Consider the following 42687-nt stretch of genomic DNA (forward strand, 5'->3'; position numbering starts at 1 on the left):
GGGGGGGGGGGGGGGGGGATAATTGGAAGGGAGAAGGTGGGTGGAGGAGAGGGGGGGGGGGGGTCTTGCGTTTTCTTTTTGGGGTTTGGTGCTTCTCTCCCCCCCCCCCCCCACTAGCGCAACGCGGCACGCCGCTGCGCAACGTCGGCGGCGCATCCGACTACGGCGCCAGGACCGCGAACCATCAATGCGTGTGCTCGGCCGCGTGCAAATCGCCCATGCCGGCCGCCTCCGCCTGCAAGGTCACATGGTCGATGCCGTGGCGCTCCAGCAGCATCGCCTTTACCGCCCGCAGCACCCGCGGCCACTCGCGCAGGTCGGCGATTTCCAGATGGCCGATCAGCGCCGGCTGGCCCGGCGACATATCCCACACGTGCAAATCATGTACCGACAGTACGCCGTCGACTTGGGCGAGGTCGGCGCCGACGGCCAGGTAATCGATCTGCCGCGGCACGCCCTCCATCAGGAAATGGTAGGACTCGCGCAGCACGCCGACGGTCGATTTCAGGATCAGCAGCGAGACGAAAATCGACAGCAGCGGATCGATCCGCATCCAGCCGGTGAGGTAGATCACGGCGCCGGCGGCCAGCGCCGCCAGCGAACCGAGCAAGTCGCCCATCACGTGCACCAGCGCCGCGCGGGTGTTCAAGCTGTCCTTGTCCTTCGACAGCACCCATGCCACGACCAGATTGATTGCCAGGCCGATCGCCGCCACCACCACCACCATGCCGCCCTGCACCGGCTGCGGCGCGGCGAAACGCTGCACCGCCTCGTAGGCAATCCACAACACCACCGCCAACATCGCCAGGCCGTTGACGAAGGCGGCCAGCGCCTCGGCGCGGCCGAAGCCGAACGAATGCTTGGCCGACGGCGGACGCTTGGCGATGACCTGGGCCAGCAAGGCCAGGCCTAGCGCGGCGGCGTCGGTGACCATGTGGCCGGCGTCCGAAATCAGCGCCAGAGAATGGGAGAGGAAGCCGGCAAGCACCTCGACGCCGGCGAACGCCAAGGTCAGGCCAAGCGCCCAGGCGAGGATCTTCTGGCTGCGGTTCTCGAAAAAATGCGCGTGCTTGGCGTCGCCGGCAAGGTGGGCGTGCAAATGGGCCGAAGAGGGATTTTTTGCGGGCATCGGTGATTTCAAAGTTAATAAGGGTAACGCCAGTGTAAAGGAAGTGTGGCGCGGGCGTGTACGTCAACCGCCGGCGCCAGTCAAGCGACGCCCGCGCGTTGCGGCAGGCTTGCGGTTTTTGATTGCGCGCCCGAGGGCGATAGGCGTTTCGATCGTGCTGCTTTGACGTGCAAGTGAGTAGTCTCAATGCCTCGACGCGGTTATATCCGAAAAACTCAGCTATAAAATGAACGCCTTGGTGGCAATGATGAATTCGCTTGAGAAGGATCAATAAAGCCGCGCGCCGGCATCGATTAATATGCGGCGTGGCGCTATTGTTTGAAAGTCCAACGTGCCTATTTCATTTAAATAAACGCGCATCGGCAAGGAATTTATTCTGGTGGCTAATTGCGGAAGTAATCATTTTGGGTAGGCCGTTTTCGGACAAGCCGCGAAAACTACTGCGCGCGCTAGGGAATTTTTTTGGACAACCTCTGGAAATAAACCATAAAAGGAAAATATGTCAGCCATCAAACGATCCAACGCAGGTACGCAACATTCCAAGCAGGTTATTGGTTATATAACACAGTATGACGGTTGGAAGGATGTCGCCGGCCTGGTGCCAAAAGGCGGGTATAATCAATTGAACGTGGATTTTAGTAAATACACCATGTTGAATTTCTCCTTCTTTGGCCTGGCGAAGGATGGCACCCTGCATAGCGGTGATCATCGCAACCAACAAATCCATCTGGCCGGGCAGGTGCAAGAACCGAATGAGTTGATTCACAGCGATATTTATAGCAGCTTTGATATGCATATTCTGCATGGTGAACTATTGGTGATTTCCTGGATTCAGGACAATAGCTACGAATATCAGCAGGGTTATCGTAACGAAGCAGGCGGCTGGAAAAACATCAATACGCAAGCAAGCGGCGCGTTTCCGCTGCTACTGCCCAAGCCGGACGGGCGGCCCGGTTTGCTGGCAAAGGTCCACGCCGAAGGTACGAAGGTGATGGCCTCATTGGGCGGCTGGAGCATGTCCAAGCACTTTTGCGAGGTGGCGGCCGATCCGGCCATGCGCGGCACCCTTGTCCGCGAGTGCTCCAAGCTGATCGAAATGGGCTTCGACGGCATCGATTTCGACTGGGAGTACCCTAATGCCAAGGGAATGAATATCGAGCATTATTCCGAGGCTGATTACGGAAATTTTGCCATCATGATGGAGGAGGTGCGTGCGAAAATCGGCCGCGATAAACTGATCACGGCGGCCATGTCCGCTTCTCCCGTATACTTGGAAGGATTTGATTGGGCGAGATTGCAGGCCAGCATGGACTATTTTAATATCATGAGCTACGATATCAACGGCGGCTGGTCGGATATCGCAGGGCATAATACGCCGTTGTTCAATTATCCCGGCTCGGAAAGCCCAGTGTCCCTCGATAGCACGACCAATTTCCTGATCGGAAAGGGCGTGGCCGCGGAGAGAATCAACCTGGGCGCGGCATTTTACGGCCGCGGCGTGATCACGGAAAATGTGGGCGCGCTGAATGCCCCAACCGTCAAGAAAGATGTGTCGGTCAACCCGGACGGGCCAATTCTCAGTTGCGGCGACTTCGATAACTGGCCCTTGGGTATATGGGACGGCACCCCGCTGTATAGCGCCATTTTGCAAAAAACCGGCGGCGGCGGTGCCGACGGCTGGCAATACCATTGGGACGAGAATGCGATGGTGCCGTATCTGACCAAGGGAAAATATTTTCTCAGTTTCGACAACGAGCGCTCGATCAGGTTGAAGGCAGACTATATTAAGGAGAAAGGGCTGGCCGGCGTCATTATCTGGACTACCTACGGGGATCTGCTGGGCATGACAAATGAGGTCGAAAACGTCGGCCTCATGCTCAAACATTGCCCGCAGACGAGCTCGCCACTGGTGGACGCCATCAACGAGGTATTTGCCGGCGTTAAAGCCGGCAAATAGGTAAGTCGGGCGCCGCGTTAGCGATCGCCGCGCGGAGAATGGTTGGGGGTGAGTTACGATGGCCGGGCGCTTGTTGCCCGGCCATTTTGCCATCTGGCGCTTTTCCCCCATCCCGACCCCAGAGTGTTGCGTGCGGCGGCGGGCTTTGGTTTCACAATGTAAGTGAGGTTGACGCCGGTGTTGGCGAGGGCAATGATGTCGTTGGGCGGCTTGCCGCGTTGTCCGCCAGGCCACCAGTATAATGTTGCCGTTTTCGCTCGTCTCTTCTGCTTCGATTCCAAGGATTTCATGTTGTCTATACCGCGTGTCTGGTCCCTTCTTTTGTTGCTTGGGCCTGTGTTGGGCCGCGCCGCCGTACTGGAAAATTCCGCCTGGCGCGTAGAGGTGGAGCCGGCCACGCTGGCGCTGCGGGTGCAGCCGGCGGGCGCTGTGCCGGTCGCGCTGTCGGACGGCGCCGGCAAGCATGCGGTCAGTGTGTTGCAGCAAAGCGCCACGCGCTTGCAGTGGCAGTGGGACGCCGGCGCCTATCGCTTCGAGCTGGAGTTGAAGGACCGCGATCTGCTGGTGGCGATCCACGCCAAGAGCGCCGGCGAGCTGGTGTTTCTGCGCCAGTCCGCCGCCGCCGCCGGCCGCGGCTTGATCATGCCGCTGGCGGAGGGCCATTATGTGCCGGCCGGCGACAAGGTCTGGCAGAAGTTCTTGCTCGACTTGGGCGAGTTCAATACCGCGCAGGATCTGAGTTTGCCGCTGTGGGGCGTGGACCACGGCGCCTTCTCGCTGTCGTGGTTGATGACGAATCCCTTTAATAACAAGGTCAAGGTGGCGCGCGACGGCGACGGCGTCAGTTTCGCGCTCAGCCACGAATTCGTCAGTCTGGCGCCGGCCGCGCCGATGACGCTGATCCTGCACTTGAACGGTCCCGACGCGCTGGCCGGGGCCAGGCGCTACCGCGACTGGCTGGTGGCGGAAGGCAAGTTCGAGACGCTCAAGGAGAAGGTCGGCCGTTCGCCCGAGGGCGCCAGGCTGTTCGGCGCCGCGCACGTGTATTTGTGGGGCGGCGGCTTGCTGGCGCCGGCCGATGTGCGCGACTGGCCGGCTTTCCTCGCCGTGCTGCGCGGCGACGCCGCGCTGGCCGTGCGTCTGCGCGCCAATGTCGGGCGCGACGGCGCCGAGGCGCTGGCCGAGGCGCGCGGCTTGCCGGAGCGGGCGCAACAGCGCGCGCTGCTCGACGCCGTCAACGGCGCCCTGAACGCGCTGGCGCGCGACAGCTGGCAAACCGCCGCCCCCGACGCCGAGGTGCTGGCCGGGCGCTACGGCGAGTTGCGCGCCGAGGTGGCGCGCACCTTCGCGCGCACGCTGACAGCCGACCCCGGCGCGTGGGGCGGCGGGGTGTCGGTGGCAACCATGAAAAAACTCCGCAAGGCCGGCCTGCCGCGCCTGTGGATCGGCCTGGGCGAAGGCTGGGAGGGTGGTTTGTGGCATCCGGAGGCGGTCGCCGCCGGCGTCGAGGCCGGCTATCTGGTCGCGCCCTACGATTCCTACGAGACGGCGCTAAAGCCGGGCAGCAATCCCGACTGGGCCACCGCGCACCTGGGCGAGAAGGTGTACCGCGATTGCGCGATCGTGCTCAAGAGCGGTTTGTTCCGAGCCGGTTTCCAGAAATCGGGCCGCTACACCGATTCGAACTGCGTGCGCCCGGTGTTGCAGGCGCGCGTCAAGGCGGTCGCGGCGAAGGCCGGCTTCAACAGCTGGTTCCTGGACGCCTATGCGAGCGGCATGGTGTTCGACAGTTACCGCGCCGAGGCGCCAATGACGCAGGCGCAGAACGCCGCCGGCAATATGGAGGCGTCGCGCTGGATCTCGGATACGCTGAAGATGCCGGCCGGTTCGGAGGACGGCCACGGCCCGGCCGCGCAGGGCATCCTGTTCGCCCACGGCGTGCAGACCCCGGTGATCGGCTGGGGCGACAAGGATATGCAAAAGGATAAGAATTCGCCGCACTTCCTCGGCAGCTGGTTCCCCGCCTCGCAGCCGACGGTGTTTTTCAAACAGGTGCCCTTGAAGGAGTCGCTGAGGGCGATCCACTTCAATCCGGCCACGCGCCTGCCGCTCTACCAGGCGGTGTTCCACGGCTCCGTGGTCAGCAGCCACCACTGGCTGTTCGACAGTTTGAAGTTCGGCAACGTGCGCGGCGACAACGAGCTGACGCAGTTGTTGTACAACGTGCCGCCGCTGTACCATTTGAGCGGCGACACGCTGGACCAGCGCTTGCCGCTGATCAAGCGCCAGGACGCCTTCTTCCGTCCCTTGCACCAGCGCCTGGCGGGCGAACAGATGACGGCGTTCAGCGCGATGTCGCCGGACCGCCTGCTGCAGGAAGCCCGTTACAGCGACGGCACCCGACTGATCGCCAACTTTGGCGACAAGGACCTGGTGGTGGATGGCCGGCGTTTAGCCAAGCGCAGCGTGACGGCGATCAACAGCGATGGCTACAGCAGCGTGTACGTCGTGGCGGCCGAGTAATGCCTGCTTTGCGAACACTTTTCATTCATGTCAAAGTTTCCTGCAATCAGCCCTTGTATTTGCCGCCTACCCTTCCTATAATGCTGGTCTTCGGGCGGTTAGTTCAGCTGGTTAGAATACTTGGTCGACATCCAAGGGGTCGGGGATTCGAATTCCTCACCGCCCACCAGGACAAAGTAGGGCCACGCCGCGCGGCAGGTTGGCGCGGCAGGCAACGAAGTTGCTTGTTGTAAGTTGTTGTTTCTAGTAGCATTTGCGGGCGGTTAGTTCAGCTGGTTAGAATACTTGGTCGACATCCAAGGGGTCGGGGATTCGAATTCCTCACCGCCCACCAGAACAGTGTAGTAAGATAGCGATCGTAGTTTTACGCCGCGAACGACTGGCAGCAGTTGTGGTTTTAAAAAAAGTTTTTCGGGCGGTTAGTTCAGCTGGTTAGAATACTTGGTCGACATCCAAGGGGTCGGGGATTCGAATTCCTCACCGCCCACCAGAATATATGTAAGAGCTAGAAAGGCGAATCGGTTATGACACCGCGAACTACTACCAGGATTTGGGAGTGACGCTAGTCGACTGGATTTTCTTTGCTTGCTAAAAGGAGAAAAACGCGGCTAGTCCGCGTTTTTTTTCGTCCGCGTTTTCGTTGCGCATCCCATTCGAATTCCATTTCAATATTTCAGCTGTTTTTACCCGGAGATCAATATGCTTACAGTCCGACTTCCCGATGGTTCCGCGCGTCAGTTCGACGGTCCGGTGACCGTGGCCCAGGTGGCCGTCAATATCGGTACTGGCCTGGCGAAGGCCGCGCTGGCCGGCAAGGTTGACGGCAAGCTGGTCGACACCTCCTTCTTGATTGAAAAGGACGCCGACGTGGCCATCGTCACGGACAAGGACGCCGACGCGCTGGAAGTGATTCGCCACTCGACCGCCCACTTGCTGGCCTACGCCGTCAAGGAATTGTTCCCGGACGCGCAAGTGACGATCGGCCCGGTGATTGAAAACGGCTTCTATTACGACTTCGCCTACAAGCGTCCGTTTACGCCGGAAGATCTGGTCGTCATCGAAAAGAAAATGGCCGAGCTGGCCAAGAAAGACGAGCCGGTGGTTCGCACGGTGCTGGGGCGCGACGAGGCCGTGGCCTACTTCAAGGGTATCGGCGAGAACTACAAGGCCGAGATCATCGGCTCGATTCCGGCCGACCAGGAAGTGTCGCTGTACGCCGAAGGCAAGTTCACCGACTTGTGCCGCGGCCCGCACGTGCCGTCGACCGGCAAGCTGAAGGTGTTCAAGCTGATGAAGCTGGCCGGCGCCTACTGGCGCGGCGACTCCAAGAATGAAATGCTGCAGCGCGTGTATGGCACCGCCTGGGTAAAGAAGGAAGACCAGGAACAATACCTGTTCATGCTGGAGGAGGCCGAGAAGCGCGACCACCGCAAGCTGGGCAAGCAACTCGATTTCTTCCACTTCCAGGACGAGGCGCCGGGCCTGGTGTTCTGGCATCCGAAGGGTTGGTCGATCTGGCAGCAGGTCGAGCAATACATGCGCAACATTTACCAGATCAACGGCTACCAGGAAGTGAAGGCGCCGCAGATCCTCGACCGCAGCCTGTGGGAAAAAACCGGCCACTGGGACAATTACCGCGAAAACATGTTCGTCACCGAGTCGGAAAACCGCTCGTACGCGCTGAAGCCGATGAATTGCCCGGGCCATGTACAGATTTTCAATAGCAATATGCGCAGCTACCGCGACCTGCCTTTGCGTTACGGCGAGTTCGGCCAGTGCCACCGCAACGAGCCGTCCGGCGCGCTGCACGGCATCATGCGGGTGCGCGGCTTCACCCAGGACGACGGCCACATCTTCTGTACCGACGAGCAGATCGCCGGCGAGGTCGCGGCCTTCCACCAGCAGGCGATGGAGGTCTACACGGCGTTCGGCTTCCATAACATCGAAGTCAAGCTGGCGCTGCGCCCGGACAGCCGTATCGGCACCGAGGAGAGTTGGGACGCGGCCGAGGAGGCGCTGCGTTCGGCGCTGCGCAGCTGCGGCGTCACCTGGACCGAGTTGCCGGGCGAGGGCGCGTTCTACGGTCCGAAAATCGAATACCATCTGAAGGATAGCCTGGGGCGCGCCTGGCAGGTCGGCACGATGCAGATCGACCCGTCGATGCCGGGCCGCCTGGGCGCCGAATACGTCGCCGTCGACAACACCCGCAAGGTGCCGGTCATGCTGCACCGGGCCATCGTCGGCTCGATGGAACGTTTCATCGGCATCTTGATCGAAAACTACGCCGGCGCCTTGCCGATGTGGCTGGCGCCGGTGCAGGTGGCGGTACTGAACATCTCGGACGCGCAGGCTGAGTATGCGCAGAATTTAGCGACAGAATTGCGCAAAAAGGGCTTCCGCGTGCACGCTGATTTGCGTAACGAGAAGATTACCTATAAAATACGCGAACATTCCGTACAAAAACTGCCTTACATCCTTGTAATCGGCGACAAAGAACGGGATGCCAACACCGTGGCCGTGCGGGCGCGGGGCAATGTCGATCTGGGCGTCATGTCCATCGACGCCCTGGTTGAACGACTCCAACTGGACGTCGCCAACAAAGCCTGACGAGGAGACTCGCAGCACTGCCGTTTTACAAGATTTTTAAAGGAAATTACAATAGCTACTGACAAGTCGCATCGCATCAATGGCGAAATCACTGCCCCTGAAATGCGTTTAAGTGGGGTCGATAACGAGGCACTCGGTATCGTGACTTTGGCCGAAGCCTTCCGCCTGGCGGAAGAGGCAAACGTCGACCTGGTGGAAATTGCGCCTACCGCGCAGCCGCCGGTGTGTCGTTTGATGGACTACGGCAAATTCAAGTATTCGGAGCAGAAGAAGGCTCACGAAGCGAAATTGAAGCAGAAAATCATCCTCGTGAAGGAAGTCAAATTCCGTCCGGGCACCGATGATGGCGACTACAATATCAAGCTGCGTAACCTCATCAAGTTCCTCGATGAAGGCGACAAAACCAAAATCACGCTGCGTTTCCGCGGTCGTGAGATGGCGCACCAGGATATCGGTTTCCGTATGCTCGAGCGTTTGAAGGCCGATCTGGAGCCGTACGGCCAGGTCGAGCAGTTTCCGAAGATGGAAGGGCGCCAGATGATCATGGTCCTTTCGCCGAAGAAAAAGAAATAAACCACTGTAAACCGAGGCGGTCTCGCGCCAGCATTGGCGCGGCGCCGGGGTTTCAGGTATCATTTGCCGCGGCCGTCCAGCAATGGGCGGTTGCAGCGAACTGTAGTGGACTCGCATCCGCTGCACGACATGTGAAAGCAGGCATCTAAGCGCGACGTATCGTTGCCACCTGCAATCCTGTCATATATGGAGCTGTCCATAAAAGGACAGATAGTTATGCCTAAGATGAAAACCAAAAGCTCCGCGAAAAAACGTTTTCGCGTGCGTCCGGGTGGAACCGTTAAATGTGGCCATGCGTTCAAACGCCACATCTTGACCAAAAAGACCACCAAAGTAAAACGCCAGTTGCGCGGTATTACCAATGTCGCAGCGGCTGACGTCAAGTCCGTCATGCGCATGATGCCATCAGCTTAATCTCACACTCAATTTAAGGAGTTACTATGCCTAGAGTAAAACGTGGGGTTACAGCTCGTGCCCGTCATAAAAAAATCCTTAACATGGCCAAGGGTTACCGCGGTCGTCGCAGCAAGGTTTACCGTGTTGCCAAGCAAGCAGTCATGCGCGCTGGCCAATACGCTTACCGCGACCGTCGTAACAAGAAGCGCGTTTTCCGCCGCCTGTGGATCGCTCGTATCAACGCCGCTTCCCGTGAGCATGGCGTAACGTACAGCGTCTTCATGAACGGCTTGAAAAAAGCATCTATCGAACTGGACCGTAAAGTCCTGGCCGATATGGCTGTGATGGACAAGCCGGCGTTCGCCGCGATTGTCAATGCAGTCAAAGCAAAAATCGCCGCTGCTTAATCAGCGTCGATGTTGCCAGCGCCACCCCAGGGTGGCGTAAAAAGAGCGGGGCAGGGGTGCATAACCTTATGCCCCGTTTTTGATTGTTGGGCCAGCTATTTGCTCCGGTGCCCAGGAATTGTTTTCCAAGACAGGAAAAGCCGCATGAACCCCCTAGAACAACTCGTCGTCTCGGCCCAGGCTGACTTTATCGCCGCCGCGGACGCTGCCGCACTTGAAAACGCCAAAGCCAAGTACCTTGGCAAGACCGGCCAAATTACCGAATTGATGAAGGGCCTGGGCAAGCTCGACCCGGAAGCGCGCAAGGCGCAGGGCGCGACGATCAACGCCGCCAAGGTGCGCATCGAAGACGCGCTGACGGCCCGGCGCGACGCGCTGGCCGACGCCCAGATGCAGCAACGCCTGAACGGCGAAGCGATCGACGTGTCGCTGCCCGGCCGCGGCCGCGCCATGGGCGGCATCCACCCGGTGATGCGCAGCTGGGAGCGGATCGAGGAAATCTTCCGCTCGATCGGCTTCGACGTCGCCGACGGCCCCGAGATTGAAAACGACTGGACCAATTTCACGGCGCTGAACAGCCCGGAAAACCATCCGGCCCGCTCGATGCAGGACACCTTCTACATCGACGGCCAGGACAGCGAAGGCAAGAACCTGTTGCTGCGCACCCATACCAGCCCGATGCAAGTGCGCTACGCGCGCACGCACACGCCGCCGATCAAGGTGATCGCGCCCGGCCGCACCTACCGCGTCGACAGCGACGCCACCCATTCGCCGATGTTCCACCAGGTCGAAGGCCTGTGGATCGCCGAGGACATCAGCTTCGCCGACCTGAAGGGCGTGTATCTGAACTTCGTCAAGGCCTTCTTCGAGACCGACGACCTGCAGGTGCGTTTCCGCCCGTCTTACTTCCCGTTCACGGAACCGTCGGCCGAGATCGACATCGCCTTCGGCAGCGGTCCCTTGAAGGGCCGCTGGCTGGAAGTGTCGGGCGCCGGCCAGGTGCATCCCAGTGTGGTGAAGAACTTCGGCCTCGATCCCGAGCGCTTCATCGGCTTCGCCTTCGGCTCCGGCATCGAACGCCTGACCATGCTGCGCTACGGCATCAACGACCTGCGCCTGTTCTACGAGGGCGATTTGCGTTTCTTGAAGCAGTTTAATTAAACACCGCTTCACATTCTGTGCGTTCGAGCGCCTCGCTGCGCGCTCGCGCTTTGACTATTCTTTGCGGCTGAAGGCTTGATTATGCAATTTTCCGAAAACTGGCTCCGTACCATGGTCGATCCGAAGATGACTTCGGATGAACTGGCCCATTTGCTGACCATGTCCGGTCTCGAAGTCGAGGCCGTCGAGGCGGTCGCGCCGCCGTTCTCCAACGTCGTCGTCGGCCTGGTGCGCGAGATGAACAAGCATCCGAACGCGGACCGTCTGAACGTCTGCCAAGTCGACGTCGGCACCGGCACCTTGCTCAACATCGTCTGCGGCGCGCCCAACGTGCGCCCGGGCCTGAAGGTGGTGTGCGCGATGGCCGGCGCGATCCTGCCGCCGGGCGCCGACGGCAAGCCGTTTGAAATCAAGGTCGGCGAGCTGCGCGGCGTCGAGTCGCAGGGCATGTTGTGCTCGGCGCGCGAACTCAAGCTGTCGGAAGAAAACGCCGGTTTGCTGGAGCTGCCCGACGACGCCCCGGTCGGCCAGAACTTCCGCGACTACTACGCCCTGAACGACCTGAAATTCACCATCAAGCTGACGCCGAACAAGGCCGACTGCCTGTCGGTGCTGGGCGTGGCGCGCGAAGTGTCGGCGCTGACCGGCACCCCGCTGCACCAGCCGCAATACCGCAGCGTCGCCGTCAACAGCGCCGAAGTGCTGCCGGTGACGGTCAGCGCGCCGGACCTGTGCGGGCGCTTCTCCGGGCGCGTGATCCGCAACCTCAACGCCAAGGCCGCCACCCCGGACTGGATCAAGCAGCGCCTCGAGCGCAGCGGCCAGCGCCCGGTCTCGGCCCTGGTCGACATTTCCAACTATGTGATGCTGGAGCTGGGCCGTCCCAGCCACGTGTTCGACCTGGCGAAAATCCACGGCGGCTTGAACGTGCGCTGGGGCAAGCCGGGCGAATCGTTGAAGCTGTTGAACGGCAACACCGTCGCCATCGACGAGTGGATCGGCGTTATTTCGGACGAGCGCGACATCGAATCGCTGGCCGGCATCATGGGCGGCGACGCCACCGCCGTTTCCGACGACACCGACAGCATCTACCTGGAAGCGGCGTTCTGGTGGCCCAACGCCATCCAGGGCCGGGCGCGCCGCTTCAACTTTTCGACCGACGCGGCGCACCGCTTCGAGCGTGGCGTCGACTTCGCCACCACGGTCGAGCACATCGAGCGCATCACCTCGCTGATCGTCGAAATCTGCGGCACCCAGCACACCCAGGTCGGCCCGGTCGACGACCACGTCGTCAACCTGCCGCGGCGCGCGCCGGTGGCGCTGCGCACCGCGCGCGCCCAGAAGGTCATCGGCGTACCCTTGAGCGACGCCGTGATCGCCGACATCTTCACCCGCCTGGCGCTGCCGTTCACACTGGCCGAGGGCGTGTTCCACGTGACGGCGCCGTCCTACCGTTTCGACATCGAGATCGAGGAAGACTTGATCGAGGAAGTGGCGCGCGTGTACGGCTTCGAGAACATCCCGGCGCTGCCGCCGGTGGCCGCCAACAAGATGCAGATCGCGCCGGAAAACAGCCGCTCGCTGTTCGCCGTGCGCCACCAGCTGGCCGACCTGGGTTTCCAGGAAGTGGTCAACATGAGCTTTGTCGACGCCGCCTGGGAGCGCGATTTCTCCAACAACAGCGCGCCGATCAAGCTGCAAAACCCGATCGCCAGCCAGATGAGCGTGATGCGTTCCTCGCTGATCGGCAGCCTGGTCGCCAACGTGCGTTATAACCTGAACCGCAAGCTCGGGCGCGTGCGCGTGTTCGAGGTCGGCGCCGTCTTCCAGCGCAACGCGGCGGTCGCCGACGGCGCGCTCAGCGTGGCCGGCTACGAGCAGCCGAAACGGGTGGCGGCGATGGCCTACGGCCCGGTGGCCGACGAGCAGTGGGGCCAGGCCGCCCGCGGCGTCGACTTCTTCGACGTCAAGTCCGACCTGGAAGCGCTGTTCGCGCCGCAGGCGTTGCGCTTCGTCAAGGCCGAACACCCGGCGCTGCACCCGGGCCGTTCGGCCAACATTGAAATCGACGGCAAGCTGGTCGGCTTCATCGGCGAATTGCACCCGCGCTGGATGCAAAAATATGACCTGCCGCAAGCTCCGGTGCTGTTCGAGGTCGATGCAGTTGCGTTGCAGCAACGTTCCGTGCCAAAATACGCGGAGATTTCCAAGTTCCCGGGCGCCAGCCGCGACCTGGCGCTGGTGGTCAAGCAGGACGTGCCGGCGCAGGATTTGCTCGACGCTTTTGGCGCGGAAATTGCCGTCAACGCGCCGGCGAAGATTGTGCAAGCCATTGTTTTATTTGATGAATATCGTGGCAAGGGGCTGGAGTCGGACGAAAAAAGCCTTGCTTTCCGCTTTAGCTTGCAAGATACTCAAAACACCTTGCAAGACGATGTCGTCGACGCCGTTATGACGGCGTTGACGGCGGCGGCGGTGCAACAGCACAACGCGAAATTGCGTTCGTAATCATCAGCGGGAGCCGGCCAGCGCCGGCGCCGTACGCATATAGAAGGCAGGGCTGGAAAATTAATAACAACGACGTTGATTCCGCCGTACTCCAATCCGCATTGGCTGCCGATTTGCACCGGGCAATGCTGGTGGCGAAGGTGCGCCAGGAAGCGGAAAAAGATTTACCGACCTTGACCAAGGCCGAACTGGCCGAACTGTTGTTCGAGCAGGTCGGCTTGAACAAGCGCGAAGCGAAGGACATGGTCGAAACCTTTTTCGACGAAATCCGCAACGCGCTGGAACGCGGCGAGGCCGTCAAGCTGTCCGGCTTCGGCAACTTCCAGTTGCGCGACAAGCCGCAGCGACCGGGCCGCAACCCGAAAACCGGCGAGGAAATTCCAATCACGGCGCGCCGTGTGGTGACTTTCCACGCCAGCCAGAAGTTGAAGGGCATGGTCGAAGAAACCAATCCGCTGGCGCGCGCCGCCTGAGTGAGCCTTGATGAACGAGCGCATCAGTAAATCCGAGCTTATCGTGTTGCCGCCGATCCCGGCGAAGCGCTATTTCACGATAGGCGAAGTGAGCGAACTGTGTGGCGTCAAACCCCACGTGCTGCGCTACTGGGAGCAGGAATTCACCCAGTTGAAGCCGGTCAAGCGGCGCGGCAACCGGCGTTACTACCAGCACCACGAAGTACTGTTGATACGGCGCATACGCGAATTGCTGTATGAGCAGGGTTTTACCATCAGCGGCGCGCGCAACAAGCTTGACACCCGCATGCTCGACGGCGCCGAAGCGCACGGCCACGGGGCCGTCGCCGCCGTCGCCGCAGTGCAGCGGCAACAGCTCGACCGCAATATGATACGCAGTGAGCTAATTGAAATTCTCAACTTGCTAAAGTGAGATCCGCTCCCATATATGGAGAGGCGCTACCCCGCCTCTTTTTTTTGTCGGGGCGGCGCGCGCCACCGGGCGAACCGCGATTGCCGCGACAAACATAAGGTTATAATGCCAATATTGTATTTTTTAACAAACAATGCCTACGCTGAGCCGGGACGGCGTTCAAGGACCGGTCTTTTTTCCCATGCCAGGAAAATTTAAGGGGAAACAATGATACGCGTTGCCATTTGTGATGACCACCAAATAGTAAGAGCAGGATTCAAACAGATTTTTTCGTCCTCGGACGATTTTAGCGTGGTGGCGGAAGCCGGTACGGGACGCGAGGCCCTCGATATCGCCCGCCGCGAGATATGCGACGTGTTGCTGCTGGACATAGCCATGCCGGACCAAAGCGGCATCGACACGCTGCGTACGATCCGCCAGGGCCAGCCCGACTTGCCCGTGCTGATCCTCAGCGGCTATCCGGCGCAGCAGTACGCGCTGAACCTGTTCAAAATGGGCGCCAACGGCTATCTGAACAAGGAATGCGAGGCCGACGAGCTGATGACGGCGGTGCGCACGGTGCACCAGGGCCGGCGCTATGTCAGTTCGACCGTGGGCGAGTTGCTGGCGCAGTCCTTCGACCGCGACCCGAACACGGCGCTGCACACCGAACTGTCGGACCGCGAATTCCAGGTTTTCCTGCGCCTGGCGCGCGGCGCGACCGTGTCCGATATCGGCGTGGCGCTGTCGCTGAGCATTAAGACCGTCAGTACCTACCGCACCCGCATTATGGAAAAGATGGGCTTGCAGTCGAACAGCGACCTGACTTACTATGCAATGAAGAACAACCTGCTCGACTGATGCGGCGCGCCGGCGCCGGGCGGCTTTTCGGCGCGGGGGGTGTGCCAGGCGACGCCGGGCGCGGCGTTGGTGCCCGCGCACGCTTGAATCCTTGCAATGCAGCAATTTAATTCGCGGTCTATAATTGGCAGGCCCGGCGCTGCCGACGCTGAACTTTGCTAAGGATGCCCATCAGGATGTATTTCACTGTCGATCAGGCGCCGCACCATCGCCTGCCTCTCTATAAGACTGTGCTGTGCGTGACCTGCGCGCTGCTGTTGATCGTTAACGGCTTTAGTCTCTACCATAATTTACAGGCCCTCAAGGGTTCCAACTTCCTGCTCAGCCGCAGCGCCCGCGTTGCCGACCGCTTGCAATACCTGAACGTGCTGGTGTTGGATGCGGAAAGTAGTTTGCGCGGTTATTTCATTTCCGAATCCGAAACTTTCCTGGGACCGTCCAAGACCGCCGCCGCCGAGGTCGAGAGCGAATTCGCCGAGCTCGAAACGCTGCTCGCCGACAGTCCCTCGCAATTAAAGAACCTGGCCCAGTTGCGCTCGCTTGTAAGACGCAAACTGTCGATTCTGAACGAGTCGGTCGGCGTCTACAAACAGGGCGGGCTGGAGGATATCGTCAAGATCGCCAAGGTCAGCGACGGCCGCGCCGCGATGGACGAAATCCGTTTGCTGGTGGTGATCATGGTGCAGGAGCAAAACGAAATCCTGGCCGCGCGCAGCGCCAGCTTTTACCAGGATTACCAGAAGGCGGTGATGCTGGGGATCGGCATCAATGTGCTGGCCATCCTGGTGCTGGTGATGTTCTACCAACTGGTGCGGCGCAGTTTCAAGACCCGCGCCGCGGTCGAGTTCGCGCTGAAGAACGCCAACGACACGTTGGAGTCGACCGTGGTCAAGCGCACCGAGCAGTTGTCGGTGTTGTCGCGTCACTTGATTAGCGTCAGCGAGGAGGAAAAAGCCCGGCTGGCGCGCGAGTTGCATGACGAGTTGGGCGCCAACTTGACGGCGATCAGCATGGATTTGGGCGCGGTGACGCAGCAATTGCTCAAGACCGAGCCGGAACTGGCCGCGCAATTGCGCCGCGCCAAGGCAACCTTGCTGGAGACGGTGGAGCTGAAGCGGCGCATCGTCGAGGACTTGCGCCCGAGCTTGCTGGATAACCTGGGCCTGTGCGCGGCGATTGAAAGCTATTGCGAAGAGTTTACGCGCATGAGCAAGGTCAAGTGCGATACCGAGATCGAGGTTGACATCGACCAGAGCGAAGCGACCCTGCGCATCGCCTTGTTCCGCATCGTGCAAGAGTCGCTCACCAATATCACCAAATACGCCAAGGCGGGCAATGTCAGCGTGACGCTGAAACGGGTCGAGCAGGGTTTGACGCTGCGCATTATCGACGACGGCATCGGCATCGCCGACGAGGCGTTGGTGAAGCCGATGTCGCATGGTTTGCTGGGCATGCGCGAGCGCGCATTGTTGCTGGGCGGGACCTTGACGATACGCCGCGGCCGCGGCGAGCGCGGCACCTGCATCGAGGCGGCGATTCCGCTGCCGGTGGCGGGCGCCGCCGCGCAGGGCGGGCCGCTCGGCCATGTTGAACTCACGGAAATTGCCGAAGAATCCAGCCGGCTGGCGTAAGCGCCGGTTTCTGGTCTGCTGGCGTCGGTGGTAAAACTAACTGGCGTCGGCGGCGGCGCGGCGTCGGATTACGCTCTGCTCCTCCGACCTTGCGAACCTTCATACCATCAGCAGCGCGTGACGTCGACCAGCAGGCGGTCGTATTCGGTCTTGGCGACCTTGTAGCATTCGCCCGCGTAGCGTTCCAGGCCGTGGCGGTCGAGCACGGTAATGTTGCCGCGGCGGTAGTGGATCAAGCCTTCGTCCTGCAGCTTGCCGGCGGCGGCGGTGATGCTTTCGCGGCGCACGCCCAGCATGATTGAAATCAATTCCTGCGTCACTTTCAATTCGTTCGACGGCGAGCGGTCCAGGCGGTCCAGCAGCCAGCGGCACAGCTTTTGCTCGATCGAGCTGTGGCGCCCGCCGACTGCGTTCTGCGCCATCTGGGCGAACAGCGCGTTGGTATAGCGCATCAGCAACTGGGGCAGCGCGCCGCCCTGGTTGAAGGCGTCGCGCAAGTAGCGCGTCTTCAGACGGTAGCCGTAACCGGCGCTTTGCACCACGGCGCCGCACATGGCACGCTCGCCCGGCAGCAGCGACGCGCCGGCGACGCCTTCATGGCCAACCACGGCGATTTCCGTGGTGGCGCCGTCTTCCATGACGTACAGCAGCGAGACGATGGCGGTGGTGGGGAAATAGGCGTAGTCGAGCGTGCTGCCGTAGTCGAACAGTTCTTTGCCGAATGGCATCTCGACCAGTTCCAAGTGTTCGAACAGCGATTCCAGCGCGTCGCGCGGCAAGGCGGCCAGCAATTCATTTTGCTGGGTGCCGCTGTAACTGACGACCGGACGGGAGGCAACTTTGAAAGCGCGTGAGCCGGTTGGAATCGCGTGGTTCAGCGAACGGGCCTTGGGAGCGGAAGCGCTAAGTTGAGTGTCGTTCATTGGTATGTCCTCACAGGCTTAATTCGATACATCAGAATGCGATCCGCCCACCTGGCCGCTGGGGCCGGGCGCGGGCGGCCTGCCGGCCGACCCTGCGCAGAGGGCAGATCTCGATGTAACTACTGTAAAGCCTTATGTAGGCCGCGAACATAAGATTAGCAGTCGCTTCCGTGTAGGCTCATAGCATAAATTTTTGTCAGCCTAGTCCTACTTCCAATACCACGGCTACGCTTTTCTTGGCCACACCGCTGGATTCTTGTCGTGCGCGGACAACACGCGCGGCTGGTTCGCGCTCCATAATCCGGCCGGCCGCACGGGCGCGGGCGCGGCTTTGGCGGCGCCGGCGCCCGCCTCGGGTCCGGTGCGCGGCGGCGTCGCCGCGCACTCCAGCTTGAAACGGCTGACCGCGTTCGACAAGGTGGCGGTCTCGTCGCGTAGTCGGCCTGATCCTACACTGGCTTGCCCGACCAGCGCGGCGTTCTGCCGCGTCATGTCGTCGATCAGCGCCATGGCGCGGGCGATCTGGCCGATCTGCGCGCTCTGCCCGGCGCCGCCGGCGCTGATCTCGCCGATCACCTCGGCCACCTGGCGCACCGCCAGCACCACTTGCTCGATGGTCGCGCCGGCCGTTTGCACCAGTTCGCTGCCGGCGTCGACCTGGCCCACCGAGGTGCCGATCAGCGCCTTGATTTCCAGCGCCGCCGCCGCCGAGCGTTGCGCCAGGTTGCGCACCTCGCCGGCGACCACCGCGAAGCCGCGGCCCTGGGCGCCGGCGCGGGCCGCCTCGACGGCGGCGTTCAGCGCCAGGATGTTGGTCTGGAAGGCGATGCCGTCGATGACGCCGATGATCTCGGCGATTTTGCGCGAGCCGGCCTTGATCGCGGCCATGGTCTCGACCACCGCGACAACGCTGTGGCCGCCGCGCTGGGCCACTGCGCAGGCCGAGGCCACCAGTTGCCGGCCGCTGTCGACGTGGGCCTCGTTGCGTCGCACCGTCGCGCTCAGTTCGCGCATCGAGCCGACCGTCGCGCCCAGCGCCTCGGACTGGCTGGCGGTGTGGCCGGACAGCGCGGCGTTGCCCGCCGCCATGTCGTCGGTGGCGGCGGCGATGACGGCGGCGCCGCCGCGGATGTCGGCCACCAGCGAGGCCAGCGCGCGCGTCATGGCGCCGAAGTCGTCGACCAGCGCGCCGATTTCATCGCGCGCGCCGGCCTCCACGCGCACCGCCAGGTTGCCGGCGGCGGCTTCGCGCACGGCTTCGCGCAGGCGCCCGATGTCGCGTGAAAACGAGGCGTAAAAGCCGGCGAACAGGTAGGCCGCCGCCAGCACCGCCAGCAGCACGGCGGCCAGCATCAGGTCGCGCCGGCCGGTGTCGCGCTCGATGCGCGCGGCCAGCAACCGGTCCAGCGTGCTAGCGGCGGCGCCGGACAGCGCGTAGAGGGCGTCGACGCTGGCGGCGCCGGCGGCGTAAAATTGCCGGCCCGAGGTTTGCAGGTAGGAGTTGCCGACCTCGTTCTTGCTGCGTTCGAGGAAGGCTTGCGCGGCCGGCAGCGCCGCCAGGTGCGGCTGCAGCGCGGCGCGGATGGCCGGGCGGCCGGCGAACAGCGCCTCGAACTGCGCCGGCGCGCGGTCGAGGTCGTGGCGGGCGATCAGCGTGGTGGCGTTCACCAACTGGTCTTCATTGGCTTCGAACAGGCCGGTGTCGATGAAGGCGGCGCCGCGGCCGGCGATTTCCGACAGGTTTTCGGCCAGCTGGGGCAGGGTGGAGAGCAGGGTGGCGCCGAGGTGGTTGGCGGCGACGTCCGGGTCCAGACTCAGGTTCGAGCGGTCCGCCACCAGCACTGCCAGCTTGCCGAGCTGCGCGATCAGCGCGCTGTGCAGGGCGAAGCTTTCCCTGGCGCCCAGTGTGGCGCCGCGCGCGCCCAGCGCCTGCCAGCGCGCGCCGACCTCGGCCCATTGCGGCAGCGCCGCCAGGTTGCCGGCGCCGCGCTGGACCAGCTCGAGGCGGGCGACGCCGGCGTCGATCTGTCTGGCCAGCGCGGCGCCGCCGGGTTGCGCCTGGCCGTTCAGGCGCAGGTGCTCGAGGCCGCGGCGCTGCTGGGCCAGGCGGCTCAGCTCGTGCAATTGCCCGAGGTAGGCCAGGCCGCGCCGCTCGGCCTGCGCGAAGGCGATCGATTTGTCCAGTTCCGCCATCAGCAGCGCTGTCACCAGCAGCAGCGGCAGCAGGAACGCCAGGCAGACCAGGATGAATTTCGGCAGCAGGCGCAGGCGCTGCATCAGGGCGATTGCCGGCTTGAGGAGGATGTGCATGCGGTGTCCAATGTGGTTTGCTTGTTGTGGGGGTATTCAATATTTCTTTTACGCAATAATGCGCGGGAATTGTGACGGCTTGATGAACCGGCTGCGGCGCGGCGTGTCCTGGCGGCGCGAAATGCCGCATAATGGCGCCACCCCCCCCTTGAAGAAATGGTTCGCGCATGCACGTACTATTGGTGGAAGATGACGCGGTGCTGGCCGACGGTTTGGCGCGGGTGCTGAGCGCGCACGGCATGGCGGTCGACGTTGTCAACAACGGCAGCCAGGCCGACGCGATGCTGCAGCGTGTCGAAGTGGCGGTGCTGGTGCTCGACATCGGCTTGCCCGGCATCGACGGCTTCGAAGTGGTGCGGCGCCTGCGCGCGCGCGGCAGCAACGTGCCGGTGCTGTTGCTGACGGCGCGCGACGCCATCGAGGACCGCGTCCGCGGCCTCGAACTGGGCGCCGACGACTACCTGGTCAAACCCTTCGCCACCGCCGAACTGGTGGCGCGCCTGAAGGCGCTGGCGCGGCGCACCGCGCCGCAGCCGGCGGTGCTGGCGCTGGGCCGGCTCACGCTCGACAGCAACAGCAAGCGCGCCCGCGTCGGCGAGCGCGTCGTCGACCTGTCGGTGCGCGAATGGGCGGTGCTGGAATACCTGCTGCAACACGGCACCCGGGTGGTGTCGAAGCAGCAGATCATCGACGCCATCCTGCCCTGGGGCGAGGACGTGACGCTGAACGCGGTCGAGGTCTACGTCTCGCGCCTGCGCCTGAAGCTGGGCGACGCCGGCGTCAACATCCGCACCATCCGCGGCTTTGGCTACATGCTGGAAACGGCGCCCGCCTGATGGCACGCCCGAGCAAGCCGCCGCGCCCGCCCCGCTGATGGCAACGACCAGCATCCGCATGCGTCTGCTGAAGTGGTTGATCGGCCCGATCCTGCTGCTCAACCTGGCCGGCGGCGCGCTGATCTACGCGCTGGCCTGGATGCCGGCCCAGAGCGCCTTCGACCAGGGCTTGCAGGACGCCGCCGGCGCCCTCGGCGCGCGCCTGGGCGCGGACGCGGCCGGCGTGCGCATCGACCTGCCGCGCCAGGCCGAGCAGGTGCTGCGCGGCGACGCCGTCGACGCCGTGTATTTCGTCGTGCGCGGCGGCGACGGGCGCGCCATCGCCGGCGACGCCGACTTTCCGCCGCTGCGCCGCGGCGGCGCGGGCGGCGCCGCCGCGCCGGTCTACGACGGCGCGGTGCGCGGCGAGCCGGTGCGCATCGTCGCCGCGCTCGCCCGCGTCGGCGGCCACGAGGTCGGCATCGGCGTCGCCAAGACCTTGCGCAAGCGCCTGCAAACGCGCGCCGCCACCGTGCGCGCGCTGGTGCTGCTGGAGGCGCTGTTCACGCTGGCCTCGGTCGGCCTGATCTGGTTTTCGGTGACCAACGGGCTGCGGCCGCTGAACCGCATGCGCGCCGACTTGAACGGCCGCGGCGGCGACGACCTGGCGCCGCTCGAGGCCGGGCAGTTGCCGGGCGAGCTGGCGCCGGTGCTGCGCGCCTTCAACGGCTTGCTCGAACGGATGCGCGACGGCGCCAGGGCCCAGCACGATTTCCTGGCCAACGTGGCGCACCAGTTGCGCACCCCGCTGGCCGGCCTGCGCAGCCAGCTTGAATGGCTGGAAAAGCGCCCCGGCGCCGAGCCGGACACGGCCAACTCGATCCGCCTGATGCTGCTGTCGACCGAGCGCATGATCCGCCAGACCAACCAGTTGCTGGCGCTGGCGCGGGCCGAGCCGAGCCATTTTGAAAAGACCCGCCTGGAGCCGCTCGCGCTGGAGCGCCTGGTGGAGGAGTCGATCCAGTATTTCGTCGAGGAGGCGGCCAAGAAGGCCATCGACCTCGGCTTCGACCTGCGCGCCACCACGGTGCGCGGCGACCGCTTCCTGCTGCGCGACCTGGTCGACAACCTGGTCGACAACGCCATCCGCTACACGCCGGCGGGCGGCGTCGTCACCGTCGGCTGCCGCCCGGACGGCGCCGGCGGCCTGTTGACGGTCGAGGACTCCGGCCCCGGCATCGCGCCCGACAAGCGCGAACTGGTGTTCAACCGCTTCGTCCGGCTCGACGACAAGAGCACCGGCAGCGGCCTGGGCCTGGCGATCGTGCGCGACATCGCGCTGGCCCACGGCGCCGCCATCGCCATCGACGCCGCGCCCGGCGCCGGCGGCATGCTGTTGTCGGTGCGCTTCCCGGCCTGAGCCTGGCGCCGTAGGTCGGCCGAGCCCGTCAGGGCGCCAGCCGACCGGCGTAGTCAGCGGCCCGGCGTCGGGATTGCGCCGCGCTCAGCGGGCTCGGATACGCGGACGCCGGTGCAGACGCCGTCCTTGAAGCGCATTTCGGCGACCAGGCCGCAGCCGCGCCACTGGGCGATGTCGTTGCCGTGGTCCATTGCGCCGTAGAAGGTCCAGTTGCCCGCCCGGGCGATGGCGAAGCGCGGGTCTTTGCCGACGAAGGCGCTGGCCGGCTCGAAGCGGGCGCGGAAGCGCAGGCGTTGCAGCCGGCGCTTGCGGCGCAGCAGCACGAGCAGCGTCGGCGCGGTGAGGGCGAGGGCCAGCAAGGCAAGCAGGGCGGCGAGGGTGGTGGTGGGCATCGCCGCAGTATACCCGCCGGCCCGCCCGCCCGCGCGCGCCGCGGCCGGCGCCGGCGGCATATCAGTTCACACGAAACAGGCAAGTGTCTGTAAAATTGAGGGTTTTGCGCAAGGGCCATAATATGGCCACGACTATGGCCAACGATACCGTTTTGAACACCCCCGACAATTCCGACTCCGCCGCCCCGGCGGCGACGTCGAAGGCGCCCGCCGCGATCGCCCGCGAGGTGCAGCGGCGCCGCACCTTCGGCATCATTTCCCATCCCGACGCCGGCAAGACCACGCTGACCGAGAAACTGCTGCTGTTCTCGGGCGCGATCCAGCTGGCCGGCACCGTCAAGGCGCGCAAGAGCGGCCGCCACGCCACCTCCGACTGGATGGAGATCGAGAAGCAGCGCGGCATTTCGGTGGCCAGCTCGGTGATGCAGTTCGAGCACCGCGGCCACGTCATCAACCTGCTCGACACCCCCGGCCACCAGGACTTCTCGGAAGACACCTACCGCGTGTTGACGGCGGTCGACTCGGCCCTGATGGTGATCGACGCGGCCAAGGGCGTCGAGGCGCAGACCATCAAGCTGCTGGCGGTGTGCCGCATGCGCAGTACGCCGATCGTCACGTTCATGAACAAGATGGACCGCGAAACGCGCGATCCGCTCGACCTGCTCGACGAACTCGAGTCGGTGCTGAAGATCCAGTGCGCCCCCGTCACCTGGCCCATCGGCATGGGCAAGAACTTCCGCGGCGTGTACCACCTGCTGCGCGACGAGATCATGCTGTTCAAGGCCGGCGACGAGAAGGCCGACCAGACTTTCGAGGTCATCAAGGGTATCGACAATCCGCGCCTGTCGGAGATGTTCCCGCTGGAGATCGAGCAGTTGAAGATGGAGGTCGAGCTGGTCCACGGCGCCTCGCATCCGTTCGACCTCGAGCAGTTCCTCGCCGGCTTGCAGACGCCGGTGTTCTTCGGCTCGGCCATCAACAACTTCGGCGTGCGCGAGATCCTCTCGGCGCTGGTCGACTGGGCCCCGGCGCCGCGCCAGCGCGACGCCACCGTGCGCGTGGTGGCGCCGGCCGAGGTGCCGTTCTCCGGCTTCGTCTTCAAGATCCAGGCGAATATGGACCCGGCCCACCGCGACCGCATCGCCTTCCTGCGCGTGTGCTCGGGTCGCTTCGAACGCGGCATGAAGGTCAAGCACCTGCGCCTGGGCCGCGAGATCAAGGTGTCCAACGTCGTCACCTTCATGGCCTCGTCGCGCGAACAGGTCGAGGAGGCCTACGCCGGCGATATCATCGGCCTGCCGAACCACGGCAACATGCAGATCGGCGACAGCTTCTCCGAGGGCGAGATGCTGCAGTTCACCGGCATCCCCTACTTCGCGCCGGATTTCTTCCGCTCGGTGCGCATCCGCAACCCCTTGAAGATCAAGCAGTTGCACAAGGGTTTGCAGCAGCTCGGCGAGGAGGGCGCGGTGCAGGTCTTCAAGCCGGTCCAGGGCGGCGAGCTGGTGCTGGGCGCGGTCGGCGTGTTGCAGTTCGAAGTGGTCGCCAGCCGCCTGCTCAACGAGTACGGCGTCGACGCCGTGTTCGAGGGTACCAGCATCAGCAGCGCGCGTTGGGTCAGCTGCGACGACAAGCGCGTGCTGCAGGACTTCGAGGCGGCGCTGGGCCACAACGTCGCCTACGACGCGGCCGGCAACATGGCCTACCTGGCCACCTCGGGCGTGAATTTGCGCCTGACCGAGGAGCGCTGGCCGAAGCTGACCTTCCACGCCACCCGCGAGCACGCGGTCAAGCTGGCCTAGGCCGGCGTTCGCGGCGCTGAAAAGCCGTCCGGCCCGTGGTGGGGCGGACGGCTTTTTTGCGTTTTGGATGGCCTCGGCGGCCGGCTTGTAAACCGCGGACGCGATCCCGGCTTGTTGCCTGTGCTTGGAACGGGCCCGGCGCGCCGCGCTACAGCGCCAGCGACTGCGCCGGGCGCCAGTCCTGGCGCTCGCGCAGCAGCGCCGTCAGCTGCTCGGCCGCCATCGGCCGGGCGTAGTAGTAGCCCTGCACGATGTCGCAGCCGGCGCGGCGCAGGAAGGCCGCCTGCTGCGCCGTCTCGACGCCCTCGGCCACCACCGTCAGGTTTAGGCTGTGCGCCATGGCGATGATGGCGGTGGCGATCGGCTCGCCGTCGCCGGGCAGGTCGTGCACGAAGCTGCGGTCGATCTTCAACTGGTCGATGGGGAAGCGCTTCAAATAGGACATCGACGAGTAGCCGGTGCCGAAGTCGTCGATCGACAGGTGGATGCCGGCGTCTTGGAAGCGCTGCATCAGCTCGACGTTGGCGTGCACGTTCTCCATCAGCACGCCCTCGGTGATTTCCAGCTCCAGCAGGCCGGCCGGCAGCGCCGTTTCGGCCAGGATCGCCAGGATGTCGTCCATCAGGGCGCCGTCGCGGGTTTGGCAGGACGACAGGTTCACCGCCACGTGCTCGATCGTTTCAAGCAGGCCGGCGGCGCGCCACGCCGCCGCCTGGCGGCAGGCCGTCTGCAGCACCCAGCGCCCGAGTCCGACGATGATGCCGCTTTCCTCGGCCACCGGGATGAACTCGGCCGGGCTGACCTGGCCCAGTTCCTGGCAGGTCCAGCGCGTCAGCGCCTCGACGCCGATGATGCGGCCGCTGCGCAGGTCGATCTGCGGCTGGTAGTGCAGGTACAGCTCGCCGTTGTCGAGCGCCTTGCGCAGGTTCGCCTCCATCGCCAGGCGCTTTTGCGCGCGCAGCTCCATCTCCGCCTGGAACACGGCGTAGCAGTTCTTGCCCTGGTTCTTGGCGTGGTACATCGCCGTGTCGGCGCTGCGCGTGAGCGTTTGGGCGTCGCGCGCGTCGACCGGGTACAGGCTCATGCCGATGCTGGCGCTGACGTACAGCTCGTGGCTGTCGAGCGCGAACGGCGCCGCCAGCGCCGCCAGGATCTTGCGCGCGACGCTTTTCAGCTCCGTGACGGCGTCCGCCGGCTCGACCAGCACGACGAATTCGTCGCCGCCGATGCGGCAGATGATGTCGCCGCCGCGCAGGATGGCGATCAGGCGCTGCGCCACCATCTTCAGCAGGACGTCGCCGCAGTTGTGGCCGAGCGTGTCGTTGACCACCTTGAAATTGTCCAGGTCCAGCAGCAGCAGGCCGACGCTGGTGTCCTGGCGGTCGGCGCGGGTCAGCGCGAACGCCAGGCGTTCGTTGAACTCGTGCCGGTTCGGCAGCTCCGTGACCGGGTCGACGTGGGCCAGGTAGTGCAGGTGGGCCTCGGCGTCGCGCGTCGCCTGGCGCGTGCGCGCGACCATCAGGTAGGCCAGCACGAACGAGCACAGCGCGACGGCCAGCGTGAAGCCGGCGTAGGCCAGCAGGCGCTGGTACAACTGCGCCATGCTGGCGCGTATCATCACCGAGCCGATCGCCCCGCCGTTGGCCTCGATCGGTTCGAGCACCTCGACGAAGCTGGCGCGGTAGCGGAAGCGGGCGCCCAGCAACTGCGCCGACGGCGGCCCCAGCGCGTCGGCGTCGGCGCGCCGGTAGTGCGCGAACAGCAGGCCGTCGGCGCCGAAGATGCCGGCGTTGCGCACGCTCGGCGAGGCCGCCAGGCCGGCCAGCAGCTCCTCGCCGGCGCGCTGGTCGGCGAACAGCAGGGCGGCGCCGCTGTTGTTGCCGACCATGCGCGCCTGGATCCGCAAGTCCTCCACCATGGCGCTGCGCAGCGCGGCGAACTGGAACAGGACCAGCACCACGCTGGCCAGCAGCATGATGGCGCCCGAGATGATCAGGTTCAGGCGCGCCATTTTGCTGCCGAGCAGACGCGCCGGGCGGGGCAGCTTGGGTGGCTCGATCATTGCACGCTCCTGGCCAGGCGCAGCAGTTTCGAACTCAGCGTCAGGCGCGCCAGGCGCAGCGCCGTCAGGTCGACGTCGAAGCCGATGCGCCGGTTCTCGACGCTGAGCGCGATCGCCACGCCGTCGTCGCCGGCGCCGGCGCCGCGCTCGTCGGCGACGGTCAGCACGCTGGCGCCGGCCAGGTCCTTGCGCAACTGGGTCCAGCGCTCGCGGTCCTGGCCGTCGAGTATTAGGATCTGGCAGCCGCGCGCGCCGTCGCGCCCGCCCAGCGTGCGCACGCTGACCTGGTGGCCCTTGACCAGCTTGTCGTTCAGCGCCCCCAGCGCCGGCAGCAGCTTGTTGCCGGCGTAGGCGCAGATGGTCATCGCGGCACCGCCGGGCAGGGCCTCGCCGGGCCAGTCGGTAAACACGGCGAAGTTGAACACGAAGGCCGCCTTCAGGTCGTATTCCGGCACCGCCTGGGCGCGCGCCGGCGCCTGCCATTGCAGGCACAGCGCGCCCAGCAGCGCGCAGGCGGCGCGCCCCGGGGCGCCCTTAAAACGCATACCTGACCGTCACGCGCGCGCTGCGCCCGTCCTGGGCGATGCTGTCCTGCCGGTGCGCGCCCGGGGCCGGGTCGGCATAGCGGCGGTTGAACAGGTTGTAGACGCCGACGGCGACGTCGGCGTGGCGCGTCAGGCCGCTCGAGAGCAGGTTCAGGTTGGCCAGCCAGTAGCCGCCGGTGCGCGCCAGCAGGGTGTCGCGCGGGCCGACGTAGTGGGCTTCGGCGCCGGCGCGCCAGGGCGAGCGCCCCAGCGGCGCGGCCAGGTTGAATTTGGCCAGGTGGGCCGGCGCGTTGACGTTGCCGGCGCCGGCGCCGTCCTGGCGCAGCCGCTGCCAGCTGTAGCTGCTGCGCAGGGTGGCCGCGGCCCAGTGGCGCTGGTACTCGACTTCGACGCCGCGCGCCTTGGCGCCGGGGCCGTTGTCGTACGACGTCAGCGCGCTGGCCGCGTCGGTGCTTTGCGAAATCAGGCCGCTGACCTTGTTTTCGAAGACGCTGACGGTGACGCGCTCGTTCGACCGCAGTTGCCGCTCCAGCGCCAGTTCGGCGCTGCGGATGCGTTCGCGCTGCTGCAGCGTGTTGGCGGTCTGGCCGCCGGGTCCGGGATAGGCGTAGTACAGCTCGAAGTTGTTCGGCTCGCGATACGCGGTGCCGTACAGCGCCTTCAGCGTGGTGCCGGGGCCGGCTTGCCAGATCAGCGCCAGGCGCGGGCTGAACGCGGCGCCGCTGCGCGAATGGCGGTCGTAGCGCAGGCCGGCGTTCAGCAGCAGCGTCTGGCCCAGGGCCAGCTCGTCCTGCAGGTACAGGCCGAGGCGCTGGTTGTCGCGCCGGTCGTTCAGATAGTCGCGGCGCGGCGCGACGTCGTAACTGTACTGCGCCAGCCGGTAGTTGCGCTGATATTCGGCGCCGGCCACCAGCTTGTGGCCGGCCAGCGGCGCGCTGACCGATTTCAGGTCGACGCCCCACCAGCGGCTGGCGCTGCCGTCGTGGTTGACGCTGTCCGCCGACGCGTTGTAGACATAGTCGCCGGCGGAGTCGAAGCGGCCGAAGAACAGCCGGGCGCTCAGTTCGGCGTCGGCGCCCAGCGCGCGCCGGTAGCCCAGGTCCAGGTAGGACTGGGCGTCGACGGTGCGCGAGCGCGGGTCGCCGAAGGCTTGCTCGAACGACGCGGTGGGCACGCCCTTGCGGCGCTCGGCGTGCTGCATGGACAGGCTGAACGGGCCGGCGGCGCCCTTGGCGAAGAAGCGCTGGCCGCTTTCGTAGTCGAGTCCGCGGGCCATGCCGTGGCGGTGTTGCGGCTGGTCGAACTCGGCGAAGTACAGGTCGCGCCCGTCGCTCTTGTAGCTGCTGGCCGCCAGCAGCAGTTCGCCGCCGCGCTGGTCGCTCCAGCCGTAGCTGGCGGCGCCCTTGCGCGCGCCGAATTGCCCGGCCTCGACGCTGGCGCGGGCGCCGCCCAGCTCGCGCGGGCGTTTGGTGATGACGTTGATCACGCCGAAAAAGGCGTTGGCGCCGTAGATCGACGAGCCCGGGCCGGGCGCGTACTCGATGCGCTCGATCAAGTCCAGCTCGAGCGGGAACTCGCCGCCCACCGGAGCCTGGTCGTAGACCGCGTCGTTGATGCGGTTGCCGTCGATTTGCAGCAGGAAGCGCGAATTGTAGTCGCCCGGGCGCAAAAAGCTGCGCGCGCCGAGGTAGCTATAGTTGCGGTCGTAGCTGAGGTACAGGCCGCGCACGCTGCGCAGCACGTCGGCCAGCGTGCGCCAGCCGAAGTCGCGGATCTCGGCCGCGCTGATCACCGAGACGCTCGACGGCGCCTCGCTCGCCGGTTGCAGGAATTTGGAGGCGCTGTACACTTCCAGCGACAGCAGTTGTTCGAAGGGCAGGGCGGTCAGGTCTAGCGGGCCGGCCGGCGCCTGCGCCAGCGCGGCGCGCGGCAATTGCAGCAGCAACAGCATGGCGGCGCAGCCCCAACGCGGCGCGCCGCCTGGCGGCCTTGCGCGCCGGTTTCCGGCGCCATTTTTTGAACCACCCTGCGCAGCCATGCCATTCGTTCCAGTCTGGGAAATCCGATGTGAGCCGGAACTCGCAACGTAATAGTTAGTCACGGCAACATCTTGTCATTACAGAGCGGGAAAGTACAGGGTTTGTGGTTTTTTCGCCGCGCGCTCACTTGGCCGGGCCGCCCAGCGGCTGGCCTTCTCGATCACCGTGCGTTGGCTGCCGGCGCGCGGCGCCGGCGAGCAGCCATAGCGCGAGCGCCGGCAAGGCGGTTTGAACGCGCAGTGTTCTCGTCATATCGTGTCAACGGCAACCCCCGCCAGCGGCGGCCAGCCGAGCCGCCGGCTCGGCGCGCGCCGCGCCCCACGTTCAAGCGGGTGCGCGGCGCTGCTTGGCGGCCGATGCCCTGACACCGCTTGATCAGGCAACCGGCGCGTCACACCGGTCGCCGGTCAGCAGCGCGTCGATGATGCTGCCGGCCCAGCACAGCAGCGCCACCACCACCGCGAGCGTCATCAATGGTCCTTCGGTGCCGGGCGCGGCGGACAACCGTTCGGCGATGAGCAGCGGATCCAGCGGCAGGGCGCCGCTGTCGAGTTGCGCGACGATGGCGTTGGCGCGCTCCAGCACCTGGGCGCCGATATAGACCGCGGCCGCGGCCGCCGGCAGCAAGAACAGGCAGCCGCGCGCGGCGCGGCCCAGCAGAAACTGTCCGGTTCCGGGAAACACCAATGCGGACAATAGCGCCGCCCTTGTCGATTTTTTCATGCGCATGCCTAGGAAGGGGAGAGTGCGGCCATCATACCCGCGCGCGCGCCTTTCCACGTTTCGCATCGACGGCGCGCAGCCGCGCGCCGTTAAGGGGAGCTCGAAAAACCTGTTGCGCGGCACCATGCCGGCACGGCGGCGCTCGCCGACCTTGCGCCGCGCGCGGCGGTTTTTCGGGGTCCGCGCAAGTTGCGCTGCCGTGGCTCGGATTGGCGACAGTGTCATGCGTAAATATATATTTTGCCAACGCTACAGGGGGGGGCGCCATCGCCATGCCGACCCTACAAAGATAGGTAGTTATGCAACTGAATGGTTCGCGGGACACTCGCTAGACAGCAGAGTACCGGGCCTGTTGGAGCCAGTTGTGCCGCTCCGCAAGACCAATCTACCCCGACGTTTTTACTGAAAGCTTTCCATGACCGACAAAAAAAATGACAATCCGCGCGCCGTACTGTTTCGGGATCAGCCGTTCCGCTGGTTTCTCAGCGGCGCGGCGCTCTCCATGCTGGGCGACCAGTTTTCCCTGATCGCCTTGCCGTGGCTGGTGCTGAAGATGACGGGCGATCCGTTCGCCGTCGGCACCGTGCTGGCGCTGACCGCCTTGCCGCGCGCGATTTTCATGCTGATCGGCGGCGCGCTGACCGACCGCTATTCGCCCAAGCGCGTGCTGATGTGGACCAAGTACATCAATATGCTGTTGTTGCTGGCGCTGGCCGGCTTGCTGTACAACGGCGGCCTGACCTTGCCGATGGTGTACGTGTTTGCCGTCGCCATCGGCATCGCCACCGCGTTCAGCATTCCCGCCGCGACGGCGATCTTTCCACACATTGTCAAACGCGAACAATTGCAGGTTGCCAACAGCATTTTGATGAGTCTGCGTCAACTGACGATGCTGGTCGGCCCCATCCTGGCGGGCGTGTTGATTGCGCAGATGGGCGACGCCAAGGCCAGCCATACCGGCGACGCGCGCGGCATGGCGCTGGCGTTTGTCTGCGACGCCCTGAGCTTCCTGTTGTCGGCCTGGACCCTGGCGCGCGTGCAGGTGCGCTGGCAGCCGCAGCCGGCCGGCCCGAACGGCCATCCGAACGTCTTCAAGTTGGTGGGCGAGGGCTTGCGTTTCTGCTGGAACGACGTCAGCCTGCGCACCAGCTTCCTGTATTTCGCGGCGATCGCCTTCTTCATTGGCGGCCCCATGCAGGTGGCCCTGCCGGTGATCGCCAACCAGATGGACCACGGCGCGGCGGCCTTCGGCTGGCTGATGGGCGCGCATGGCGCCGGTACCCTGGCGGGCATGATTATCTCCGGCGTCAATCCGAACGTGCGCCTCGGCAGCCTGGGCATGACCATTGTGCTCACCGATTGCCTGGTCGGCGCGCTGTTCATGCCTATGGGCCTGATCCACGCCAGTTGGCAGGGCGCGCTCTTGCTGCTGTTGATCGGGATGCTGGGCGGCTTCGTGCAAATCGCCGTGTTCACCTGGACCCAGCGCCGCGTCCCGCCAGCCCTGATGGGCCGCGCCATGAGCCTGTTCATGTTCATCTTCATGGGCATCGCGCCCATCTCGGCGGCCATTACCGGCTGGGCCATGCGCGGCATTAGCCTGCCCCAGGTCTTCGCCGCCAGCGGCGCGATGCTGATCGGCGTGGCTTTGCTGGCGCTGGTGTTTTCGCCAATGCGTTCGATTTCGGATACCCGTTCCTTGTCTTGAGTCCCGCCGCGGGGGGGGGGGGGGGGGGGGGGGGGGGGGGGGGGGGGGGGGGGGGGGTTGGGGGGGGGGGGGGGGGGGGGGGGGGGGGGGGGGGGGGGGGGGGGGGGGGGGGTGGGTTTTTCTCTTTCCCTCCCCCCCCCCCCCCCTCCCCCCTCTCCCCCCCCCCCCCCCCCCCCCCCCCCCCCCCCCCCCCCCCCCCCCCCCCCCCCCCCCCCCCCCCCCCCCCCCCCCCCCCCCCCGCCGGGTGCCACCAAGTCTTTTATGAGAGCTTGCATATGAAAAGAAACTACATTGGTTTTGCGAATTCCTTCCATGATTCGGCCATTGCCATCGTCGACCAGAACGGCGAGGTGCTGTTCGCCGAGGCCACCGAACGTTATTTGCAGTGCAAACGCTCGATCGGCGTCGCGCCCGACCTGTTCAAGCGCGCCGCCGATCTGGTCAAGCAGTATTGCGACCCCGAGGCGGAAATCGTGTTTGCCTTCAGCTGGAGCGATCAAACGCCCGGGTTGATGCGGCAGGGACTGGCCGCTACCGCCGGCAGCGCCGAGCAGTACGCGAGCGGCTTCGGCGAGTTGCCCCCTCTGTTGCGGCGCCAATTGGCGGGCCAGAACTTCTTTTTCGGCTCCCAGCTGGCCATGACGGCGCAGCCCGGCAATTTGCTCGAATACGAGCTGAGCCAGAACGAGGCCTGGGCCGGCCACAGCGTGCGGCGGCGCCACTTCGACCATCATTTGACCCACGCCGCGGCGGGCTGCTACAGCAGCGGCTTCGACGGCGCGCTGTGCGCGGTGCTCGACGGTTTCGGCGAACGCGGTTCGTTCGCCTGCTTCCAGTACAGCGGCGGGCGGATCACCGAGATCAAGCAGGAGCGCCATGGCGGTTGGGCCAGTCTCGGCCTGTTTTACGGCATGGTGTGCGAGGCTTGCGGCTTCGGCAATATGTCGGGCGAAGAGTGGAAGGTGATGGGCCTGGCGCCCTACGGCAAGCACAACCCGGAACTGTACGCGCTGTTGCGGGAAATGATCAGCGTCAAAGGCTTGCAGATTGAATTCGCGCCGGCCGCGCGCATGGCGCAGCTGCAGCAGCAACTGTATGCGCTGCGGCGCCAGCCGAAGCAGGCGGTGATCGACTACGCCGACCTGGCCCACGCGGGGCAGAAGGTGTTCAGCGAAGTGCTGTTCGAGTTCCTCACCAATTTGCACGGCACCGGCTTGTCGGACCAACTGGTGCTGGGCGGCGGTTGCGCCCTCAATTCCTCGGCCAACGGCAAGGTGCTGGCGAATACGCCGTTCAAGCGGCTGCACGTGTTCTCGGCGCCTGGCGACGACGGCAACGCGGTCGGCGCGGCCCTGCTGGCGTATTACGAGGACCACCCGCAGGTACGGCCGCGCTCGGCCTTCCTCTCGCCCTACCTCGGCTCCAGCATGGATCCGGAAATCCTCGCCAATGTGGTGCGTTTCGGCGGCATCGGCAAGCTGGTGCAGTGCAACGGCGACGCGCCGCGCCGCGCGGCCCAGCTGCTGGCCGCGGGCAAAATCATCGGCTGGGTGCAGGGGCGCGCCGAGTTCGGTCCGCGCGCGCTGGGCAACCGCTCGATCCTGGCCGATCCGCGCCGCGCCGCGGTCAAGGAGACCATCAATGCGCGCGTCAAGTTCCGCGAGGAATTCCGGCCCTTCGCGCCGTCCATCCTGCATGAACACGGCCCGGCCTATTTCGAGGACTACCAGGAGTCGCCCTACATGGAGCGCACCCTGACGTTTCGCGACAGGGTCGTCGAGCGCGTGCCCGGCGTGGTGCACGAGGACCGCACCGGCCGCCTGCAGAGCGTCAAGCGCGAATGGAATCCGCGCTATCACGCGCTGATCAGCGAGTTCCACCGCCTGACCGATATCCCGCTGGTGCTCAATACCAGTTTCAATGTGATGGGCAAGCCGATCGCGCATTCGGTGGAAGACGCGCTCGCCGTGTTCTACACCAGCGGCCTCGATGCGATGTTCATCGACGACGTGTTGATCGAGAAATGAGGCCGGCGGGCCGCCGGCCCGCCGTCACGCAACCCGGGCTGCCGCCGCGTCGGCGCGCCCGTCACCTGGATAACCGCATGAAAGCGATACTTTTCCCCGGCCAGGGGGCCCAGTTCAAGGGCATGGGCAAGGGCTTGTTCGAAGCTTATCCGCAAGAAACCGCGCTGGCCTCGGAGATCCTCGGCTACCCGGTCGACGCCTTGTGCCTGCACGACAGCGACAACCGCCTGCGCCAGACCGCCTATACGCAGCCGGCGCTGTTCGTCGTCAACGCGCTGGCGTATTACGCGCTCAGGGACGACGCCGCCGCGCCGCTGCGGGTCGACTACGTGGCGGGCCACAGCCTGGGCGAGTACAACGCGCTGCTGGCGGCCGGCGCCTTCGACTTCGCCACCGGCGTCAAGCTGGTCAAAAAGCGCGGCGAACTGATGGGCGGCGCGGCCGGCGGCGGCATGGCCGCCGTGCTGGGCATGCCGGCCTGCAAGGTCACGCAGCTGCTGCGCGAACACCAGATCGACAGCATCGACCTGGCCAACTTCAACACGCCGACGCAATTCGTGATCGCCGGACCCACGGCCGACATCGCGCGCGCCAGCGCATTGTTCGGGCGCGAAGGGGTGCAGTGCCTGCCGCTGAACGTGAGCGCGCCCTTCCATTCGCGCTACATGAAGGACGTGCAGCGCCAGTACGCGCGCCACCTGGGGCAGTTCACCTTCCAGGCGCCGCGCCTGCCGGTCATCGCCAACGCCACCGCGCGGCCCTATCAGAGCGGCGACGTGGCCCAGCTGTTGTGCGACCAGATCGCCAACTCGGTGTTGTGGAGCGACAGCATCCGCTACCTGCGGCGCCAGGGTGTCACCGAGTACCAGGAAATCGGCGCCACCTTCCTCGGCAAGATGGTCAAGGAAATCGTACAGGCGGCGCATTGAATGGCCGTGCCGGGCGGCGTGCGCGGCCCGGCGTGTTTTTCCCACCCCGACAGGACATGACGACATGGAAATGACGACGCAATGGAACCCCAAGGAACGCTCGCCGATACTGGGCGGCAATCCCTCGCTGAGCCTGTTTCAAAAAATTCTGCTGAGCACCGACGGCTCGGTCACCGAATTACTCGTGCTGTACGCGGGCCGGCCGATCCGCGCGCGCAAAATCGAGCAGGCGCTGCGCCGCGGCGCCGCGCCTGCCGAGCTCGCTTGCGACCCGGACACGCCCTTGCTGCACCGTAAGGTCATGCTGGTCGACGAACGCGCCAGCTATGTGTACGCCGAATCGGCCTTCGTGTTCGAGCGGCTGTCGCCCTCCATCCAGCGCCGGTTGCTGGAAACGGAGGCGCCGATCGGCCTGTTGTGGCGCGAGGAGAAGTGCGAGATGTACCGCGAAATCATCGACACCCGGCTGCAACAGTGTCCCGACGCCGCCGCCCATTTCGGCCTGCCGCCCGGCGCGCCGCTGTTGTCGCGCACGTACCTGCTGCATCAGCAGTCGCGCCCCATGGGCATCATCACCGAAAAATTTCCACTCGATAGTTTTCAATAAGCCGGCAGCGATGCCGCCACCTTTCCCTTTCACCGCGCGATAGCCTGGAGATGTATTTTGGTCGCTCCCACCCGATACTTCATGGATCTGCCCGAACAGTTCGCCGATAAAGACCTCTTTTTCTTCGAGGACGGCAGTCAGCCGCACGCCGTCGGCGGCATGCGCGGCGCGGACCTGGCCGCGCGCCTGCGGCGGGTCGGCAGCGCGCTGCAGGCCGTCGGCGCGGCGCAGCAACGCGTGCTGCTGGTGCTGCCGCAGGGACAGGCCTACATCGAAGCCCTGCTGGGCTGCCTGCACGCCAATCTGGCGGCGGTGCCGCTGCCGCACCATGCCGATCCCGCCAGGCTCGCCGCCGCCATCGCCCGCATCGGCGGCAATGCCGGAGCGATCTGCGTGCTGACCGACGCCGCCACCAAGGAACTGCTCGGCGACGCGTTGGCGCTCCCCGTGCTCGACCTCGCGCACCTGGCCGCGCAGGACGGCGCGCCGGCGCCGCCGCGCCAGCGCGCCGAGGACGACGCCGCCGTGATCCTGTACACCTCGGGCTCGACCGGGGAGCCGAAAGGCATCGTGCTGAGCCACCGCAACCTGTGGGCGCAAGCCTCGGCCGGCGCCGCGCAATGGCGCCTGGGCGCCGACAGCCGGGTGCTGTCCTGGATGCCGCTGCAGCATAACTTCGGCCTGCACCTGGGCATCCTGGCGCCGCTGTCGCAAGGCGCCAGCAGTGTGCTGATGGCGCCGGCGCGGTTCGTCGAGTCGCCGGCCGCCTGGTTCAGGGCCATCGACCAGTACCGCGCCACCCATACCGGCGCGCCCAATTTCGCCCTCGACGTCTGCCACGCCAGGATACGCGCCGAGGAAGTGGAGGGCGTCCTGCTCGACTCGCTGCAAGCGCTCGTTTGCGGCGGCGAACCGGTCAGGAAAGACACCTGCGACCGCTTTGCCGAGCGCTTCGGCGCGCTGGGCTTCGACGCCGCCGTCCTGTGCCCCCATTACGGCATGTCCGAGGCCGGCGCCGTGAGCACGCGCGGCGCCGGACGCGCCGGTGCGCGCTTCCTGGCGCTCGACCTGGCCGCCGTGCAGCGGCGTGAGGTCCGCCCGGCCGCCGACGGCGGCGCCGTGCGCTTCGCCGCCAGTTGCGGCGAGCCGGGCGCAACCGGCGCCCAGGTCTGCATCGTCGATCCCGACACGCTGGCGCCCTGCGCGGGCGGACGCATCGGCGAGGTCTGGATTCGTTCGGCCGGCGTCGCCACCGGCTACCTGCGGCGCGACGCCGACACCGCGCAGACCTTCGGCGTCGTCCCGGCGGGCGGCGGGCAGGGCTTTTTGCGCTCGGGCGACCTGGGCTTTGTCGAGGGGCGCCAGTTGTACGTGGTGGGGCGCATCAAGGAACTGATGATCATGCGCGGCAAGAACCACTATCCGGCCGACATCGAGGCCAGTGCCAGCGCAGCCGTGCCGGAATTGGCGCTGCCGGTGGCCGCCTTTTCGGTCGAGGTCGACGAGCAGGAAAGACTGGTGATCGTGCAGGAGGTGGGCGAAGCGCTTGGCGTCGCCGAGCTCGAGGCGCTGTGCCGGCGCATCGTCGCGGCGCTCTCGGAAGCGCACGGCGTCGAGGTCCACGAGGTATGCCTGGTGGCGGCCGGCGAGATCGCCGCCACCGCCAGCGGCAAACTGCAGCGCGGCCAGTGCCGCCAGGCCTATCTGGAGCAGGCGCTGCGTGTGCGGCACCGCCATTGCGCGCGCCGGCGCGCGCAGCCTGCCCCGGCCCCGGCCGCCGAGGCGGCGGCGCCGCGCAGCGCGCCGGCCGATGTGCCGGCGGCGTTGCGCGATCAAGTTTTGCTGGCCTGCCTGGACATCGATGGCGACAAGCTCGACCAGGTCGGCGCGCTGGCCGAACTGGGCCTCAATTCGATCGAGTATATCCAGATCGCGCGGCAGATCGAAATCGTCTTCGGCATACGTTTCGAACCCACGTTGCTGTTCAAGTACCGTCGCTTCGACGAATTGGCGCGTTACCTGCAGGCGCGCGTGGCGGGCGGCGCCGCGCCGGCCGACGCCGACGCCGCGCCGGCCGGGCGCACGCGCCGCGCCGCCGGGCCTTCCGAGGTGGCCGTCATCGGCATGAGTTGCCATTTCCCGGGCGGGGCCAGCGACCCGCAGCGCTTTTGGGACAATCTGCTGCAGGGCAGGGACGGCATCGCGCCGCTGCCGGCCGAACGCGCGGCCTGGTTCGCCCAGGCCGACGGCGCCGCCGACTGGCACGCCTCGGGCGCCTTCCCGCAATGGGGCGGCTTCATCGACGGCGTCGACACCTTCGACGCCGACTTCTTCGGCATCGCCCCGCTGGAGGCGGAATGCCTCGACCCGCAGCAGCGCAAGCTGCTGGAACTGAGCTGGAGCGTGTTCGAGCATGCCGGCTACAATCCGCGCCACTTCAAGGGCCGCGACGTCGGCCTGTTCGTCGGCGCCCACAGCGTCGACTACCTCGACCTGGCCAGCAACCGCGCCGCCTTGCGCGACCTGTACGGCGCCTATCTCGATTCCGGCATGCATATGAGCCTGATCGCCAACCGGGTCTCGCGCTGGTTCGACTTCAACGGTCCCAGCCAGGTGGTCAATACCGCCTGTTCCAGTTCGCTGGTCGCGCTGCACCATGCCGTCGAGAGCCTGGAGCGGGGCGATTGCAGCGTGGCGGTGGCGGCCGGCATCAACCTGATTCTGTCGCCGCGCATTTACTGCGCCAGCCACAGCGCCGGCATGCTGGCGCCCGACGGCCGCTGCAAATCCTTCGACGCGCGGGCCAACGGCTTCGTGCGCGCCGAAGGCTATGGCGCGGTCCTGCTCAAGCCGTACCAGGATGCGCTGCGCGATGGCGACCGGATTTATGGCGTCGTCCGCGCGGCCTGCGTCAACCACGACGGCCAGTCCAATTCGCTGCGCGCCCCCAACCTGAACGCGCAGAGGCGCCTGATCCGCGACGCCTGGCGCCAGGCCGGCGTGGCGCCGCGCAGCGTTGGCTACATCGAGGCGCACGGCACCGGCACGCCGTTGGGCGACCCGATCGAGGTGCAGGCGCTGCGGGAGGCTTTCCAGCAGCTCGAAGCGGACCCCGGCGCCCCTGCCGCGGCCGCTTCCTGCATGATCGGCACGGCCAAAACGAATATCGGCCATTGCGAATCGGCGGCCGGCATGGCCGGCATGATCAAGGTGCTGCTGGCGATGCAGCACGGGGTCCTGCCGGGCATGCTGCATTTCACCGAACGCAATCCATTCATCGACCTGGACGGCAGTCCCTTCCGCCTGGGCGGGCAGACGCAGCCGTGGATCCCGGTGACGCTCGGCGGTGTCGCCCTGCCGCGCCTGGCCGGCGTCAGTTCCTTCGGTTTTGGCGGCGTCAATGCGCATGTGGTGCTGGAAGAGCATCTGCCGCCGGCGCCCGCGGCGCAGCAGGGCGCGCAGGGCCCGTTCGCGGTGCCGCTGTCGGCGCGCGACGACGACGCGCTGCGGCGCCAGGCGCGGCAATTGCTGGAGGCGCTGGACGGCGGGCGGGAAGGCGGCGCCGGCCTGGCCGACATCGCCTATACCCTGCAGGTGGGGCGCGCGGCGATGGCCCGGCGACTAGCGGTGCTGGCCGTCTCCATCGACGGCTTGCGCGCGCAGCTGCGCGGCTGGCTGGCCGGCGCCGCGGTGGCGGGCGTGTATGCGCAGGGAGCGGCGCCGCCGCCCGACGCCGCGGCGCAGCGCCTGATGGCCGCCTGGCTCGACGGCGCCGACGTCGACTGGGCCAGCCTGCATGGCACGCCGGCGCCGCGCCGCGTCGCCTTGCCGACCTACCCGTTCGCGCCCGACCGCTACTGGATCGAAGCGGCGCGGCCGCCGGCGGCGGCGCCGGCCGATGGCGCGGCGTGGCTGCATCCGCTGTTACAGCGCAATACCTCGGACCTGGGCCAGCAGCGCTTCAGTTCCGTTTTCAGCGGCGACGAATTTTTCCTGGCCGACCATGTGGTGGGCGGCAAGCGCGTCCTGCCGGGCGTGGCGCAGCTGGAAATGGCCTGCGCGGCGGCCTTGCTGGCGTCGGGCGCCGACGCCGCCGACGGCGTGCGCCTGGCCGACGTCGCCTGGCTGCGCCCGGTGGTGGTGGGCGATACGCCGCTGGAAGTGCAGGTCCTGCTGGCGCGGCGCGGCGACGGCGCCATCGATTTCCGCATCTGCAGCCTCGACCCGCAGGGGCGGGAAGTGCTGCACAGCCAGGGCGCGGCGCGGCTCGGCCAGTGCGCCGTGCCGGCGCCGCTCGACCTGGACGACTGGCGCCGGCGATGCGGCGCGGCGCAGTGGTCGGCCGAACAGTGCTACGCGGCGTACGCCGGCATGGGCATCGAGTACGGTCCGGCCTTGCGCGCCGTGCGCGCTATCGACTGCGGCGACGGGCAGGCGCTGGCCGGGCTCGAACTGCCGGCGTGCGTCGGCGGACCGGGCCGCTACCGCCTGCATCCAAGCCTGCTCGACGCGGCGCTGCACGCCTCGCTGGGCCTGATGCGGGGCGTGCCGGCCGGTTCCGCTCCCGCGCTGCCGTTTGCGCTGGACAGCCTGGAAATCGTGGCGCCCTGCGATGCGCTGATGTGGTCGGCGTTGCGCCACGCCGGCGGCGCCGGGGCGGGCAAGTTCGACGTCGATCTCTGCGATGCGCAGGGGCGGGTGGCGGTGCGCTTGCGCGGCCTGGCCATGCGCGCCGCCAGCGCGGTGGCGCCCGCCGCCGTCCACGACGGCAGGCAGGCGCTGTATCCGGTGTGGGACGCGGTTGGCGCCAGCGCCACGCTGCCGTCGGCGCCGCAGCGCGTGCTGCTGGTCAATGCCGAGCCGGGCGAGCTGGAGACGCTGCGCCTGCGCCACCGGCACGCGCAGGCCTGGAGCGCGGCGGCCGGCGCCGGCGCGCTCGCGCCGCAACTGGCGCAACTGGCGCAGCTGGGCGAGTTTGAGCATATCGTCTGGCGCGTCCCGGCGCAGCGGCCATGCGGACCGCACGACGAGGAGTTGATCGCCGCGCAGCAGGAGGGCGTGGTGGGCGGCTTCCACCTGATCAAGGCCTTGCTGGAACTGGGTTATGGCGCGCGCGCGCTGGAATGGACGGTGCTGACGACCCAGACCCAGGCGCTGCACGCGGGCGAGGAACTGCGTCCGGCGCACGCCAGCGTGCATGGCCTGGTGGGCTCGATGGCCAAGGAATATCCGAACTGGGCGGTGCGCCTGGTCGACCTGCCGGCCGACGGCGCGCCCGCGCTGGCGCAGATGATGGATTGGCCCTGCGACCCGGACGGCGACGCGCTGGTCTGGCGCGGCGGCCTGTGCTACCGGCAGCGCCTGCTGCCGGGCGACATGCCGGCGGCCGGGCCGAGCCGTTATCGCCAGGGTGGCGTATACGTGGTGATCGGCGGCGCCGGCGGCATCGGCGCGGCATGGAGCGAGCACATGATACGCACCCATGCGGCGGCCATCGTTTGGATCGGCCGGCGCCCGCTCGACGCGCGGATACAGGGAAAAATCGAGGCGCTGGCGGCATTCGGCCCGGCGCCCGAGTATATCGCCGCCGACGCCGCCGATGCCGGCGCGCTGGAAGGCGCCTACCAGCGGATCCGCCAGCGCCACGGGCGCGTGCATGGCGTGGTCAACGCGGCCATCGTCCTGGCCGACAAGAGCCTGGGCAATATGGACGAGGCGCGCTTTCGCGCCGGGCTGGCCGCCAAGGTCGACGTCAGCGTGCGGCTGGCGCAGGTCTTCGGACGGGAGGAACTCGATTTCATGCTGTTTTTCTCGTCCCTGCAAAGCTTCTCCAAGGCGGCCGGGCAGAGCAACTACGCGGCCGGCTGCACCTTCAAGGACGCCTTCGGGCTGCAGCTGGGACGCAACCAAGCCTACCCGGTCAGGGTGATCAACTGGGGCTACTGGGGCAGCGTCGGCGTCGTCGCGGCGCCGGCCTACCGCGAGAGGATGGCGCAGATGGGCTTTGCGTCGATCGAAGCGCAGGACGGCATGTTGGCCCTCGACGCGCTGTTGCAGGGATCGCCGCCGCAGATGGCCTTCGTCAAGACCGCCGCGGCGGCGCCCGTGCCCGCCGAGATGGTTAGCGTGTATCCGCCGGCCAGCGCGCTGGCCGCCGGCGCCGAACCGGCCCTGCTCGACCAGGTGCACGCGATGCTGGCCAGGCTCACGGCCGAATTGCGCGAGCGGGCGGAATTCTCCGGCGTGAACGACGAGGCCGGCCTTGCTCCCGCCTTGCTCGACGCCCTCAGCGCGCGCCTGCTGCAAGACTACGCCCTGGACCTCGATCCGGCCGTGATGGCGCGCCTGCTGGCGTCGGACGATGCCGTCAGCCATTCCCACCCCACCTAGCGGATAAGTGAAAAATGTTGCCTGAAAATAATAAATTACTGCGCATGGCGCGGTATCTGGTTGAGCAGCACAAGGACGTTTTCGAGGGCGCGGCCACGCGCGCGCCGCGGCGTGCGCCCTTGATGGACGATTACGAGGCGGCGCTCGCGGAGCTGCTATGGAGCGAACTGGGCGCGATGGGACTGGCGTGGCTGGAACAGGCCAGCGTCGCCCAGGCGCGCCAGTTGCTGGGCATCAGTCCGCTCTACGAGCGCTGGCTGGAACAAAGCTTGCGCATGCTGGCCGCGCTGGGCTACCTGCACAGCGGCGCCGACGGCTATAGCGCGCGCGACGCCAAGCCGCGCGCGCCGGCCGAGGCCTGGCGCGCGTGGTCGCGCGACAGCGCCGCCTGGCTCGATTGCGCCGACCTGCGGGCCAGGGTGGCGCTCAGCGAGGCGACCTTGCGCGCGCTGCCGGCGATTTTGCGCGGCGGCGTGCCGGCCACCGAGGTCATGTTCCCCGATTCGTCGCTCGCCCTGGTCGAGGGCATTTACAAGGGCAACGCGGTGGCCGACTATTTCAACGCCGCGCTGGCCGACACCCTGGTCGGCATCGTCGAGCGGCGCCAGGGCCAGGGCGGCGAAGGCGGCATCCGCATCCTGGAAATCGGCGCCGGTACCGGCGGCACCAGCGCGCAGCTGTTCGCGCGCCTGCGCCCGTATCGGGACCAGGTGGCCGAGTACTGCTATACGGATGTGTCGAAGGCCTTCCTGTTCCACGCCGAAAAGGAGTATGGCGCGGCCCACCCTTACCTGACCTACCAGATCTTCGACGCCGGCTTGCCGCTCGCCGGACAGGGCATCGCGGCGGGCGCCTACGACGTGGTGGTGGCGACCAACGTGCTGCACGCCACCAGCAATATCCGCACCAGCCTGCGCAACGCCAAGGCGGCGCTGCGCAGCGGCGGGGTGTTGTTGTTAAACGAGATCAACGGCGCCGATTTGTTCACCCACTTGACGTTCGGCCTGCTCGAAGGCTGGTGGTTGTACGAGGACGCCGCCTTGCGCGTGCCGGGATGCCCGGCCCTGTCGGCGCAAAGTTGGCAAACGGTGCTGGAGCAGGAAGGCTTTCGCGATGTCGCCTTCCCGGCGCGGCGCGGCCACGGCCTGGGCCAGCAGGTGATTGCCGCCGCCAGCGACGGCGTGGTGCGGCAGGTGCGGGCCCAGGTGGGCGCCAGCGCCGCGCCGGCACCGGCGCCGGGGGGGGGAAAGCACCCACACCCACCCACACCCCACCCCCCCCCCCCCCCCCCCCCCCCCCCCCCCCCCCCCCCCCCCCCCCCCCCCGCGACCCCAGCGTTATGCCGCCGTGGCGGACTGGCGCCCGCGTTTGGCGATCT

At 66.1% G+C, this 42687-nt stretch carries 29 protein-coding genes and 3 tRNA genes; 24 read left to right on the forward strand and 8 right to left on the reverse strand.

Annotated elements, in window-relative coordinates:
- Positions 1-184: 184 nt before the first annotated feature.
- The gene (locus ACFDR9_RS11205) at positions 185-1129 is read right to left on the reverse strand and encodes a cation diffusion facilitator family transporter (protein ID WP_409031051.1); all 945 of its coding nucleotides are present in this window, start codon (positions 1127-1129) and stop codon (positions 185-187) included.
- 499 nt (positions 1130-1628) lie between these two features.
- Here ACFDR9_RS11205 and ACFDR9_RS11210 point away from each other — a divergent pair, with 499 nt between their 5' ends.
- From ACFDR9_RS11210 to ACFDR9_RS11280, 15 genes are all read left to right on the forward strand, one after another.
- Entirely contained in the window at positions 1629-3086 is a 1458-nt protein-coding gene (locus ACFDR9_RS11210) for a glycoside hydrolase family 18 protein (RefSeq protein ID WP_409031052.1), read from the forward strand.
- A 384-nt stretch (positions 3087-3470) separates the two neighbouring features.
- The gene (locus ACFDR9_RS11215; protein WP_409031053.1) at positions 3471-5609 is read left to right on the forward strand and encodes a glycoside hydrolase; all 2139 of its coding nucleotides are present in this window, start codon (positions 3471-3473) and stop codon (positions 5607-5609) included.
- A gap of 92 nt (positions 5610-5701) precedes the next feature.
- Positions 5702-5778: transfer RNA gene (locus tag ACFDR9_RS11220), tRNA-Val, on the forward strand.
- Between the two features lie 88 nt (positions 5779-5866).
- Positions 5867-5943, forward strand: a tRNA-Val gene (locus ACFDR9_RS11225).
- Positions 5944-6022: 79 nt separating this feature from the next.
- Positions 6023-6099: transfer RNA gene (locus ACFDR9_RS11230), tRNA-Val, on the forward strand.
- 209 nt (positions 6100-6308) lie between these two features.
- A complete protein-coding gene (gene thrS / locus ACFDR9_RS11235) occupies positions 6309-8216 on the forward strand; it encodes a threonine--tRNA ligase (protein WP_409031054.1) in 1908 nt (635 codons plus the stop codon).
- Positions 8217-8261: 45 nt separating this feature from the next.
- A complete protein-coding gene (infC, locus tag ACFDR9_RS11240; protein ID WP_409031070.1) occupies positions 8262-8789 on the forward strand; it encodes a translation initiation factor IF-3 in 528 nt (175 codons plus the stop codon).
- A 216-nt stretch (positions 8790-9005) separates the two neighbouring features.
- On the forward strand, positions 9006-9203 hold the full coding sequence (gene rpmI / locus ACFDR9_RS11245) for a 50S ribosomal protein L35 (RefSeq protein ID WP_081611980.1): 198 nt from the start codon (positions 9006-9008) through the stop codon (positions 9201-9203).
- Between the two features lie 26 nt (positions 9204-9229).
- Positions 9230-9592: a 50S ribosomal protein L20 gene (gene rplT, locus ACFDR9_RS11250; RefSeq protein WP_026132485.1), complete on the forward strand. Its 363-nt coding sequence runs from the start codon at positions 9230-9232 to the stop codon at positions 9590-9592.
- Between the two features lie 144 nt (positions 9593-9736).
- Positions 9737-10753, forward strand: a complete 1017-nt coding sequence (pheS, locus tag ACFDR9_RS11255) for a phenylalanine--tRNA ligase subunit alpha (protein ID WP_017875096.1) — start codon at positions 9737-9739, stop codon at positions 10751-10753.
- A gap of 81 nt (positions 10754-10834) precedes the next feature.
- Entirely contained in the window at positions 10835-13261 is a 2427-nt protein-coding gene (pheT, locus tag ACFDR9_RS11260; protein ID WP_409031055.1) for a phenylalanine--tRNA ligase subunit beta, read from the forward strand.
- Between the two features lie 125 nt (positions 13262-13386).
- Positions 13387-13734, forward strand: a complete 348-nt coding sequence (locus ACFDR9_RS11265; protein ID WP_017875098.1) for an integration host factor subunit alpha — start codon at positions 13387-13389, stop codon at positions 13732-13734.
- 10 nt (positions 13735-13744) lie between these two features.
- Positions 13745-14146, forward strand: coding sequence for a MerR family transcriptional regulator (locus ACFDR9_RS11270; protein ID WP_017875099.1), 402 nt, complete (start codon positions 13745-13747; stop codon positions 14144-14146).
- 207 nt (positions 14147-14353) lie between these two features.
- Positions 14354-14986 (forward strand): response regulator transcription factor, encoded by a 633-nt coding sequence (locus tag ACFDR9_RS11275; protein WP_026132487.1) that lies wholly within the window; start codon positions 14354-14356, stop codon positions 14984-14986.
- Between the two features lie 176 nt (positions 14987-15162).
- On the forward strand, positions 15163-16617 hold the full coding sequence (locus tag ACFDR9_RS11280; protein ID WP_017875101.1) for a CHASE3 domain-containing protein: 1455 nt from the start codon (positions 15163-15165) through the stop codon (positions 16615-16617).
- 107 nt (positions 16618-16724) lie between these two features.
- Here ACFDR9_RS11280 and ACFDR9_RS11285 read toward each other — a convergent pair whose 3' ends face one another.
- Positions 16725-17540 (reverse strand): Crp/Fnr family transcriptional regulator, encoded by an 816-nt coding sequence (locus ACFDR9_RS11285; protein ID WP_026132488.1) that lies wholly within the window; start codon positions 17538-17540, stop codon positions 16725-16727.
- 225 nt (positions 17541-17765) lie between these two features.
- Positions 17766-19850, reverse strand: a complete 2085-nt coding sequence (locus tag ACFDR9_RS11290; protein ID WP_409031056.1) for a methyl-accepting chemotaxis protein — start codon at positions 19848-19850, stop codon at positions 17766-17768.
- A 167-nt stretch (positions 19851-20017) separates the two neighbouring features.
- Here ACFDR9_RS11290 and ACFDR9_RS11295 point away from each other — a divergent pair, with 167 nt between their 5' ends.
- Positions 20018-20686, forward strand: coding sequence for a response regulator transcription factor (locus ACFDR9_RS11295; RefSeq protein ID WP_409031057.1), 669 nt, complete (start codon positions 20018-20020; stop codon positions 20684-20686).
- A 37-nt stretch (positions 20687-20723) separates the two neighbouring features.
- Positions 20724-22085 carry a sensor histidine kinase gene (locus ACFDR9_RS11300; protein WP_409031058.1) on the forward strand — a complete coding sequence of 454 codons (1362 nt, stop codon included), beginning with the start codon at positions 20724-20726 and terminating at the stop codon, positions 22083-22085.
- 53 nt (positions 22086-22138) lie between these two features.
- On the opposite strand, the gene ACFDR9_RS11305 is transcribed toward ACFDR9_RS11300, so the two are convergent.
- Positions 22139-22477, reverse strand: a complete 339-nt coding sequence (locus ACFDR9_RS11305; RefSeq protein ID WP_409031059.1) for a hypothetical protein — start codon at positions 22475-22477, stop codon at positions 22139-22141.
- Between the two features lie 134 nt (positions 22478-22611).
- Between ACFDR9_RS11305 and ACFDR9_RS11310 the strand changes: the two genes are divergently transcribed.
- Positions 22612-24279 carry a peptide chain release factor 3 gene (locus tag ACFDR9_RS11310; RefSeq protein ID WP_409031060.1) on the forward strand — a complete coding sequence of 556 codons (1668 nt, stop codon included), beginning with the start codon at positions 22612-22614 and terminating at the stop codon, positions 24277-24279.
- A 148-nt stretch (positions 24280-24427) separates the two neighbouring features.
- Here ACFDR9_RS11310 and ACFDR9_RS11315 read toward each other — a convergent pair whose 3' ends face one another.
- From ACFDR9_RS11315 to ACFDR9_RS11330, 4 genes are all read right to left on the reverse strand, one after another.
- Positions 24428-26341, reverse strand: a complete 1914-nt coding sequence (locus ACFDR9_RS11315) for a putative bifunctional diguanylate cyclase/phosphodiesterase (RefSeq protein ID WP_409031061.1) — start codon at positions 26339-26341, stop codon at positions 24428-24430.
- Positions 26338-26886 carry a YfiR family protein gene (locus ACFDR9_RS11320; RefSeq protein ID WP_409031062.1) on the reverse strand — a complete coding sequence of 183 codons (549 nt, stop codon included), beginning with the start codon at positions 26884-26886 and terminating at the stop codon, positions 26338-26340. Before ACFDR9_RS11320 ends, ACFDR9_RS11315 begins: the two co-directional genes overlap by 4 nt.
- The gene (locus ACFDR9_RS11325; RefSeq protein WP_409031063.1) at positions 26876-28837 is read right to left on the reverse strand and encodes a TonB-dependent receptor plug domain-containing protein; all 1962 of its coding nucleotides are present in this window, start codon (positions 28835-28837) and stop codon (positions 26876-26878) included. Before ACFDR9_RS11325 ends, ACFDR9_RS11320 begins: the two co-directional genes overlap by 11 nt.
- Positions 28838-29300: 463 nt before the next feature.
- On the reverse strand, positions 29301-29873 hold the full coding sequence (locus ACFDR9_RS11330; RefSeq protein WP_409031064.1) for a hypothetical protein: 573 nt from the start codon (positions 29871-29873) through the stop codon (positions 29301-29303).
- A gap of 190 nt (positions 29874-30063) precedes the next feature.
- Between ACFDR9_RS11330 and ACFDR9_RS11335 the strand changes: the two genes are divergently transcribed.
- The 6 genes from ACFDR9_RS11335 to ACFDR9_RS11360 all read left to right on the forward strand — a co-directional run.
- Positions 30064-31356 (forward strand): MFS transporter, encoded by a 1293-nt coding sequence (locus ACFDR9_RS11335; protein ID WP_409031065.1) that lies wholly within the window; start codon positions 30064-30066, stop codon positions 31354-31356.
- The gene (locus ACFDR9_RS11340) at positions 31353-33383 is read left to right on the forward strand and encodes a carbamoyltransferase (protein WP_409031066.1); all 2031 of its coding nucleotides are present in this window, start codon (positions 31353-31355) and stop codon (positions 33381-33383) included. The genes ACFDR9_RS11335 and ACFDR9_RS11340 overlap by 4 nt, the downstream gene beginning before the upstream one ends.
- A 77-nt stretch (positions 33384-33460) precedes the next feature.
- On the forward strand, positions 33461-34312 hold the full coding sequence (gene fabD, locus ACFDR9_RS11345) for an ACP S-malonyltransferase (protein WP_035787530.1): 852 nt from the start codon (positions 33461-33463) through the stop codon (positions 34310-34312).
- A gap of 64 nt (positions 34313-34376) precedes the next feature.
- Positions 34377-34919 carry a chorismate--pyruvate lyase family protein gene (locus ACFDR9_RS11350; RefSeq protein WP_409031067.1) on the forward strand — a complete coding sequence of 181 codons (543 nt, stop codon included), beginning with the start codon at positions 34377-34379 and terminating at the stop codon, positions 34917-34919.
- Between the two features lie 81 nt (positions 34920-35000).
- Positions 35001-41309, forward strand: a complete 6309-nt coding sequence (locus ACFDR9_RS11355) for an SDR family NAD(P)-dependent oxidoreductase (protein WP_409031068.1) — start codon at positions 35001-35003, stop codon at positions 41307-41309.
- Positions 41310-41323: 14 nt separating this feature from the next.
- On the forward strand, positions 41324-42687 hold a 1364-nt coding region (locus ACFDR9_RS11360; protein WP_409031069.1), incomplete at its 3' end, for a class I SAM-dependent methyltransferase.

Source organism: Janthinobacterium sp. CG_23.3, from assembly GCF_046115965.1.
Taxonomy (GTDB): Bacteria; Pseudomonadota; Gammaproteobacteria; order Burkholderiales; family Burkholderiaceae_D; genus Janthinobacterium.

Excerpts from the sequence above, each read along its gene's own strand:
- ACFDR9_RS11205 (WP_409031051.1), bottom strand. The coding sequence starts at position 1,129 with ATGCCCGCAAAAAATCCCTCTTCGGCCCATTTGCACGCCCACCTTGCC.
- ACFDR9_RS11210 (WP_409031052.1), top strand. The coding sequence starts at position 1,629 with ATGTCAGCCATCAAACGATCCAACGCAGGTACGCAACATTCCAAGCAG.
- thrS (WP_409031054.1), top strand. The coding sequence starts at position 6,309 with ATGCTTACAGTCCGACTTCCCGATGGTTCCGCGCGTCAGTTCGACGGT.
- rpmI (WP_081611980.1), top strand. The coding sequence starts at position 9,006 with ATGCCTAAGATGAAAACCAAAAGCTCCGCGAAAAAACGTTTTCGCGTG.
- rplT (WP_026132485.1), top strand. The coding sequence starts at position 9,230 with ATGCCTAGAGTAAAACGTGGGGTTACAGCTCGTGCCCGTCATAAAAAA.
- pheS (WP_017875096.1), top strand. The coding sequence starts at position 9,737 with ATGAACCCCCTAGAACAACTCGTCGTCTCGGCCCAGGCTGACTTTATC.
- pheT (WP_409031055.1), top strand. The coding sequence starts at position 10,835 with ATGCAATTTTCCGAAAACTGGCTCCGTACCATGGTCGATCCGAAGATG.
- ACFDR9_RS11265 (WP_017875098.1), top strand. The coding sequence starts at position 13,387 with ATGCTGGTGGCGAAGGTGCGCCAGGAAGCGGAAAAAGATTTACCGACC.
- ACFDR9_RS11270 (WP_017875099.1), top strand. The coding sequence starts at position 13,745 with ATGAACGAGCGCATCAGTAAATCCGAGCTTATCGTGTTGCCGCCGATC.
- ACFDR9_RS11275 (WP_026132487.1), top strand. The coding sequence starts at position 14,354 with ATGATACGCGTTGCCATTTGTGATGACCACCAAATAGTAAGAGCAGGA.
- ACFDR9_RS11280 (WP_017875101.1), top strand. The coding sequence starts at position 15,163 with ATGTATTTCACTGTCGATCAGGCGCCGCACCATCGCCTGCCTCTCTAT.
- ACFDR9_RS11285 (WP_026132488.1), bottom strand. The coding sequence starts at position 17,540 with ATGAACGACACTCAACTTAGCGCTTCCGCTCCCAAGGCCCGTTCGCTG.
- ACFDR9_RS11290 (WP_409031056.1), bottom strand. The coding sequence starts at position 19,850 with ATGCACATCCTCCTCAAGCCGGCAATCGCCCTGATGCAGCGCCTGCGC.
- ACFDR9_RS11295 (WP_409031057.1), top strand. The coding sequence starts at position 20,018 with ATGCACGTACTATTGGTGGAAGATGACGCGGTGCTGGCCGACGGTTTG.
- ACFDR9_RS11300 (WP_409031058.1), top strand. The coding sequence starts at position 20,724 with ATGGCAACGACCAGCATCCGCATGCGTCTGCTGAAGTGGTTGATCGGC.
- ACFDR9_RS11305 (WP_409031059.1), bottom strand. The coding sequence starts at position 22,477 with ATGCCCACCACCACCCTCGCCGCCCTGCTTGCCTTGCTGGCCCTCGCC.
- ACFDR9_RS11310 (WP_409031060.1), top strand. The coding sequence starts at position 22,612 with ATGGCCAACGATACCGTTTTGAACACCCCCGACAATTCCGACTCCGCC.
- ACFDR9_RS11315 (WP_409031061.1), bottom strand. The coding sequence starts at position 26,341 with ATGATCGAGCCACCCAAGCTGCCCCGCCCGGCGCGTCTGCTCGGCAGC.
- ACFDR9_RS11320 (WP_409031062.1), bottom strand. The coding sequence starts at position 26,886 with ATGCGTTTTAAGGGCGCCCCGGGGCGCGCCGCCTGCGCGCTGCTGGGC.
- ACFDR9_RS11325 (WP_409031063.1), bottom strand. The coding sequence starts at position 28,837 with ATGCTGTTGCTGCTGCAATTGCCGCGCGCCGCGCTGGCGCAGGCGCCG.
- ACFDR9_RS11330 (WP_409031064.1), bottom strand. The coding sequence starts at position 29,873 with ATGACACTGTCGCCAATCCGAGCCACGGCAGCGCAACTTGCGCGGACC.
- ACFDR9_RS11335 (WP_409031065.1), top strand. The coding sequence starts at position 30,064 with ATGACCGACAAAAAAAATGACAATCCGCGCGCCGTACTGTTTCGGGAT.
- fabD (WP_035787530.1), top strand. The coding sequence starts at position 33,461 with ATGAAAGCGATACTTTTCCCCGGCCAGGGGGCCCAGTTCAAGGGCATG.
- ACFDR9_RS11350 (WP_409031067.1), top strand. The coding sequence starts at position 34,377 with ATGGAAATGACGACGCAATGGAACCCCAAGGAACGCTCGCCGATACTG.
- ACFDR9_RS11355 (WP_409031068.1), top strand. The coding sequence starts at position 35,001 with ATGGATCTGCCCGAACAGTTCGCCGATAAAGACCTCTTTTTCTTCGAG.